Source organism: Streptomyces sp. NPDC026246 (assembly GCF_055567995.1).
The window spans coordinates 790,867-848,537 of sequence record NZ_JBVHPJ010000002.1; the positions used below are offsets into that span (position 1 = coordinate 790,867).

The 57,671-nt window shown below is 73.2% G+C and carries 46 protein-coding genes, 1 tRNA gene and 1 other RNA gene (2 of these 48 only partly in view); 7 read left to right on the forward strand and 41 right to left on the reverse strand.

From position 1 onward, the window contains the following. The 6 genes from ACZ4M5_RS07695 to ACZ4M5_RS07720 form a co-directional block, all read right to left on the reverse strand. Window positions 1-38: the 5' portion of a S16 family serine protease gene (locus ACZ4M5_RS07695; RefSeq protein WP_467734087.1), read on the reverse strand. Its footprint begins 754 nt before the window's first position; only the first 38 of its 792 coding nucleotides appear in the window; it begins with the start codon at window positions 36-38; its stop codon lies off the left edge, out of view. A gap of 44 nt (window positions 39-82) precedes the next feature. Continuing rightward, on the reverse strand, window positions 83-724 hold the full coding sequence (locus ACZ4M5_RS07700) for an IclR family transcriptional regulator (protein WP_467734089.1): 642 nt from the start codon (window positions 722-724) through the stop codon (window positions 83-85). 302 nt (window positions 725-1,026) lie between these two features. Next, entirely contained in the window at window positions 1,027-2,826 is a 1,800-nt protein-coding gene (locus tag ACZ4M5_RS07705; protein ID WP_467734091.1) for a DEAD/DEAH box helicase, read from the reverse strand. Between the two features lie 195 nt (window positions 2,827-3,021). Then, on the reverse strand, window positions 3,022-3,405 hold the full coding sequence (locus ACZ4M5_RS07710; protein WP_467734093.1) for a type II toxin-antitoxin system death-on-curing family toxin: 384 nt from the start codon (window positions 3,403-3,405) through the stop codon (window positions 3,022-3,024). Then, window positions 3,402-3,602: a hypothetical protein gene (locus ACZ4M5_RS07715; protein ID WP_467734095.1), complete on the reverse strand. Its 201-nt coding sequence runs from the start codon at window positions 3,600-3,602 to the stop codon at window positions 3,402-3,404. Before ACZ4M5_RS07715 ends, ACZ4M5_RS07710 begins: the two co-directional genes overlap by 4 nt. Before the next feature lie 106 nt (window positions 3,603-3,708). Beyond that, window positions 3,709-5,202: an MFS transporter gene (locus ACZ4M5_RS07720; RefSeq protein ID WP_467734097.1), complete on the reverse strand. Its 1,494-nt coding sequence runs from the start codon at window positions 5,200-5,202 to the stop codon at window positions 3,709-3,711. 181 nt (window positions 5,203-5,383) lie between these two features. Between ACZ4M5_RS07720 and ACZ4M5_RS07725 the strand changes: the two genes are divergently transcribed. Continuing rightward, window positions 5,384-5,455, forward strand: a tRNA-Cys gene (locus tag ACZ4M5_RS07725). A gap of 106 nt (window positions 5,456-5,561) precedes the next feature. On the opposite strand, the gene ACZ4M5_RS07730 is transcribed toward ACZ4M5_RS07725, so the two are convergent. The 12 genes from ACZ4M5_RS07730 to ACZ4M5_RS07785 all read right to left on the reverse strand — a co-directional run bounded on the left by ACZ4M5_RS07730 (window position 5,562) and on the right by ACZ4M5_RS07785 (window position 19,944). Further along, on the reverse strand, window positions 5,562-5,903 hold the full coding sequence (locus ACZ4M5_RS07730) for a hypothetical protein (protein ID WP_467734099.1): 342 nt from the start codon (window positions 5,901-5,903) through the stop codon (window positions 5,562-5,564). 203 nt (window positions 5,904-6,106) lie between these two features. Then, window positions 6,107-6,604 (reverse strand): DUF6083 domain-containing protein, encoded by a 498-nt coding sequence (locus ACZ4M5_RS07735; RefSeq protein WP_467734101.1) that lies wholly within the window; start codon window positions 6,602-6,604, stop codon window positions 6,107-6,109. A 164-nt stretch (window positions 6,605-6,768) separates the two neighbouring features. After that, window positions 6,769-7,824, reverse strand: coding sequence for an SUKH-4 family immunity protein (locus ACZ4M5_RS07740; protein ID WP_467734103.1), 1,056 nt, complete (start codon window positions 7,822-7,824; stop codon window positions 6,769-6,771). 289 nt (window positions 7,825-8,113) lie between these two features. Beyond that, entirely contained in the window at window positions 8,114-10,423 is a 2,310-nt protein-coding gene (locus tag ACZ4M5_RS07745; protein ID WP_467734105.1) for a xanthine dehydrogenase family protein molybdopterin-binding subunit, read from the reverse strand. Then, complete coding sequence (locus tag ACZ4M5_RS07750) at window positions 10,420-12,783, reverse strand: 2Fe-2S iron-sulfur cluster-binding protein (protein WP_467734107.1); 2,364 nt, start codon at window positions 12,781-12,783, stop codon at window positions 10,420-10,422. Before ACZ4M5_RS07750 ends, ACZ4M5_RS07745 begins: the two co-directional genes overlap by 4 nt. After that, entirely contained in the window at window positions 12,780-13,673 is an 894-nt protein-coding gene (locus tag ACZ4M5_RS07755; RefSeq protein ID WP_467734109.1) for an FAD binding domain-containing protein, read from the reverse strand. Before ACZ4M5_RS07755 ends, ACZ4M5_RS07750 begins: the two co-directional genes overlap by 4 nt. Window positions 13,674-13,933: 260 nt before the next feature. Continuing rightward, window positions 13,934-15,556: a beta-N-acetylhexosaminidase gene (locus ACZ4M5_RS07760; protein WP_467734111.1), complete on the reverse strand. Its 1,623-nt coding sequence runs from the start codon at window positions 15,554-15,556 to the stop codon at window positions 13,934-13,936. Window position 15,557: 1 nt separating this feature from the next. Next, window positions 15,558-16,403, reverse strand: coding sequence for a carbohydrate ABC transporter permease (locus ACZ4M5_RS07765; protein WP_467734113.1), 846 nt, complete (start codon window positions 16,401-16,403; stop codon window positions 15,558-15,560). Then, window positions 16,400-17,503: a carbohydrate ABC transporter permease gene (locus tag ACZ4M5_RS07770; RefSeq protein WP_467734115.1), complete on the reverse strand. Its 1,104-nt coding sequence runs from the start codon at window positions 17,501-17,503 to the stop codon at window positions 16,400-16,402. The genes ACZ4M5_RS07765 and ACZ4M5_RS07770 overlap by 4 nt, the downstream gene beginning before the upstream one ends. Before the next feature lie 5 nt (window positions 17,504-17,508). Next, entirely contained in the window at window positions 17,509-18,807 is a 1,299-nt protein-coding gene (locus ACZ4M5_RS07775; protein ID WP_467734117.1) for an extracellular solute-binding protein, read from the reverse strand. 250 nt (window positions 18,808-19,057) lie between these two features. Beyond that, window positions 19,058-19,342: a DUF3039 domain-containing protein gene (locus tag ACZ4M5_RS07780; protein ID WP_467734119.1), complete on the reverse strand. Its 285-nt coding sequence runs from the start codon at window positions 19,340-19,342 to the stop codon at window positions 19,058-19,060. A gap of 29 nt (window positions 19,343-19,371) precedes the next feature. Then, entirely contained in the window at window positions 19,372-19,944 is a 573-nt protein-coding gene (locus tag ACZ4M5_RS07785; protein WP_467734121.1) for a YqgE/AlgH family protein, read from the reverse strand. A 252-nt stretch (window positions 19,945-20,196) separates the two neighbouring features. On the opposite strand from ACZ4M5_RS07785, the gene murA reads away from it, so the two are divergent. Then, a complete protein-coding gene (gene murA, locus ACZ4M5_RS07790) occupies window positions 20,197-21,537 on the forward strand; it encodes a UDP-N-acetylglucosamine 1-carboxyvinyltransferase (protein ID WP_369196425.1) in 1,341 nt (446 codons plus the stop codon). Window positions 21,538-21,697: 160 nt separating this feature from the next. On the opposite strand, the gene ACZ4M5_RS07795 is transcribed toward murA, so the two are convergent. The 14 genes from ACZ4M5_RS07795 to ACZ4M5_RS07860 form a co-directional block, all read right to left on the reverse strand. Beyond that, a complete protein-coding gene (locus ACZ4M5_RS07795) occupies window positions 21,698-21,979 on the reverse strand; it encodes an HU family DNA-binding protein (protein WP_003990598.1) in 282 nt (93 codons plus the stop codon). Between the two features lie 345 nt (window positions 21,980-22,324). Then, window positions 22,325-23,758, reverse strand: coding sequence for an NAD-dependent malic enzyme (locus ACZ4M5_RS07800; RefSeq protein ID WP_467734123.1), 1,434 nt, complete (start codon window positions 23,756-23,758; stop codon window positions 22,325-22,327). A 330-nt stretch (window positions 23,759-24,088) separates the two neighbouring features. Next, window positions 24,089-26,374 (reverse strand): HelD family protein, encoded by a 2,286-nt coding sequence (locus ACZ4M5_RS07805; protein ID WP_467734125.1) that lies wholly within the window; start codon window positions 26,372-26,374, stop codon window positions 24,089-24,091. Between the two features lie 60 nt (window positions 26,375-26,434). Then, entirely contained in the window at window positions 26,435-27,265 is an 831-nt protein-coding gene (locus ACZ4M5_RS07810; protein ID WP_467734127.1) for an anti-sigma factor family protein, read from the reverse strand. Further along, entirely contained in the window at window positions 27,265-27,786 is a 522-nt protein-coding gene (locus tag ACZ4M5_RS07815) for a sigma-70 family RNA polymerase sigma factor (RefSeq protein WP_010039908.1), read from the reverse strand. Before ACZ4M5_RS07815 ends, ACZ4M5_RS07810 begins: the two co-directional genes overlap by 1 nt. Before the next feature lie 353 nt (window positions 27,787-28,139). Beyond that, window positions 28,140-28,733, reverse strand: a complete 594-nt coding sequence (locus tag ACZ4M5_RS07820; protein ID WP_467734129.1) for a CGNR zinc finger domain-containing protein — start codon at window positions 28,731-28,733, stop codon at window positions 28,140-28,142. 159 nt (window positions 28,734-28,892) lie between these two features. Continuing rightward, a complete protein-coding gene (locus ACZ4M5_RS07825) occupies window positions 28,893-30,044 on the reverse strand; it encodes a uroporphyrinogen-III synthase (RefSeq protein ID WP_467734131.1) in 1,152 nt (383 codons plus the stop codon). 144 nt (window positions 30,045-30,188) lie between these two features. Then, window positions 30,189-31,574 carry a nitrate/nitrite transporter gene (locus tag ACZ4M5_RS07830; RefSeq protein ID WP_467734133.1) on the reverse strand — a complete coding sequence of 462 codons (1,386 nt, stop codon included), beginning with the start codon at window positions 31,572-31,574 and terminating at the stop codon, window positions 30,189-30,191. 166 nt (window positions 31,575-31,740) lie between these two features. After that, entirely contained in the window at window positions 31,741-32,964 is a 1,224-nt protein-coding gene (locus ACZ4M5_RS07835) for an acyltransferase family protein (protein ID WP_467734135.1), read from the reverse strand. Continuing rightward, window positions 32,961-35,153, reverse strand: coding sequence for a bifunctional polysaccharide deacetylase/glycosyltransferase family 2 protein (locus tag ACZ4M5_RS07840; RefSeq protein WP_467734137.1), 2,193 nt, complete (start codon window positions 35,151-35,153; stop codon window positions 32,961-32,963). The genes ACZ4M5_RS07835 and ACZ4M5_RS07840 overlap by 4 nt, the downstream gene beginning before the upstream one ends. Before the next feature lie 727 nt (window positions 35,154-35,880). Then, window positions 35,881-36,882 (reverse strand): hypothetical protein, encoded by a 1,002-nt coding sequence (locus ACZ4M5_RS07845; RefSeq protein WP_467734139.1) that lies wholly within the window; start codon window positions 36,880-36,882, stop codon window positions 35,881-35,883. A 167-nt stretch (window positions 36,883-37,049) separates the two neighbouring features. Then, the gene (locus ACZ4M5_RS07850; protein WP_467734141.1) at window positions 37,050-38,015 is read right to left on the reverse strand and encodes a LysR family transcriptional regulator; all 966 of its coding nucleotides are present in this window, start codon (window positions 38,013-38,015) and stop codon (window positions 37,050-37,052) included. 33 nt (window positions 38,016-38,048) lie between these two features. Beyond that, on the reverse strand, window positions 38,049-38,831 hold the full coding sequence (locus ACZ4M5_RS07855) for a hypothetical protein (RefSeq protein ID WP_467734143.1): 783 nt from the start codon (window positions 38,829-38,831) through the stop codon (window positions 38,049-38,051). Window positions 38,832-38,843: 12 nt separating this feature from the next. Beyond that, window positions 38,844-39,089 carry a hypothetical protein gene (locus ACZ4M5_RS07860; RefSeq protein WP_467734145.1) on the reverse strand — a complete coding sequence of 82 codons (246 nt, stop codon included), beginning with the start codon at window positions 39,087-39,089 and terminating at the stop codon, window positions 38,844-38,846. 239 nt (window positions 39,090-39,328) lie between these two features. On the opposite strand from ACZ4M5_RS07860, the gene ACZ4M5_RS07865 reads away from it, so the two are divergent. Continuing rightward, window positions 39,329-40,537: an MFS transporter gene (locus ACZ4M5_RS07865; protein WP_467734147.1), complete on the forward strand. Its 1,209-nt coding sequence runs from the start codon at window positions 39,329-39,331 to the stop codon at window positions 40,535-40,537. 63 nt (window positions 40,538-40,600) lie between these two features. Here ACZ4M5_RS07865 and ssrA read toward each other — a convergent pair. The 5 genes from ssrA to ftsE all read right to left on the reverse strand — a co-directional run bounded on the left by ssrA (window position 40,601) and on the right by ftsE (window position 44,505). Continuing rightward, window positions 40,601-40,989, reverse strand: a transfer-messenger RNA (tmRNA) gene (gene ssrA, locus ACZ4M5_RS07870). A 98-nt stretch (window positions 40,990-41,087) separates the two neighbouring features. Beyond that, a complete protein-coding gene (smpB, locus tag ACZ4M5_RS07875; RefSeq protein ID WP_369196411.1) occupies window positions 41,088-41,570 on the reverse strand; it encodes an SsrA-binding protein SmpB in 483 nt (160 codons plus the stop codon). 46 nt (window positions 41,571-41,616) lie between these two features. Then, complete coding sequence (locus ACZ4M5_RS07880; RefSeq protein WP_467734149.1) at window positions 41,617-42,789, reverse strand: S41 family peptidase; 1,173 nt, start codon at window positions 42,787-42,789, stop codon at window positions 41,617-41,619. Window positions 42,790-42,857: 68 nt separating this feature from the next. Next, a complete protein-coding gene (gene ftsX / locus ACZ4M5_RS07885; RefSeq protein WP_369196409.1) occupies window positions 42,858-43,775 on the reverse strand; it encodes a permease-like cell division protein FtsX in 918 nt (305 codons plus the stop codon). Window positions 43,776-43,815: 40 nt separating this feature from the next. Then, window positions 43,816-44,505 carry a cell division ATP-binding protein FtsE gene (gene ftsE, locus ACZ4M5_RS07890; RefSeq protein WP_003990615.1) on the reverse strand — a complete coding sequence of 230 codons (690 nt, stop codon included), beginning with the start codon at window positions 44,503-44,505 and terminating at the stop codon, window positions 43,816-43,818. A 292-nt stretch (window positions 44,506-44,797) separates the two neighbouring features. On the opposite strand from ftsE, the gene ACZ4M5_RS07895 reads away from it, so the two are divergent. After that, a complete protein-coding gene (locus ACZ4M5_RS07895; protein WP_467734151.1) occupies window positions 44,798-44,989 on the forward strand; it encodes a hypothetical protein in 192 nt (63 codons plus the stop codon). Window positions 44,990-45,103: 114 nt separating this feature from the next. Here ACZ4M5_RS07895 and ACZ4M5_RS07900 read toward each other — a convergent pair whose 3' ends face one another. The 4 genes from ACZ4M5_RS07900 to ACZ4M5_RS07915 form a co-directional block, all read right to left on the reverse strand. Next, window positions 45,104-45,736: an LPXTG cell wall anchor domain-containing protein gene (locus ACZ4M5_RS07900; protein ID WP_467734153.1), complete on the reverse strand. Its 633-nt coding sequence runs from the start codon at window positions 45,734-45,736 to the stop codon at window positions 45,104-45,106. 292 nt (window positions 45,737-46,028) lie between these two features. Further along, entirely contained in the window at window positions 46,029-47,135 is a 1,107-nt protein-coding gene (gene prfB / locus ACZ4M5_RS07905; protein ID WP_398109984.1) for a peptide chain release factor 2, read from the reverse strand. A 58-nt stretch (window positions 47,136-47,193) separates the two neighbouring features. Further along, complete coding sequence (locus ACZ4M5_RS07910) at window positions 47,194-48,441, reverse strand: serine/threonine-protein kinase (protein ID WP_467734156.1); 1,248 nt, start codon at window positions 48,439-48,441, stop codon at window positions 47,194-47,196. 122 nt (window positions 48,442-48,563) lie between these two features. After that, the gene (locus ACZ4M5_RS07915) at window positions 48,564-50,276 is read right to left on the reverse strand and encodes a serine/threonine-protein kinase (RefSeq protein ID WP_467734158.1); all 1,713 of its coding nucleotides are present in this window, start codon (window positions 50,274-50,276) and stop codon (window positions 48,564-48,566) included. A 361-nt stretch (window positions 50,277-50,637) separates the two neighbouring features. Here ACZ4M5_RS07915 and ACZ4M5_RS07920 point away from each other — a divergent pair, with 361 nt between their 5' ends. From ACZ4M5_RS07920 to ACZ4M5_RS07930, 3 genes are all read left to right on the forward strand, one after another. Further along, on the forward strand, window positions 50,638-54,960 hold the full coding sequence (locus tag ACZ4M5_RS07920; protein WP_467734288.1) for an FHA domain-containing protein: 4,323 nt from the start codon (window positions 50,638-50,640) through the stop codon (window positions 54,958-54,960). Window positions 54,961-55,135: 175 nt separating this feature from the next. Beyond that, entirely contained in the window at window positions 55,136-56,545 is a 1,410-nt protein-coding gene (locus ACZ4M5_RS07925) for an ABC transporter substrate-binding protein (RefSeq protein ID WP_467734160.1), read from the forward strand. Window positions 56,546-56,549: 4 nt separating this feature from the next. Then, on the forward strand, window positions 56,550-57,671 hold the 5' portion of the coding sequence (locus tag ACZ4M5_RS07930) for a carbohydrate ABC transporter permease (protein WP_467734162.1). 225 nt of this gene lie beyond the right edge of the window; only the first 1,122 of its 1,347 coding nucleotides appear in the window; it begins with the start codon at window positions 56,550-56,552; its stop codon lies off the right edge, out of view.

Consider the following 57,671-nt stretch of genomic DNA (forward strand, 5'->3'; position numbering starts at 1 on the left):
ACGGCGAGGGCCCGGGGGCGTGTGAGGCGAGAGAGCACGGGTTCAATCTAACGCGCGCCGCCCCGTCCGCCCGGGGCGGGCGTCAGCGCAGGGCCTCGGCGACCTCGCGCGCCGCTTCCATCACCCGCGGCCCCACCCGCTCCGGGACCACGTCCGCCAGCATCACCACGCCCACGCTGCCCTCGACGCCCGTCACGCCCAGCAGCGGAGCCGCGGCACCGCAGGCACCGGCCTCCAGTTCCCCGTGGGTCAGGGTGTAGCCCGGGCCGGCCGTCGGGTGCTGCCGGGCCGAGAGGATCGCCTTGCCGGCGGCGCCCCGGTCCAGGGGGTGGCGGAACCCGGCCCGGTAGGCGACGTGGTAGTCCGTCCAGGTCGGCTCGACCACGGCCACGGCGAGCGCGTCCGCCCCGTCGACCAGCGTCAGGTGCGCCGTCGCGCCGATGTCCTCGGCCAGCGACCGCAACGCCGGCATCGCGGCCTCCCGCACCAGGGGATGCACCTGCCGCCCGAGCCGCAGCACACCCAGCCCCACCCTGGCCCGTCCGCCCAGGTCACGGCGTATCAGCGCGTGCTGTTCGAGGGTCGCGAGCAACCGGTACACGACGGTCCGGTTCACACCCAGCCGCAGGGAGAGCTCGGTCACGGTCAGTCCGTGGTCCGTGTCGGCGAGCAGCTTGAGGACGCGCAGTCCCCGGTCGAGCGTCTGAGAGGTCTCCGCGGTCACGACGCCCACTCCTTAGTGGTGAGGTCGGCGGCCCTCCGGTCGGCGGATGCGTCACCGGGTCCCGTCGGCGACGCGCTACAGAGGCCGCCGATCGGCCGGCGGCCCGGCCTGTCCGGGCCGCGTCGCTTCACGGCTGCGCTCCGCGGCGGCGCTGCCACGGGGCGTGTGCGTAGCGGGACAGTAGCGAAGCCGGTTCGCTGAGCGGAAGGCTCCGTCCAGAATCCGGTCACGGCCCGGGGTGTACTGCTCTTGTTTGGGCCGGTATGCGCGCCCCCCAGGATGGTGAAAGCCCGCTCGGGCCGTCACTTCATGCGCGTGGCCCACTCCTGCACCTTGGCGATGCGCTGCCGCAGCTGCCCGGCCGTCGCCTCCGCCGCAGGCGGCCCCCCGCACACCCGCCGCAGCTCGGTGTGGATGACCCCGTGCGGCTTGCCGCTCTGGTGGACGTACGCGCCGACCATGGTGTTGAGCTGGCGCCGCAGCTCCATCATCTCCTTGTGGGAGACCACCGGCCGCCGCTCGGCGGGCAGTTCGAGCAGGTCGGCCTCCTCGTCCGGCTTCTTGCGGCTGTGCGCGATCTGCCGGGCCTGCCGCTTCTGCAGCAGCAGCTGCACCTGGTCGGGCTCCAGCAGCCCCGGGATGCCGAGGTAGTCCTGCTCCTCCTCGCTGCCCGGGTGCGCCTGCATGCCGAACTCGGCGCCGTTGTACATGACCCGGTCGAAGACGGCGTCGGACTCCAGCGCCTCGAAGGGAAGCATGTCCTGCTCGCCGGTGTCCTCGTCCTGCTCCCGGTTCGCCTCGTCCATCTCCTTCTCGGACTCGGCGTACGGGTCCTCCTCGCCGGCCTTCTTCGGCTTGTCGAGGACGTGGTCGCGCTCGCGCTCCATCTCGTTGGCGAAGGAGAGCAGGTCGGGCACGGTCGGCAGGAAGACCGAGGCGGTCTCGCCGCGCCGCCGGGACCGTACGAAACGCCCCACGGCCTGGGCGAAGAACAGCGGCGTGGAGATGGTGGTGGCGTAGACCCCGACCGCGAGACGCGGCACATCGACGCCCTCGGACACCATGCGCACCGCGACCATCCACCGGTCGGTGCCGGCGCTGAACTCGTCGATCCGCTCGGAGGCCCCGGAGTCGTCGGACAGCACAAGGGTCGCGCTGGTGCCGGTGATCTCGCGGATGAGCTTGGCGTAGGCGCGCGCCGAGTCCTGGTCGGAGGCGATGACCAGCGCGCCCGCGTCCGGGATGGCCTTCCTGACCTCGGTCAGCCGCTGGTCGGCGGCGCGCAGCACCGACGGCATCCACTCGCCGCGCGGGTCAAGAGCCGTCCGCCAGGCCTGGCTGATGGCGTCCTTGGTCATGGGCTCGCCGAGGCGGGCGGCGACCTCGTCACCGGCCTTGGTGCGCCAGCGCATGTTGCCGCTGTAGGAGAGGAAGATGACGGGCCGGACGACGTTGTCGGCGAGGGCGTTGCCGTAGCCGTAGGTGTAGTCGGCGGCGGAGCGCCGGATGCCGTCGTCGCCCTCCTCGTACGTGACGAAGGGGATGGGGTTGGTGTCCGACCGGAAGGGCGTACCGGTCAGGGCCAGCCGCCGGGTGGCGGGCTCGAACGCCTCCAGGCAGGCCTCACCCCAGGACTTGCTGTCACCGGCGTGGTGGATCTCGTCGAGGATGACGAGGGTCTTGCGCTGCTCGACGCGGTTGCGGTGCAGCATGGGCCGCACGCCGACACCGGCGTAGGTGACGGCGACGCCGTGGTACTCCCGGCCGAGGGGCCCGGCGCTGTACTCCGGGTCGAGCTTGATCCCTATGCGGGCGGCGGCCTCCGCCCACTGCTTCTTCAGGTGCTCGGTCGGGGCCACCACGGTGACCTGCTGCACCACGTGGTGGTGCAGCAGCCAGGACGCCAGCGTCAGGGCGAAGGTCGTCTTGCCGGCGCCGGGGGTGGCGACCGCCAGGAAGTCCCGCGGCTGCTGCTGGATGTACTTCTCCATCGCACCCTGCTGCCAGGCGCGCAGCTTTCCGGCGGTGCCCCAGGGGGCGCGGCCGGGGAACGCCGGGGACAGGTGGTGCGAGGCGGTGCTGGTGCCGGCGGTGGTAGTCACGGTCTCCGTTGGGGGTCGGGCGGCTCGTGCGAGGGAGCCTGACGGCTCGGCTACGTATGACAACCGGGCCACCCTACCGGCGGCCCGAGCCGCGCCACGCCCGGACCGGGCCGCGCCGCGAGCGGGTGGGACTCACGTCACAACACCCCGGTCCCCGGCCCCGCGGGCCGCGTCACGGCCGGCGCGGCCCTGCGGTCACAGCGCCCGCAGCCGCTGCGCGATCCGCCCGACGTCCGTCTCCGCCCCCGACGCCACATCGACGACCAGCACGTACGCCACGTCCTGGTCCACCCCCGCCGGGTCGACACCGTTGAGGGCGAGGAAGACGGCGGTGGCCAGCCAGGCCGTGCGCTTGTTCCCGTCCACGAGCGGGTGGTTGGTGGCGAGCGCGTGCAGGAGGGCGGCGGCCTGCTCGTGCAGGTCCCGGTAGGCGGGCGTGCCGAACATGCGGGCGCGGGGCCGGTGCACGGCGGAGGCCAGCAGTCCGGGCGCCCGGGCCTCGGGCGGGCGCCCGCCGAAGGCGATCGCGGCGATGCCGGTGACCTCGGCGACAGTCAGGAAGCGGGTGTGCCGTGTCATTCGCCGAGCCTCCGCAGCAGGTCGGCGTGGTCGAGGGCGAGCTCCTCGGCGACGCCCCGCACGTGCGCCTCCTCCTGCCGCAGGTGTGCGCGTACGGCGTCGAGCGCGACCTCTTCGGGCGTACGGCCCTGCGCGTCGGCGAGGTCGTCGAGGGCCCGGCGGAGACCCGGGTCGAGGGGCAGGCGGAGTTCGGACATGCACCGAGGCTAGGGCCCGGCTCCCGGGCGCGACCAGGGCTTTTCCCGGGTGCGGCCCCGCGGCGGCTCAGCCGGACTCTGACCCGCGTTCAGGCCGCGCAGCGGCTCAGCCGGACTCGGGCCCGGGCTCACGCAGTCGGGTCGACACCCACGCCCCGGCCAGGGCCACCACGGCCATCGGGAGGAACACGGCGGCGAAGGCCGCGGGGTGGGAGCCGGTGGCCCGGCCTGCCGCGTGGCTCACCGTTCCTCCGCCCAGAGCCGCGAAGGCGGCCCCGCCGGCGGAGAGCAGGACGACGTTGGACAGGCCGTCGGAGATCTGCAGGGCGGCGGAGTTGCTGCCGGCTTCCTCCGGCGCGGAAAGCTTCAGCAGCAGCACGCTCGTGGAGGAGATGACCAGGCCCATGCCGAAGCATCCGAAGGCCCAGGCGACGGCCACGGTCCACACCGGCACCGAGTCGATCAGCACGCTCGGCGCGGTGGCGACGGCCGCAGCCACGAGCAGCATCCCGACCGTGACCAGCCGCTCGCGGTGCGGCTCCACCCGGGGCCGCGACTGCACCCATGAGCCCAGCGCCCACGTCCCGCCGCCCGCGGCGAGCGAGAACCCGGCCAGGGTCGGGCTGAGCCCGCGCTGGGTGACCAGCATCAGCGGCACGAACGACTCGGCGGCGATGAACGAACCCGCCGCGACACCGCGCAGCAGCACGACGGACGGCAGCCCTCGGGCGGCCCGGTAGGTGCCGCGCGGCAGCAGCCCGAGCACGGCGGGCACGAGCAGCGCCACCCCGGCGGCCGCGGGCAGCAGCGACAGGGGCCGCAAATCCTGCGCGGCGTACTGGAGCAGACCGGCACCGAGGGAGATGGCGAGGGCGAGGCGGATGCGGCGCAGGTCGAAGGAGGCGGTGGACGGTCCGGCGGGGGCGGACGGATCCGCCGGGCCGGGATCCTCCACCGGCCCGGACGCGCGCCGCCGTATCTGCGGCAGAGCGAGCGCCAGCGGGAGGACGACCAGCACGGGTATGCCGGTGAACACCCACCGCCAGCCCAGTTGCTCGGTCACCGTGCCGGCGGCGAGGGGGCCCACGATGGAGGGCAGCACCCAGCTCGCGGCGAACGCGGCCATGATGGCGGGCCGCAGCCGCTCGGGGTAGGCCCGCCCGACGACGACGTACAGGGCGACGATCACCAGTCCGCCGCCGAGCCCCTGCACGGCCCGGCCCAGGATGAACACCCACATCGTCCCGGCCGTGCCCGACAGCAGCAGCCCGGCCCCGAACGCGGCGATCCCGGTGGTGAGCGGCCCCAGGGGACCGCGCCGGTCGGACCACTGGCCCGAGAGCACCATCCCGAACAGGCTGGTCGTGAAGTACCCGGAGAACGCGAACGCGTACAGCGACACCCCGTCCAGCTCCCGCGCGGCGACGGGCATCGCGGTCCCGACGGCCGTTGCCTCGAAGGCGATGAGCAGGACGACGGAGACGATGCCGAAGCTCAGGGCGCGGTGGCTCCGCCCCAGCACGGTCTCCTCGGCCCCGGCGACGGGGAGCAGGCCACCGGCACCTACGACATCCGCGTCACGCGGCTTCGGGACACTCATGCCCGCCAGCGTAAGGCCCGTGACCCCGTTTGACCCCTGTCGCGAGCCGCTCCCGCCCTGAGACCTTGGTCGTAGGTCCCGCCGTTCGTGAACGGCGTATGGCAGTCCCGTTGCACCCCGCCCACATCCCTTGAACACCCCGCCGTCCGCGCCCTACGTTCACTGCACCAGGTACGAACACGGCCGTGTGCCCGAGTGGTTCAGGGGCTCGCCTGCAAAGCGAGTTACGTGGGTTCGAATCCCGCCACGGCCTCTTACCCCTTGACCAGGCAAAAGGAAAGGGCGGCACCCCCTGCCGGGTGCCGCCCTATGGGAACGTCGTGCGGCTTCTGGAGCGTTACCACCTTTCGGGCCGACCGTCAGTCGTTGTCGGCGGGACGAACCCTGTAGAAGAGGCGATAGTGCGCTTCGTCGCCCGTGAAATCCTGCGAGCGAAGCCCACCGTTCACCTCGGATTCGCTGATGACGATGGTGCCGAGGTTGTCGTCCTCATCGATGTCATCTTCGTCGAAAAGGGAGACCACGGCGTCGCCGTCGACGTTCTTGAAGATATCGAGCTGCCAACTGCCTCCGGTCTCCACATCCTGAATGCCGGCCAAGTGGCCACCGTTGTAATGCATGTACAGCTCGTCCGCACCATTGTCCTCTGTCTCCAGGCATTCAAGCCTGACGAACTTGACTTCGGCCACCATTTCCGTCACCTCACTCCTGGCTCGCAATTCCATGCAACCTTAGTTTACGCAACTTCGCAACCTGCCCATGACGCCGAAAATGAAACCCTGATTGAACCTTCGACAATTACAGAGATAAGCGTTGAAACAGGCCCCACAGCCGCTTCGAGTGGAAATGCGAGGCTGGTTCCTGCCGCAGCTGCCGGTGCTGTGAAGGGCGGGCGCCCGTGTGGTCAGCCCGCGTTCGGGAGGGCTCCCGGGGGTTCTGGGGCGGGCCCGCCGGCGGCGCCGCGCAGGGCTGCGCGCGCGTTCTCCGCTCGGACCGCGTCCAGCCAGCGCCACAGGCCCACCTCCTCCAGCCGCAGGGCGGGGCAGGTGATGCGGTGCGGGATGCGGCACACCGCGCCCGCTTCCGGTTCGGTCTCGCGGCTGTTCCAGGCCGTGCCGTCGGAGTCGACGTACCAGCGGTGCCAGGCCGGCACCATGTGCGCGGGCACCGGCAGGTCGGGTTCGAGCAGGACGTGCCGGCCGTAGTAGGTGACGCGGCGGTCGCCGACCAGGCCGCAGGCGGGGCAGACGGGCGGGGCGGGCGGCTCCGGGCCGGTGGCGCCCTCCAGCGCCGCCTGGGCCCGGTCGGTTCTCTCCCACGGCCGTGGCACGCCCCAGGGCGCCTGCCGGTGACCGTCGGGCCCGGGCAACGGGATGATGCTCGACTCGCGTGTATCCCCCATGGGTTCGAGCGTGCGGCCGGTGGCCGGGGACACGCCAGAGCGCATTCGGGGCGCAACGGGCGCAACCAGGAGGGAGCGGGACGCCGCTCGCGGCGACGGGAGGCGCACGGCCCTCACCCCCCGCGCTCGCACCGCCCGCGTCGTCCGTCAGCCGTGCGGCGTCCTCACAGCACTCCGTCCGCCCCGTTCCGGGACGCCGCGGTCCCGTGGTGACCGTCCGTCCGGGCCGCCGTGCCGTTCGCAGGGTCGGCCGCGGCCAGGACCTGGAGCATCGTCATGGCCAGTTGGTCGTGCGCGTCGGGCGTCAGCGCGTGGGACGCGCGGGTGTCCGGCGTCTGCTCCCGGTGCAGCAGCCACAGGGCGAAGGCGAGGGTGGAGACGTCCGTGGTCAGCGGGCGCAGCGCCGACTCGGTCTCGTCCCAGTCGAGGACCGCGCCCGACTCGCCGTCCACGAGCAGGCTGTGGCCCTCCACCAGGGACCCGAGCCGTATCAGGTGGCCGGCCCCGGCGGGCGGGCACGCCGGGGCCGCGCAGTCGGCGTGGTACCCGGACGGCGTCGCCAGCGGGACGTCGGTGTCGAGGGAGAAGACGTGTGCCTCCTCCGGCAGGCCGACCTCGCGCAGGAAGCGGCGGGTCGGCTCGTGGGTGAGGGCCGCGGGGAAGTCGACGTCCTCGAAGCGGACGACCCCGCGCGGGCCGAACTCCTGGCCCAGCAGGCGGTGCGGGAGGTCCAGGGACAGGCCGGAGCCGCCGTCGCGGCCCGCGAGCGGCGACAGGGGGCGGATCAGCGGCGCCATGACCTCGAAGGGGCCCGGTGCGCCGCCCTCACCGTCGCGGAAGACGGACAGCAGGTGCCGGGACGCCTCGGCCACCGCCTCCGGGCCGCAGCGGCCGGCGCGGGCGGCGAACTCGCGGCGCAGCCCGGCCAGTTCGTCCGTGACCTCCGCACAGCGGATCAGCTTCCGCAGGGCCGGGGTCAGGAGCCGGCGGTCCATCACGGCGGGCCGGGCCCGGCGGAAGTGCGTGGCGAAGGTCTCGCCGGTCACCCCGGCGACCGTGCGCGGGCCGTCGCCCCTCGGCTGCCCGAAGCCCAGCACGCCGTCGGCGTACGGCAGTCCGGGGCCGATGAGCCAGTGCCCCTCCGGCAGGTACGCCACCCACGGGTCCGGCTCGGGCCGGGTGAGAGTGATCGTCACGCAACCGGTGTCCGTCGTCCTCATGAAGTCCCCCGCATGCGCTCGCCACCGTCCCCCGAAGGGGGTACGGCGAGCCGCCCGGCCAGGCCCGGCAGCCGTCCCCCACTGACCGGAACACTACGCGCCACCACTGACAACGCCCCGGAGCAGCGACGCGCCCGCGAGCCGGATGCCCGGCCCGCACGACCCGTCACCTGTGAGGACGCCCGAACCACCCGTGCGCGTTCCCTCCGAGCCCGTCGGACCCTTCGCGGCCGGGGACAGGCACGCCTGCAGGGACCGGCCACACACCGCCGGAACCCGCCGGACGGCGTCAGGCGCGGTCCGTGACCACCGCGGCCTGCGGGCGGATGGGCAGGCGGTTGACCGGGCGGCCGGTCGCGGCGCGCACGGCGGAGGCGACGGCGGCCGGGGACGCCACCACCGGCACCGCGCTGACCGCCTTCGCGCCGAACGGCGCCACCACGTCCCGCTCCTCGACCAGCCGGACGATGCGGATGTCGGGCGCGTCCAGTGCCGTGGGCAGGGCGTACCCGGTCAGGTCGGGGTGGCGGATCAGTCCGCGGGGGGTGCGCAGGTTCTCGGTGAGCGCGATGCCCACGCCCTGGGTGACGCCCGCCTCGATCCGGGCGGCCAGCTGCGCCGGGTTGAGGACCCGGCCCACGTCCTGGGCGACGGCCAGTTCCACGACCCGTACGGAGCCGATCTCGATGTCGACGTCGACCACCGCGCGGATCGCGCAGAAGGCCATGCCGACGAACGCGTCGCCCTGCCCGGCCTCGTTCAGCGGCTCGGTGGGGTGCGGGCGGCACTGGGCGGTGGCCCACAGTTCCTTGCCGTCCAGCGCCTCGGTGACGGTCGTGGAGAGGACCCCGTCGTACGACGTGATCTTGCCGTCGGTGATCTGCAGCAGCTCGGTGGACATGCCGAACTTGTGGGCCAGCGGCTGGAGGAGCTGGGTGCGGACCATCTTGGCCGCGCGTTCTACCGCACCGCCCGACACCCAGGTGTGCCGGCCGCGGCAGCCCGCGCCCGCCGGGGGCTGGTCGGTGTCGACGGGCGCCACGTGCACCTCGTCGACGCCGAGGGTCTCCTGGACGATCTGCCGGGCCAGGGTGGTGAAGCCCTGCCCGGTCTCGACGGCGGCGCACAGCACCGTCGCCACGCCGTCGTGGACCTTCACGGTCGCCGTGGAGACCTCGTCCGCGCCCTCCGCGCCGAGCATGTGCACCATGCCCACGCCGTAGCCCACGCCCCGGCGCACGGCGCCCGGTTCGCCCGCGCCCTCGGGGCCGCCGGGCAGCAGCCACTCGTCCTCGGGGGTGTCCTTGGGCAGCGCCGGCAGCGGGAAGTCCCGCACGGCCTGGAGGAGTTCGGCGACCGGTGCCGGGCAGGTGACCGTCTGGCCGGTCGGCAGGACGTCGCCGGTGGCCATGGCGTTGCACAGGCGCACCTCGGCCGGGTCGAGGCCGAGCTTTTTGGCGATCTTGTCCATCTGCGCCTCGTAGGCGGCGCAGACCTGCATGGCACCCTCGCCGCGCACGTGTCCGGACGGGGGGTTGTTCGTGCGGACGGCCCAGCCCTCGATGAAGGCGTTCGGCACGACGTACGGGCCGCAGGCGAAGGCGACCGCGGCGGCCAGGGCGTCGGCGGAGGTGTCGGCGTAGGCGCCCGCGTCGAGCAGGATCTGCGCCTCGACCTTGACGAGCCGTCCCTCGCCGTCGGCGTGGTGGCGGTAGCGCAGGAGCGTGGGATGGCGGTGGGTGTGCCCGAGGAAGGACTCCTCGCGCGTGGCGGTGAGCTTCACCGGGCAGCCGGTGCGCAGGGCGAGCAGGCCGAGCGGGAGCTGGAAGCCCCGGTCCTCGCGGTCGGCCGTGGCGCCGGGGACGCCGGTGACGACGACCTTGACGCGCTCGGGTTCCAGGCCGAACGCGGCGGCGGCCGCGTCGCGGTCGGCGTGCGGGTCCGTGGAGGCCAGGTACAGCTCCACACCGCCGTCCGGGCGCGGTACGGCCAGGCCCGCCTCGGCGCCGATGGGGGCCGGGTCCTGGCGGCCGATGCGGTACAGGCCCTCGACGACGACCTCGCCGGCCGCCTCGGGGTCGCCGTGGTGCAGCGGGATGTGCCGGATCAGGTTGCCGTCGGGGTGCAGCGGTTCGGCCTCGAAGGCCTGCTCCGGGTCGGTGACCGGGTCGAGCACCTCGTACTCGACGATGACGGCGGCGGCCGCCATGCGCGCGGTGTCGGGGTGGTCGGCGGCGACGGCGGCGATGGGCTCGCCGTGGTGGCGCACCACCTCGGAGGCGAAGACCGGGCGGTCGGCCGTGCCGCGGCCGTGCAGCGGCCGGCCGGGGACGTCCTCGTGGGTGACGACGGCGCGCACGCCGGGCATCTCGCGCGCGTGCGTGGTGTCGACGGACACGATGCGCGCGTGCGGGTGCGGGGAGCGCAGCACGGCCGCCCACAGCAGGCCCTCGGCCCACAGGTCGGCGGCGTAGGGGAAGGTGCCCTCCGTCTTGGCGCGGGCGTCGGCGGCCGGGAGGGAGGCGCCCAGGCCGTGCGGCAGGGGCTCGGGGGCGGGGGGCGCCTCCGCGGCCTGCGCGGTGGCTGCTTCGTTGCTCACGCGGGGCCTCCGTCCTGGCCGTAGGGCTGGTCGTGCGGTTCCGGGGAGTGCGGTCCGGGCGCGTGCGGTTGCGGGGGCGCCCCGAAGGCCGAGGCGTTCACGCCACCGGCGCCGGGGCCGGCCTGGTGCGGGATGCGGGCCTGGTCGCCGTCCCCCTCGGCGGGCGCGGCGAGCGCCTCGCGTTCGGCGACGACCTCCTTGACGGCCTCCACCACGCCCCGGTAGCCGGAGCAGCGGCACAGGTTGCCGCACAGCGCCTGGCGGGTCTCCAGCTCGGTCGGGGCGGGGTTGCCCTCCAGCAGGTCGTGCACCGTCATCGCCATGCCGGGGATGCAGAAGCCGCACTGCACGGCGCCGCAGCGCGCGAGGGCCCGCTGTACGTCCGACGGTTGCCCGTCGTCGGCCAGCCCTTCGACGGTACGGACCTCGCTGCCGGCGGCGGTCACGGCGGGGACCAGGCAGGAGGCGACGAGACGGCCGTCCACCTGGACGTTGCACGCCCCGCACTCACCTTGCGAGCAGCCGTCCTTGGCGCCCGCGAGCCCGAGCCGCTCGCGCAGCACGTACAGCAGGGACTCGCCGATCCAGGCCTCGGTGACGGGGCGGTCGGCGCCGTTGACGCGCAGGACGAACGAGGCGAGGGGGTGTTCCTCCTGCGAGGCGGCGGCGGACTCACCCGGCGCGCCGGGCTCGTGCGCTCCCGTGGTGGCGGACCCTTCGGGCTCCAGGCCGTCCGGGATGCCGTCCTCGGCGGAGTCCTGCACGCCGTCCTGTGCGCCGTCCTGTGCGGGAGAGTGACCGGCGGCCGGCTCCGCGGCGCCTTCGGCGCCCTCGTGGGCCTCCGGGGCGTCCTCGGCGCGGGCGAGGGGCTCTGCGGTGCCGGAGGCGCGCTCCGCGGCCTCCTGGCCGCCCTGGGGCCCCTCGGAGTCCTGCGGGCTCCGGCGGTCCGGGGTCGGGCCGGGGCCGTCCGACGGCTCGGGCGTCACGGCCTCGGCATCGGCATCGGCATCCGCGTCGGCATCGGCGTCGGGAACCGTCTCGGAGCCCGCCTCGGAGGCACCGTCGTCCGGCGCGTGGGCGTGCGGTCCGGACGGCCCGTGGTCCGCCGCGTCCGTGGCGTGGCCGTCGAGGCCGGACGGCTGCCGTGCGTGCCCGGGTCCGGTGGCCGGGCCTTGCGCAGCCGGCTCGTCCGGCGCGTGACCGGTGCCGTCGGCGTGGCCGGTGCCGTCGGCGTGCCCGGCGCCCTGGGGCGGCGCGTATCCGAAGCGGCCGTGCGGATCGCCGGGGTGCCCGTCCTCGGTGGCCTGCGTCCCGTGGGGCGCGGCGGCGCCGCTCTCCCGGTCGTCCTCGGGAGCCATGTGACCTCGGTGGGAGGCCGCGTGCGTGGCCCGGGACCCGGTGAGGTCCTCGCCCGGGGTGGCGTGCGTCGCGTGCGGGGCGGCAGGGTCCTGCGGCAGTCGCGCGTGACTTCCGCGCGCGCCCGCGTGGCCGCCGTGGGTACCACCGGAGGGGTCCGCGTGGTCGCCGTCGTCCCCGCGCGGCTCCGTCCGTGCCGGCAGGGTCGGGTCGGGCCCTTGCTCCGGGGTGTGGCCCGGGGCGCCGCCGTGCTCCGCCGGGCCGTGGTCCGGTCCCGGGTGTCCCTGTCCGGCCAGGGCCTGCTGTCCCCACGGCTGTCCCACGGCCTGGGTCGCCCAGGGGGCGGGCGCGCCGCCCGGCAGGGTCGCCGGCGGTTCGGCTCCCCACTGCTCGACCAGCGAGGAGGTCGTGAACTCGCCCGATTCGTCCGGCAGGTCGCCCTGGGCGACGGGGATCGACCACTGCCCGGTCACGTCGTGGCCGGGCGCCGGCCCGTCCGTGCCGGGCTCCTCGTAGGTCCACTGACCGGTGCTTCCCGGCTCGTAGGTGAACCGGTCGTCGCCGTGCTGCCCGGTGCCGTGCTGTTCCGCTCCGGGGCCGTAGGGGGCCGCGGAGGCGTACGGAGCCGGGGTCTCGTAGGGCGTCTGCGCGCCGTAGGACGGGTCGGGGCCGTAGGACGTCTCCGGCACGTCGTGGCCCTGCTGCCCGTGTGCCGCGTGGGGCTCGTGCCACTGCACCCCGTCGGCGGGCGGGCCCGGCACCGGCCAGCTGCCGGTGGCCGCCGGGTCGGTGCCGGCCGTCGTCGCGGGGCTGACCGTTATCTGCGGCGGCACGTAGCCGTGGCCGGGCGCGGCGAGCGGGCTGTCGGCGGCCAGCAGGGCGTCCACGCCACCCTCGGGAAGCTCGACGAAGGCGGTGGCGCCGTCGTCGTACTCGCCCTGGGGCAGCGGGTCCCAGCGGCCTCCGCTGCGGGGTGTGCCCTCTCCGTGCCGGTCGTCGCTCACGACAGCGCCCTCCCCAGTGCTCGTCGGGCCAGCGCGGCGACGGTGCGCCGCAGGTGCAGTACGGCGGGCGGGAGCTGCGGTACGGAACCGTCCTCGCCCGGGGCCGGGTCGGGGATGCAGGCCGCGGCGACGTACTCCCCGAAGGCGTTCAGGGCCTCCGGGACGAGCGCGCGGTTGTTGTCCCAGTCGATGAGTGCGCCGACCCACTGCTCGGCCTCCAGGGGCCGCAGCGGCATCGGCGCTATGGCACCCACCGCGCAGCGCACGCCCCGGCGCGCCGGGTCCAGGACCACGGCCACGGACGCGACCGCGCGGCCCGGGCCGGTGCGGCCGGTGGCCTTCAGGAAGACCTGCGGGGCGTGCAGCAGCGGCACGCGCACGTAGCCGATGAGTTCACCGGCGCGCAGCATGTCCACCCCGGCGAGCAGGTGGGACACGGGGATCTCCCGGCGGGCGCCGCCCGGGCCCGCGATGATCAGGGTCGCCTCCAGAGCGGCCAGCACCGGCAGGGCGTCGCCCGTGGGGGCGGCCGAGGCGATGTTGCCGCCCAGGGTGCCCGCGTTGCGGATGTGCGGCGGTCCGGCGGCGCGCGCGGCGGCGGCGAGCGCCGGGATGAGCGCCGCGAAGTCGGGGCGCCCCATGCGCGCGTGCGTGAGGCCCGCGCCGAGCAGCGCGTGGCCGTCCAGGTACTGCCAGCCGCGGATCTCGCTGATCCGGCCGAGGCCCACGAGCGCGGCGGGCCTGAGCTGCCCGGAGTTGACGGCGGCCATCAGGTCGGTGCCGCCGGCCACGGGCACGGCGGCGGGCACGGCGGTGAGCGCCGCCACGGCCTCGTCCAGCGTCGTGGGCAGCGTGACGGCCTGCGCCGCCTGCGGTGCGTGCGTGGTCAAACCGGCTGCCCCTTCCCGCTGCCCCACCTGGTCCCACCTGTGCTGCCGTACGGTACGTGCTGACAGGGCGGACGTGGCAACTCTGGCACATCTTGGCGAGCGCCGAAGACACGGGTCCAGTAGGAGGCATTCGCCCACCTCACCGGCGACATGGTCCGTTTTCGCACAGGTTCGCCAGTGCGTGACGATTGGCACTTTCGGTGACCCTTGTGCCCTTTTTCCGGGGCCTGTTCGACCTGTTCGGTCGCCGTGACGGGCTGTTACCGGTTCGGCGGAGGGCCGTCGGCCGGACGGCCCAGCACCCCGGGGCGCCGCTGCCAGGGCAGCGGGCCGGAGGGCGGCCGGTAGGCGACACCCAGGGCGTCCAGCCGCCGGTAGTGGGCGCTCATCCGGCGGTCGAAGGCGGCGAAGTCCCGTTCCGCCGGGGCCGGCAGGTCGCTCCAGGCGACCTCCGCGAAGGCCGCGAGTCGGGGGAACGCCTGGTAGTCGACGCGCCCCTGGTCCTCCATCACCTCCGTCCACAGGTTGGCCTGGGTGCCCAGCACGTGCCGGGCCTCCTCGGGCGTCAGCTCCGGGGGGACGGGCTCGAACCGGTAGACGTCCTCCAGGGTGCGCACCCACCCGATCGGTACCGGCTCCTCGGGGCCCGGGTCCTGACGGTGGTCCAGATACACCTGCTGCTCGGGGCACATGACGACGTCGTGGCCCGCGCGGGCGGCGGCGATGCCCCCGGCGTAGCCCCGCCAGGAGGACACGGCCGCGCCCTTCGCCAGGCCGCCCTCCAGGATCTCGTCCCAGCCGATCAGCCGCCGCCCGCGCGCGGTGAGCCACGCGTCGAAGTGCCCGACGAACCAGGACTGGAGCGCGTCCTCGTCCGCGAGCCCGAGTTCCCTGATGCGCGCCTGGGCCGTGGCCGACCGCCGCCACTGCTCCTTGGGGCACTCGTCGCCGCCGATGTGGACGAACCGCGAGGGGAACAGCTCCAGCACCTCCTCGAGGACGCCCTCGTAGAAGCGCAGGGTGGTGTCGGTGGGGGCGAGTACGTTCGGGTTGACGCCCCAGGTGTCCCAGACGGTGAGGGCGGTGGTGTCGACGACGTCGGTGTTGCCGAGTTCCGGGTAGGCGGCGATGGCGGCCTGGGAGTGTCCGGGCACGTCGATCTCGGGGACGACGGTGATGTGCCGCTCGGCGGCGTAGGCGACGATCTCGCGGATGTCGTCCTGGGTGTAGTAGCCGCCGTGCGGCTTGTCCTCCCACAGCGGCGAGGCCCGGTGGCCGGTTTTGGTACGCGCCCGCCAGGAGCCGACCTCGGTGAGGCGCGGGTGGCGGCGGATCTCGATGCGCCAGCCCTGGTCGTCCGTCAGATGGAAGTGGAAGACGTTGAGTTTGTGCGCCGCCATGAGGTCGAGGTAGCGCAGGACGCCTTCCTTGGGCAGGAAGTGCCGGGCGACGTCGAGCATCAGACCACGCCAGGCGAAGCGCGGCGCGTCCTCGACCGTCAGGTGCGGCACGGCCCAGACGCGGTCGCGGTCGACGGGGGCCCGGCGGTAGGCGTCGGGGCCGAGGAGCTGACGCAGCGTCTGGGCGCCCCAGAAGACACCGGCCGTGCCGCCGCCCTCGACGAGGACACCGTCGCCGTCGCTGACGAGGCGGTACTCCTCGGGGCCGAGCCCGGGCCGCAGCCGCAGCCGGATGTCGTCGCCGGTCGCCGCGGTGCCGGCCCCCTCGCGCAGCGGCAGGCCGGTGGCCTGCCGCAGGGCGCCGCCCAGCAGGCGTGCGACAGCCTCGACGGGCGCTTCGGCGTGCAGGCGGGAGTCCGGCGTCAGCCGCACCTCGCCACCACCCGGGGTGAGGACGCGGGGGGCCGGGATCAGGTCGCTCATGTCAGTCCTTCACCGCGCCGCCCAGGCCGGAGACCAGGCGCCGCTGTACGAGTACGAAGAAGACCAGCACGGGGATCGTCATCACCGTGGAGGCGGCCATGACACCGCCCCAGTCCGGATCGTCGGGCTTGTAGAACACCAGCAGGGCCATCGGCAGGGTCGACTGCGACGTGTCGCTGATGATGAACGACTTGGCGAAGAGGAAGTCGTTCCACGCGGAGATGAACGAGAACACGCTGGTGGCGACGAGGCCGGGCAGGACGAGCGGGAAGAGGATCTGCCAGAGGAACCGCGCCCGGCTCGCGCCGTCGATGTACGCGGCCTCCTCCAGCGCCTCCGGGACGGCCTTCACGAACCCGCGCAGCATCCAGATCGCGAAGGGCAGCGAGAAGGCGATGTGCGGCAGGATCAGCGCCCCGAGGGTGTTGAGCTGGCCGGCGTCCCGCATGAGGAAGAACAAGGGGATCGTGAGGGCCTCCACGGGCACCATCTGCGCCACCAGGAACATGATCAGCAATGTGGTGCGCATCCGGAACCGGAAGCGCGTCACGGCGGTCGCGGCGAGGAAGGCGATGAGCGCGGAGGCGAGCACCACGCAGCCCGCGACGAGAAGGCTGTTGAGGAAGTAGCGGCCGAATTCCTGCTGCCCGAGGACCCGGCGGAAGGAGTCCGTGGAGGGCGCGAGGGTCCAGGGCCGCGGCTCGCTCGACTCGATCTCCCCGGCCGGTTTGAAGGCGCTGAGCACCATCCAGTACAGCGGGAACGCGACGACGACGGCGATCAGCAGGGCCGAGGCCTCGGCGGCCAGCCGCCCGGGCCGGCGCACCAGGGCGCGTGCACGGTTCACAGTTCCTCCCCCTGCCGGCGCAGCAGCCTCAGGTACACCAGCGTGACGGCGAGCAGGATCAGCAGCATCACGATGCCGATCGCGGAGCCCAGGCCGTACTGCGAGGACGCGAACGCCTGCTGGTAGGCGTAGACGTTGAGGACGAGGTTCTGGCCGGCGATGCCTCCCCCGCCCGTCATGACGTAGATCTGGGTGAAGACCTTGAAGTCCCAGATGACCGACTGGATGGTGACGACGACCAGGATCGGGCGCAGCATCGGGACGAGCACGGACCGCCAGATCCGCCATTGCGAGGCCCCGTCCAGGGAGGCGGCCTCCAGCACCTCGCCGGGAACCGCGCGGATCCCCGCGTACACGGTCACCATCACGAACGGGAAGGAACACCACACCACTTCGAGCAGCACCAGGAAGAAGGCGCTGAGGCGGCCGTAGGTCCAGGAGTGGTCGCCGAGGCCGAGCATCCGGTTCACCGGGCCGAAGTCCGGGTCGAACAGGAACAGCCAGACCGTGGAGCCGGTCACGGCCGGGGTCGCCCAGGCGCCCATGGCGGCCAGCATCAGCGCGAGCCGGGGCACGGCCCGTACGCGGGTCAGAAGCACGGCGAGGGCGCAGCCGACGGCGAGGGTGGAGACGACGCAGGCCGCCGCGAACAGCACGGTGGCGAGCAGCACCTGCCAGAACTGCGGGTCGCCGAACAGCGCGGCGTAGTTCCCGAGGCCCTGGAAGGTGGCCGGTTCCCCGCCGCTGACCTGGGCCTGGGTGTACTCGAAGAGGGAGATCAGGCCGAGTTGGTAGATCGGGTAGACGAGCAGCCCGCCCAGCACGACGAGCGCGGGCGCGAGGTAGAGCCACGGGGTCCAGCCGCCGGAGACCCGCCCGGTGCCGCCCGCCCCGCCGCGGCCTGCGCCGGCCCGCGAGGGCGGGCGCCCGCCCTTGCGGGCTGCGGGCACGCCCAGGGGCGCCTGCCCGGACCCGGCGGCGGCCCCGGGGTGCACCGCGCCGGACCGCCGAGGCACCCCGGCGACCCCGCCCACCACACCCACGGGCCCGCTCGGCGCGTCCGTGCCGTCGGCTGCCGCCGTTTCGGTGCGGTCGTCCATGCGGCTCACCCCGCGGAGCCGAACGCGGTGTTCATCTTCTTCGCGGCGTCGGCGGAGGCCTTGGCCACGTCCTTCCTGCCGCTGACGACCTCCTGGAACATCGTCGGCAGGACGAGCGAGGAGTCGATCTGCGCCCACGCGGGCGAGGCGGGCACGAACCGGGTGCCGGCCGCGAGGGTCTGCACGAACGGCTTCACGAACGGTTCCTCGGCGGCGGCCCGCCGGCGGACGTCCGTGAAGGTGGGCAGGAAGCCCATCGCGTCGAAGAGTTCGGTCTGGGTCTTCTTGCCGGCGAGCCGCTTCATCAGGTCGACGGCGAGCGTGCGGTGGGAGGTGCTCTTCAGGACACCGATGTTGTTGCCGCCCGCGAAGGCCGGGGCGATCGAGCCCGGCTTCACCCCGGGCAGCGGGACGACGGCGTACTTGCCCTTGACCTTGCCCGCCTCGACGGCGGCGTGGCTGAAGTCGCCGCCGATGGCCATGCCCGCCTTGCCCGCGGCGAACGCGGTGACCGTGTCGTTGCCGCCCATGCCCGCGCACTTGGCGGCCGGGCAGTTGTCGTCGTCGAACAGGGACGTGTACGCCGTGATGCCCTTGCGCGCCGCGGCGCTGTCGATGCCGGAGGCGTACGAACCGGCCTTGCCGGTGGCGAGTTCACCGCCGTGGGCCCAGACGAAGGGCATCGCGCCGTAGGTGTAGGCCCCGCCGACGGCCAGGCCGTACAGCCCGGGTTTCGCGGCGCGGATCTCGCGGGCGGTGGAGGCCAGTTCGGCCATCGACGCCGGCGGCTTCAGGCCGAGTTCGCGGAAGACGTCCGTGCGGTAGTACAGGGCGCGTACGCCGACGTAGAGGGGGGCGCCGTAGACCTTGCCGTCCACCGTGACGGACTGCCTGGCGGTGGGATCGGTGTCCTTGGTCTCGGCCCACTCACCGAACTCCCCGGTGACGTCGAGGAGTCCGCCGTCCTTCACGTAGCCGGCCGTGTCGGTGTTGCCGAACTCCATCACGTCGGGCGCGGAGGACGGGTCGTTGAAGGCGGCCTTGACGCGCTGGGCGCGGGTCTCGACGGGGATGTACTCCACGTCGACCCGCGTGCCGTCGTGCTTCTTCTCGAAGTCGGCGACGAGCGCGTCGACGACCTTCTCCTTGGGGGCGTTGCCGACCTCCTGGAAGAGCCACACACGCAGCGTGCCGCTCTTGTCGTCCTTGTCGGAGGAGGCGTTGTCTGAGGTCTGGGGCGCGCAGGCACCGGCCGCGAGGGCCACGAGCGCGGTGAGACCGGCGATACGGACGGACAGCTTCATGAAGTGCTCCTCCGCGGGAGTGTTGCAACATGCGCAATGATGGTTTCGCTGTGCACAACACCACGGAGGCTAGGGACTTCATGAACACGCCCACAAGAGGTCTCAACCACTCTGTGACCGGCGGACACACCCCGTGCAACGCCCGGTCAGCACAAAGGCCCCCAGGGCGCGCAAAACGCACCTGGTCAGCACAAAGGCCCCCAGGGCGCGCAAAACGCACCCTGGGGGCCCGAGGCCGGGAAGACCGGGACTACTGGTCGCCCTTGCCCTTGTCGTCGCCACCGCCGGAGCCCATGGACTCGTAGATCTCCTTGCACATGGGGCACACCGGGTACTTCTTCGGATCGCGGCCCGGCACCCAGACCTTGCCGCACAGCGCCACGACGGGGGTGCCGTCGAGCGCGCTCGCCATGATCTTGTCCTTCTGGACGTAGTGGGCGAAGCGCTCGTGGTCACCGTCACCGGAGGAGGTCTGCGGCGTCGGCTCTACGAGGGTCCCCGTACCAGTCCCGCGCTCGGGCTCGAGAGTGCTCATAGGCCCAAGGGTACTGAAGGTCACACGCATCAGTTGAGCGAAGGGTCGTCCGGGTACGTGGCGACCATCGCGAGGTCGCCACGCTGGCGGCGCAGCACCTCGCGCCACAGCCGCTCGGGGGACGGGCTGGAGACGTCACCGGGCTCCGACTCGACCACGTACCAGGCCCCCTCGACCAGCTCGTCCTCCAGCTGGCCCGGGCCCCAGCCCGCGTATCCGGCGAAGATCCGCAGGGAGCCCAGCGCCGAGGCCAGCAGTTCGGGCGGCGCCTCCAGGTCGACCAGCCCGATCGCGCCGTGCACCCGGCGCCAGCCCAGCGGGGCGGCCTCGCCGGAGGCGCCGCCCGGGACGACCGCGACCCCGAGGGCCGAGTCCAGGGACACCGGGCCGCCCTGGAAGACGACCCCGGGCTCGACCGCGAGATCCCCCCAGCCGTCCAGGATGTCGCCCACGTCCACCGGGGTGGGGCGGTTGAGGACGACGCCGAGGGAGCCCTCCTCGTCGTGGTCGAGGAGCAGCACCACCGCACGGTCGAAGTTCGGGTCCGCCAGGGCGGGGGTGGCCACGAGCAACCGCCCTGTGAGCGAGGACACCTCGGTCATGCCAGACATGATCCCGCATCTTGCCTTTCCGTGGGGAGGCAATGCGGCACCGGGAGGCAGCGCAGCTCAGGGCGCACCGGTGCACCCCGCGCGCACGGATGTGATCGTGACTACGTGTGGTCGGCGCGGAACGGTTCGTGTTGTGACAGACCTATGACGCGGCTGGGTCCTCCTCGGGCTTACAGAAGGGGGGTCGAGGGCGATTACCCTTTCCCTCCTGGCCCCTGCCCGACTCCATGGAACGCGAGATTCATGACCGTCAACGACGATGTCCTGCTTGTCCACGGCGGAACCCCGCTGGAGGGCGAGATCCGTGTCCGCGGTGCGAAGAATCTCGTACCGAAGGCCATGGTCGCAGCGCTGCTGGGCAGCGCTCCGAGCCGGCTGCGCAATGTCCCGGACATCCGCGACGTGCGGGTGGTGCGGGGTCTGCTGCAGCTGCACGGTGTGACGGTCCGTCCGGGTGAGGAGCCCGGCGAACTGGTGATGGATCCGACGCGCGTGGAGAGCGCCAACGTCGCCGACATCGATGCCCACGCCGGTTCGAGCCGTATCCCGATCCTGTTCTGCGGTCCGCTGCTGCACCGCCTCGGCCACGCCTTCATCCCGGGCCTCGGCGGCTGCGACATCGGCGGCCGGCCCATCGACTTCCACTTCGAGGTGCTGCGGCAGTTCGGCGCGAAGATCGAGAAGCGGGCGGACGGCCAGTATCTGGAGGCGCCGCGACGGCTGCGCGGCACCAAGATCCAGCTGCCCTACCCGTCCGTCGGCGCGACCGAGCAGGTGCTGCTGACGGCCGTCCTCGCCGAGGGCGTCACCGAGCTCTCGAACGCGGCCGTCGAGCCGGAGATCGAGGACCTCATCTGCGTCCTGCAGAAGATGGGCGCCATCATCGCGATGGACACCGACCGGACGATCCGCATCACCGGTGTGGACCAGCTGGGCGGCTACAACCACCGCGCCCTGCCGGACCGCCTGGAGGCCGCGTCCTGGGCGTCGGCGGCCCTGGCGACCGAGGGCAACATCTACGTCCGCGGCGCGCAGCAGCGCTCGATGATGACGTTCCTGAACACCTACCGGAAGGTGGGGGGTGCCTTCGAGATCGACGACGAGGGCATCCGCTTCTGGCACCCCGGCGGGCAGCTGAAGTCCATCGCGCTGGAGACGGACGTCCACCCGGGCTTCCAGACCGACTGGCAGCAGCCGCTGGTGGTCGCGCTGACCCAGGCCACGGGCCTGTCCATCATCCACGAGACGGTCTACGAGTCCCGCCTCGGCTTCACGTCCGCGCTGAACCAGATGGGCGCGCACATCCAGCTCTACCGCGAGTGCCTGGGCGGCTCGAACTGCCGCTTCGGCCAGCGCAACTTCCTGCACTCGGCGGTCGTCTCCGGCCCCACCCGGCTGCAGGGCGCCGACCTGGTCATCCCCGACCTGCGCGGCGGCTTCTCGTACCTCATCGCGGCCCTCGCGGCCCAGGGCACGTCCCGGGTCCACGGCATCGGCCTGATCAACCGCGGCTACGAGAACTTCATGGAGAAGCTCGTCGAGCTGGGCGCGAAGGTCGAGCTGCCGGGCAAGGCGCTCGGCTAGGACTGCGACAACGCCGAGGGGCGGTCACCTGGACTCCAGGTGACCGCCCCTCGGCGTTGTCATGCGGCTCTCGGTGGTCCCGCGCCCTCAAGGGGCGCGGGGAACTGCGCGACCGGCCACGGCCGGCCCGCAGTCGCCCACGGCGCTCGCGACGGAACGCCTACTTGCCCTTGGCCGCTTCCTTGAGCTTCGAGCCCGCGGAGACCTTCACGCTGTAACCGGCGGGGATCTGGATGGGCTCGCCGGTCTGCGGGTTGCGGGCGGTACGAGCGGCACGGTGGGTGCGCTCGAAGGTCAGGAAGCCGGGGATGGTGACCTTCTCGTCGCCCTTGGAGACGATGTCGCCGACGACGTCGGCGAACGCGGCCAGCACGGCGTCGGCGTCCTTGCGGGTCACCTCGGCGCGGTCGGCCAGCGCGGCCACCAGCTCACTGCGGTTCATGTTGTTACTCCCGTGTTCATCTTGCCGTTGAGGCGTCAGATCGAAGCCGATGCTGCCAGGGTCCTCCATGAGTCCCCGGACCCGGGTCCGTCGTCAGACCCTCGCGCCCAGAGACGCATCCTGCCTCTACCTGCGGCGGGAAAGCCAATCCGGCACCCGCAGGAGTCGTGGGAACACCCTTGGGAGTCACACGAAAAGAGGGCCTGAGCCTGGCGCCACGATAACTCCGCCGCTGACGGGGATCGTGCGACGCGCCGCGCTCCGGGCGGCCGTGGGGTTACTCACAGTCCGGGGGCGCCCCCCGGAGCGCGGCAGCGCCCCGTGGGGTACCCCGGCGGTGGTCCCTCAAACGCCGGACGTGCTGCCCGCCGTCGCGCCCACGGCCTTGGCGGCCTCGCGCACGGCCCCGGCGACCGCGCCGGCGACCTTGTCGTTGAAGACGCTCGGAACGATGTAGTTCGGGTTCAGCTCGTCCTCGGTCACCACGTCGGCCAGGGCCTTCGCGGCGGCGAGCATCATCTCCGTGTTGACGGTGCGGGACTGCGCGTCCAGCAGGCCGCGGAAGACGCCCGGGAAGACCAGCACGTTGTTGATCTGGTTCGGGAAGTCGGAGCGCCCCGTGGCGACGACGGCGGCCGTCTGACGGGCGATCGCCGGGTCGACCTCGGGGTCGGGGTTCGCGAGCGCGAACACGATGGCCCCCTCGGCCATGGCGGCCACGTCGGCGCCGTCGAGCACGTTCGGGGCGGAGACGCCGATGAAGACGTCCGCGCCGCGCACGGCCTCCTTGAGGGTGCCCGTGAGGCCCTCGGGGTTGGTGTTGTCGGCGATCCAGCGCAGCGCCGAGTCCGGGGCGGCGTCCACCAGGTCCTCGCGGCCCGCGTGCACGACGCCGTGGATGTCCGCCACGACGGCGTTCTTGACGCCCGCGGCGAGCAGCAGCTTCAGGATGGCCGTACCGGCGGCGCCCGCGCCGGACATGACGACGCGGATGTTCTCGATCGCCTTGCCGGTGACGCGCAGGGCGTTGGTCAGCGCGGCGAGGACGACGATCGCGGTGCCGTGCTGGTCGTCGTGGAAGACGGGGATGTCGAGGGCCTCGCGCAGCCGGGCCTCGATCTCGAAGCAGCGCGGGGCGGAGATGTCCTCGAGGTTGATGCCCGCGAAGCCCGGGGCGATGGCCTTGACGATCTCGACGATGGCGTCGGTGTCCTGGGTGTCGAGGCAGATCGGCCAGGCGTCGATGCCGGCGAAACGCTTGAACAGGGCCGCCTTGCCCTCCATGACGGGAAGCGCGGCCTTGGGCCCGATGTTGCCCAGGCCCAGCACGGCCGAACCGTCCGTCACGACCGCAACGGAGTTGCGCTTGATGGTGAGGCGGCGGGCGTCCTCGGGGTTCTCGGCGATCGCCATGCAGACGCGCGCCACTCCGGGCGTGTAGACCATGGACAGGTCGTCGCGGTTGCGGATGGGGTGCTTGGACGCCATCTCGATCTTGCCGCCGAGGTGCATGAGGAAGGTCCGGTCCGAGACCTTGCCGAGCGTGACGCCCTCGATGCCGCGGAGCTCCTCCACGATCTCGTCCGCGTGGGAGGTGGAGGACGCCGCGATGGTGACGTCGATACGGAGCTTCTCGTGGCCGGAAGCGGTGACGTCGAGGCCGGTCACCGAGCCTCCGGAGGACTCCACGGCGGTGGTGAGCTGCGAGACGGCCGTTCCGCTCGCGGGCACCTCCAGCCGGACCGTCATCGAGTAGGAGACGCTGGGCGCCGTTGCCATGGCCGACTTCCTCTGCTTTCACCTGACGCTGTTTTGTGCCGTCCGATCGTCGCACCTACCGCTGAGTAGCGGGTAGCCGGGCCGTATTGCGAACGTTTTGTTCGCGGAATCGGCAAGCAGAAAGAGACCCACGTCACGTGGACGTGGGTCTCTTTCTCCGTCAGTGGCACCGACCCGCCATGCTCGCCTCGCGGCAAGTGGTCGCTCGTAGCGACGAAGGTTGGGCCCGGGGGCTTGGATCGAGCCGGTGCCACGTCCAGGCTAACAAACAGATCCCGTAAGGCCATTCCGTCTCGGTAGTTCATTTCGCGGATACGTGGGTAACCCCGCTCAGTCCCGGAGCAGATCCGGGGTTCCGGCCGCGTCGGGCTCGTCCCGTTCGGCCGAGACGACCGTGAGCTGCTGGGTGGCACGGGTCAGTGCGACGTACAGCACGCGCAGACCGGCCGGGGACTCGTCGGCGATCTCCGCCGGGGAGACCACGACCGTCGCGTCGTACTCCAGGCCCTTGGCCTCCAGGCTGCCGAGCGCCACCACCCGGTCGCCGAGTCCGGCCAGCCAGCGGCGGGCCTCCTCGCGGCGGTTCATCGCCACGACCACGCCGACCGTGCCGTCGACCCCCTCCAGCAGCCGCGCGGCCTCGGCGCGGACCGTGTCGCCGAGGGCGGGGCCGGCGAGGGCGAAGCGCGGCTCGACGCCGGTGGAGCGGACCGCCCTCGGGGAGACGGAACCGGGCAGGGCGAGGGCGAGGACCTTCGCGGCCAGCTCGGCGATCTCGGCCGGGTTGCGGTAGTTGACGGTGAGCTCGAAGCGGCGGCGCGGGCGGCTGCCGAGCGCCTCGTCGCGGGCCTCGGCGGCCTCGTCGGGGTCGGACCAGGAGGACTGGGCCGGATCGCCGACGACCGTCCAGGTGGCGTGCCGGCCGCGGCGGCCCACCATGCGCCACTGCATCGGCGTGAGGTCCTGGGCCTCGTCGACGATGACGTGCGCGTACTCGGTGCGCTCCTGCGCGAGGCGCTCGGCGCGTTCGCGCTGCGACTCCTCGCGCACCGGCATCAGCTCCTCCAGGCCGGTGAGCTGGTCCAGCGGGTCCAGTTCGCGTCGCCTGCGGGGGCGGGCGGGAGCACCGAGGATCGCCTGGAGCTCGTCGAGCAGGGCGATGTCGTGCACGGACCGGCCCTCGCGTCTGAGGGAGCGGGCGACCTTGCGGACCTCGCCGGGGTTGAGGATCCGCCGGGCCCAGCGGCCGAGGCGCCGCTCGTCGGCCATGGCGTCCAGGACGGCCGCCGGGGTCAGCTCCGGCCACCAGGCGTCGAGGAAGGCGAGGAAGGCGTCCTCGGAGGTGATGTCCTCGTCGAAGGAGGAGCGCAGCTCGGCGGCGAGCTCGGGGTCGGTGTGCCGGCCGGCCGCGCCGGAGCGCTCCCACAGCGCGTCGAGCAGCAGTTTGCGGGCGCGGGGACGCAGCAGGTTCACGGGGGCGGTGCCGCCCAGGGCGGTCCGGCGGATGGCCGCGAGCTCCCCGGCCTCCAGCTCCAGGCGGCGGCCGAAGGCGACCACGCGCAGCCGGTCCGGGCAGTCGCCGAGCTCCAGGGCGCCGCGGGCGGCCTTGCGCAGGACCTTGAGCATGCGGGCGGAGCCCTTGGCGCGGGCCACGGACGGGGAGTCGTAGAGCGTGGCCTCGGCGCCCTCGACCAGGGAGCCGATGGCCCGGATGGCGACCTGGCCCTCCTCGCCGAGGGAGGGCAGCACGCCCTCGGTGTAGGCGACGAGCAGCGGGGTGGGCGAGACGATGAGGATGCCGCCCGCGTAGCGGCGCCGGTCCTGGTAGAGGAGGTAGGCCGCGCGGTGCAGCGCGACGGCGGTCTTGCCGGTGCCGGGGCCGCCCTCGACGTAGGTCACGGAGGCGGCGGGGGCGCGGATGACCAGGTCCTGCTCGGCCTGGATGGAGGCGACGATGTCGCGCATGGTGTGGCTGCGGGCCTGGCCGAGCGCCGCCATCAGGGCGCCGTCGCCGATGACGGACAGCTCCTCGCCGTCCAGGTGGGCCGTCAGTTCGGGGCGCATCAGGTCGTCCTCGACGCCGAGGACCCTGCGGCCCTTGGAGCGGATGACCCGGCGGCGTACGACCCGGCCCGGGTCCACGGGCGTCGAGCGGTAGAAGGGGGCGGCGGCCGGGGCGCGCCAGTCGATGACCAGCGGGGCGTAGTCGGCGTCGAGGACGCCGATGCGGCCGATGTGCAGGGTCTCGGCGATGTCGGCGGTGCCGTCCTCGCGGACCGCTCCGTCGGCGGGCTCGACGGCGGTGTAGGCGCCGTCGGGGCCCTTCTTGCCGTCCTTGCCGCGCAGCAGGTCGATGCGGCCGAAGAGGAAGTCCTCGAACTCGTTGTTGAGCCGGTTGAGGTGGATGCCGGCGCGGAAGACCTGCGCGTCCCGCTCGGCCAGGGCGCCGGGTGTGCCGACCTGGCCGCGCCGGGCGGCGTCGTGCATGAGGAACTCCGCCTCGTGGATCTTCTCCTCGAGGCGCCGGTACACCCGGTCCAGGTGTTGCTGTTCGACGTCGATCTCCCTGTCTCTGAGGGAGTCGAGCGTGGATTCCTGCTGAGCCTGAGCGGCCACCGGGTCCCCTTCTGACGTGCTGGGCAGCCGTCCACCGTACGCCAGGGGGACCCGGCAATGCTACGCGTCCACCTCGACGAGCCGCTTGCCGTCGAAGGTCACGACCTCGAAGTGGTCGATGTCGTTCGGCTGGAAGGCGGCACCGCCCTGGACGTACAGGGGCTGCTTGGCCTTCTCGGTCGAGGCGTCGGGCAGGCCGTAGCCCCACTCCGGCACGGACCAGGAGGCCAGCGTCTCCCGCTCGCCGTTCTTGCCGACGGCGACCAGGGCGCACTTGAGCGGGCCCTTGACGTTCTTCAGCTCCGTGACCGTCCCGGTGCCCCAGTCCTTCTTCTGGAGGGCGACCGTCGCGGTGACCTTGGTGGTCGGGTCGGTGGCCGTGATCTTGTCGGAGATGCCGTCGAAGGCCGCCTTGGCGGGGCTCGCGGCGAGCGGGCGGTTCTCCGCGCCGCCCCCGCCGTCACCGCCGCTGGTCGCGACCGCGACGAAGGGTCCGCCGACGATCAGCGCACCGGCCGCGGCCACCATGTAGAAGCTGCGCCGGCGCTTCTGGGCGCGGCGGTCGGCGACCTCGTCGACCAGCTTCTCCACCAGGCGCGGTGCGGGCTTCGCGGACAGCGAGTCGCCGATCGCGGGGGTGCTCCCGGAGCCGGGCAGGTCGGCGAGGGCGGCGAGCATCGGCTCCATGCCGGCCAGCTCGTCGAGCTGCTGGGCGCACCACTCGCAGGTGGCGAGGTGGGCCTCGAAAGCGGTTGCTTCGGCGTCGTCGAGGATGCCGAGGGCGTACGCGCCCACGGTCTCGTGCTCGTTCGGCACCGGAGATTCCTGCATGGGGCCAGACATACCCATGCCTCCCGCACCGAACCCTTGGTTACCCCCGTAAACACTCATCACGCCGTCACCCCCCGCTCCTCCAGTGCCAGCTTCATCGAACGCAGGGCGTAGAACACCCTGGAGCGGACCGTGCCGCTGGGTATGCCCAGCGTCTCGGCCGCCTCGTTGACGGTACGCCCCTTGAAGTACGTCTCGACGAGCACCTCCCGGTGGGCGGGGGTCAGGTCGTCGAGTGCGTCCGACAGAGTCATCAGCCACAGCGCCTTGTCGATCTCGTCCTCCGCGGGGATGACCTCCAGCGGCGACGGGTCGACCTCCTGCGGCCGGGCCTGCCGGCTGCGGTGGCCGTCGATGACGATGCGCCGGGCGACCGTCACCAGCCAGGGGCGTACCGAACCGGTCGCCCGATTGAGCTGACCGGCGTTCTTCCAGGCACGGATGAGCGTCTCCTGCACCACGTCCTCGGCGCGCTGCCGGTCTCCGGCGACCAGGCGCAGGACGTAGGCCAGCAGGGGTCCGGCGTGTTCGCGGTAGAGCGCACGCATCAGCTCCTCGTCGGGTTCCGAGGGCTGGGACATGCGATGTCGGGCCCTCGGTGCTCGTTCATTGGCCACGACGGAATCCTTGCGCACGCCCACCTCCGATGTCCGGGGCTTCCCCCAGTCGGTCGCTCGACAAGCCGTACGCAGAAGAGGCGTTGGGTGTTCAAAGAGAGGTGACAGTTTTCTTCCGGGTGACGTGACGGAGGGGGACATGGGTGCACATTCCCACCCCTCGTTCTTTACATTTCCACCACACAGGCAAGATCGGGCCCGCTTATCCCTACGGAAGCGTAGGTAAACGGTATGTGTCCCGAATCACTTCGACTCCGCACACGCAGAAGTGGCATTTGGGGCAGGGGAATTGAGTGCACGGACCACTCAATTCCGTTTCACGGACGGGCCAGTGCCGCGCGCCGGCGGTGCCGGGCGACGCGCTCGCGGTTGCCGCAGATCTCGCTGGAGCACCACCGCCTGCGCCGCCCCCGTGACGTGTCGAGGTACACGATGGGGCAGTTGTCCCCTTCGCACTGCCGCAGCGCCGCACGGGCGGCCGGATCGGTCAGCAGGTCCACGGCGTCCCGGGCCACCACCGCGAGCAGGGCGGCGCAGCCGGGCGGTGCCTCCAGCCGCCGTACGAGCCCGTCCTCCGGGTCGCGCACCGCACGCGGGGCCGGGGGTGCGGTCCGGGCCAGGTCGTTGACGCGGGCGAGCGCGAAGTCGTAGGTGCTGACGCCCGAGCCGGGGCGGCCGCGGACCAGCCGGTCGATCTGGTCGCGCAGTTCACGGAAGGCCGGGGGCCAGCCGGCGTCGGCGTGGTCCAGCGGGGTGCCGGCCGGGACGAGACCGGAGCCGGTGACCCAGGCGCGCAGGACGTCCACGGAGTGCAGCCGTTCCTCCGGGTGTGTGGTGGCGAGCAGATCGAGGCAGATCCGCCCGGCGTCGAAGCGCAGCTCGTAGGGGGCCGCGGCCGTACCCAGTGCCATGTGCCTGTCACCGCCTAGGGTCGGTGAGACGCCAGTGAGAGGGCCGGGGAACCGGTCCCTCTTACAGTGCCTGCCCCGGAGCGCGCCGGAAAGACCTAAGGCTCGGGCGGCGTCCGGGCCGTGGCCCCGACGTCCCGCGCGCACGGGGAGCCCGGTCCCTCACTCGTCCGCGTACTTCGTCCCCGCCGCCGGGTCCAGGGCCAGGCGGTAGCCGCGCTTGACCACCGTCTGGATCAGCTTCGGCGTGCCGAGGGCGGCGCGCAGACGGGCCATGGCCGTCTCCACCGCGTGTTCGTCGCGGCCGGAGCCGGGCAGTGCGCGCAGCAGGTCGGAGCGGGCCACGACCCAGCCGGGGCGGCGGGCCAGGGCGCGCAGCAGGGACATGCCGGCGGGCGGTACGGGCCGGAGGTCGCCGTCGACCACGACGGCGTGCCCGCGGATCTCGACCCGGTGCCCGGCGACGGGCAGCGAGCGCGCCCGCCCGGGGAGTTCCTGACACAGCAGCTGCACCAGCGGGCCGAGCCGGAACCGCTCGGGCTGGACCGTGTCGATGCCGCGGGCCTGCAGCGGCAGGGCCGTGACCGGTCCGACGCAGGCGGGCAGGACGTCGTGGCCCAGGGCCGCGAGGACCTCGGTGAGCAGTCCGCGTTCCTCCGCCCGCGACAGGAGGGAGGCCGCGGCCGGGGCGCTGGTGAACGTCACGGCGTCCAGGGCCCGGGAGACGGCAGCGTCCAGGAGGCGGTCCACCGGCGCGATGTCCTCCGGCGGCATCCAGCGGTAGACCGGCACGCCGACGACCTCGGCCCCGCCCTCCCGCAGCGCCTCCACGAACCCGGGCAGCGGTTCGCCGTGCAGCTGGACGGCGATGCGCAGGCCGTCGACGCCCTCCTCCAGCAGCCGGTCCAGCACCTCGGCCATGGACTCCGACGCCGGTGACCACTCCTCGGTCAGCCCGGCCGCCCGCACCGCGCCCTTGACCTTCGGCCCGCGCGCCAGGATCCGCACGCCGCCCAGCCGGGCGAGCAGGGCCTCGCCCAGGCCCCAGCCGTCCGCCGCCTCCACCCAGCCGCGGAAGCCGATCGCGGTCGTGGCGACCGCGATGTCGGGCGCCTGCCGGACGATGTCCTTGGTGGCGTCCAGCAGTTCGCCGTCGTCGGCGAGGGGCACGATCCGCAGGGCCGGGGCGTGCAGGACGGCGGCACCGCGACGCCGCAGCAGCACCCCGAGCTCGTCGGCCCGGCGCGCGGCCGTCACGCCGACGGTGAATCCCGCCAGGGGCCCGTGGTCCGGTCGCTGTTCTTCCTCGTACATGGCTCTCGTCCCGCACTCGAGTCGTCGACTTGCGTCGGTACGGCGTACCCGCATGCCGGTCGAGCCTGTCAACGGCTCGTGACAGGCCCGGTTCGGCGTGATGTCGTCAGTGTTACCGATCCCCTCGTCCGCCGGGTCGTTGCCTCACACGTCCGCGTAGCTGAGCTGTGGCTTCGCCTCCGGGGCCGCCGCGGTGACGGGTACCCGGGGAGCCGGGCGGCGAAGGTATACGGCCCAGGTGATGAGGAAGCAGACGGCGTAGAAGGCCAGGAAGGCGACGAAGGCGCCGGTGCCGGAGCCGTAGGAGAGGAAGGACTGGCGGAAGGCGAGGTTGATGCCGACGCCGCCGAGTGCGCCCACCGCGCCGATCAGCCCCATCGACGCCCCGGACAGCCGCCGCCCGTACGCCGCCGCCTCCTCGCCGGTCAGCCCCTGGGCCAGCGCCTTGTTCTGGAAGATGCCCGGGATCATCTTGAACGTCGAGCCGTTGCCGAGCCCACTGAGCACGAACAGCACCACGAACGCCCCGGTGAACAGTGCGAGCGACTTCGCCATGGAGGCCCCGACGAGGACCGCGGTGGCGGCGGCCATGGCGACGTAGTTGCAGAGGCTGATCCGGGCCCCGCCGAACCGGTCCGCGAGCCGCCCGCCCACGGGCCGGATCAGGGAACCGAGCAGCGGTCCGAGGAAGGTGACGTAGGCGGCCTGCAGCGGAGTGCGGCCGAACTGGTTCGTCAGGACCTGCCCGAAGGCGAAGCTGTAGCCGATGAAGGAGCCGAACGTGCCGATGTACAGGACGGACATGATCCAGGTGTGGCCGTCCCGGGCGGCGTCCCTGGCGGCACCGGTGTCGTTCCTGACGTGCTCCAGGTTGTCCATGAACAGCGCGGCCAGGACGGCGGCCAGGACGATCAGCGGGATGTAGATGCCGAGCAGCACCCGCGGGCCGCCGCCGGCGCCGATGATGCCCAGCGCGGCCAGTTGCGCCACCGGCACGCCGATGTTGCCGCCGCCCGCGTTCAGCCCGAGCGCCCAGCCCTTCTTCCGCAGCGGGAAGAAGGCGTTGATGTTGGTCATGGAGGACGCGAAGTTGCCGCCGCCGACACCCGCGAGCAGGCCGACGAGCAGGAACGTGGAGAAGGACGTACCCGGTTCCATCACCGCGAACGCGGCGACGGTGGGGATCAGCAGCAGGGCCGCGGAGACGATCGTCCAGTTCCGTCCGCCGAAGAGGGCGACGGCGAAGGTGTAGGGAACGCGGACGACGGCGCCGACGAGGGTGACCATCGAGGTCAGCAGGAACTTGTCCGCGGGGGTCAGTCCGTACTCGGGGCCCATGAACAGCACCAGCACGGACCACAGGGTCCAGACCGAGAAGCCGATGTGCTCGGAGAGCACCGACAGGAGGAGGTTGCGGCGGGCGACCTTCTCCCCCGTCTCCTTCCAGAACGTCTCGTTCTCCGGATCCCAGTGCCGGATCCAGCGGCCGCCCCTGCTCGGGGGTGCGGGTGCCGTGCCAGGGCCTGTCATGACGCCTCCACTGTGCTCCGGGGCTCGCTCGTGCTCGAGTGACTGGTCCCGAAGGTAGGGAGGACGCGTTTCCTGTCTGTGGCACCCGGTGACCGGCAGGGAACGTTGCTCTCACCCCGCGCGGCGGCGGGATGAGAGGTCCCGCAGGCCCCGGCCCGGGGCCTGCTCAGCCGGCCGCCGCCGACCGCCTGCGGCTCAGCCGCCCGCGGCCCCGGCTGCCGTGCCGCGGCTCACCGGTGGGCCACAGCCGGGGCCGCTGCCTCGCGGCCAGGTCCTCGACCCAGCCGAAGGCCAGGACGCAGCAGCCGATCAGCACCCACACCAGCACCAGTACCGGCCAGACGCTCTCCAGCAGCCCCGGCACGTTCTGCTCCAGCACCGGGAAACCCCACAGCCGGTCCCAGAGCGTCGCGGCGACGAGGATGCAGGTGTTGTGCCAGAGGTAGATCGTGACGGCCCGGGAGTTGAGGACGGCGATCGTGCCGGCGAAGGCGCGCAGCCGGCGCGGCCACTGCGACCAGGACGGGCTGACGTGCAGCAGCACCAGCACCGTGCCGAACGACCACAGGGCCTGGGCCAGGGGCATGCTGTCCAGGTCGTTGCCGGTGCCGAAGTCGTGGCGCAGGGCGTACCAGAGGCCGGTCAGGGCCACGACGGGCGCCACGGACGGGACGACATAGCGCGGCAGCCGTTTCAGCAGGCCCTCCTGGTGGGCCATGCCGAGGATCCAGCAGGCGCCGAAAGTGGAGAAGTCGGTGAGGGCCGAGGGGATCCGCTCCCCGGGCAGCGCGAGCCAGCTCAGCTCGAAGGCCACCGCCAGGGCGACCGGCATGAGGACCGTGACGACGGGGAGGGCGCGCAGGGCCTTCAGCAGCAGCGGGGACAGCAGGACGTACCAGAGGTAGGCGCGGATGTACCACAGCGGGCCGGCCAGCTCCGCCGCCCAGTTCTCGCCGATGAGGCCGTGCACGCCGGGCAGGCCCTCGCCGAAGGGCGGGTCGCTGAGCGGGACGATCCAGAAGGTGAGGTGCAGCCACCACCAGCCGGGGTGCCCCTCGTCGCCGGGCCCCCAGCCCTGCAGCACCATGCCCGTGACGCCGACGACGCCCAGCAGCCACAGCGGGGGCAGCAGCCGGCGCATCCGGCCCCGGATCACCCGCGCGGCCGGGCGCTTGAGCGAGCGGGCCATGAGGCTGCCGGCCAGCGCGAACATCACGCCCATGGACGGGAACACCAGCGGCAGCCAGGCCCAGCCGGTCAGGTGGTACAGCACGACCCGGAACAGCGCCAGGGCGCGCAACAGGTCGAAGTAGCGGTCGCGCACGGGCGGGCGGGCGGGCGGTGGCGCGGTGGGCGCGACCCCGGGTGCGGGGGTGGTGTGCGTGGTCATGCGACCGGCCTCCTGTCCGGCGTCGGCTGCGGCGTGCCGGTGCCGGGCCCGGGCAGGCCGACGGCTCCGGTGCGGCGCAGCTTCTGCCAGCGCAGCCGGCCGCCGGTCAGGGCGGTGATCCAGGACTGGAGCAGGACGACGTACATGAGCTGGCGGTAGAGGAGTTGCTGGAGCGGCAGGGAGATGAGGTGGATCATGCGTTCCTTGTCCAGGTGGAACGCGTAGGCCGCGCACACCCCTTGCACGGCGAGGACGCCGAGCCAGGCGCCGATGGTCTTCTCGGTCGGGCCGAACACCAGCCCGTACAGCAGGAATACGTCGATCAGCGGGGCCAGCAGGGGCGCCACGACCATGAACAGCGACACCAGCGGCAGGCCGACCCGGCCGAAGCGGCCCGAGTGGCCCCGGTCGAACAGGGCCCCGCGGTGCTTCCAGATCGCCTGCATCGTGCCGTACGACCAGCGGTAGCGCTGCGACCACAGCTGCTGGACCGACTCGGGCGCCTCGGTCCAGGCGACGGCCTTCTCCGCGTAGACGACGTGCCATCCGTCGCGGTGCAGCGCCATGGTGATGTCGGTGTCCTCGGCGAGCGTGTCGTCGCTCATGCCGCCGACGCGTTGCAGTGCGCTGCGGCGGAACGCGCCGACCGCGCCGGGGATGGTGGGCATGCAGCGCAGCACGTCGTACATGCGCCGGTCGAGGTTGAAGCCCATGACGTACTCGATGTGCTGCCAGGCGCCGATGAGCGAGTCCCGGTTGCCGACCTTGGCGTTGCCGGCGACGGCGCCGACGCGCGGGTCGCCGAAGGGCTGCACGAGTTCGCGGACGGTGGCCGGCTCGAAGACGGTGTCGCCGTCCATCATCACGATCAGGTCGTGCGTGGCGTTGGCGATGCCCCGGTTCAGGGCGGCGGGCTTGCCCGCGTTGAGCTGCCGGACCACGCGTACGCCCGGCAGGTTCAGGTCCTCGACGATGCGGGCGGTGCCGTCGCTGGAGCCGTCGTCGACGACCAGGACCTCGATGGGGTGGTCACTGGCCACCAGGGAGCGGACGGTCTGCTCGATGCACTTGGCCTCGTTGTAGGCGGGCACGAGCACGGAGACCGGTTCGGTGACGGTCCCGCCCCAGCGGAAGCCGCGCCGACGGACGCGGCGGGCGTGCGCGACGGACAGGACCAGCATCAGCCCGAGGCGGGCGAAGACCAGGACGCCGACCACGGCCAGTCCGGCGACGAGGACGTCGGTCGTGTGCTCGGAGGCCTGCACCAGGAACACCCACGCCTCGCCCTTGAGCGCGTCCAGCCCGGTGACGGGGGTGTGCGCGCTGGGGGCGTCCAGGGCGGCGGTGAGGGTGTGGAAGCGGTAACCCCGGTCCTGCAGGCCGGAGATGTACCGGCCGAGCGCGGCCACGGTCTGGGAGCGGTCACCGCCGGAGTCGTGCATCAGCACGATGGCGCCCTCGCCGTCCTCCGGCGTGGCGTTGCTGATGATCTTCTCGACCCCGGGCCGGCGCCAGTCCTCGCTGTCGCTGTTGTTGAGGACGGTGAGGTAGCCCTTGCTGCCGATGTACTCGGTGACCGGCCAGGAGTTGTTGTCCATGTTCTGCGCGAACGAGGAGTAGGGCGGCCGGAACAGCGAGGTGCGGATGCCGGCGGCTCCGGCGAGCGCGAGCTGGTTCTGCGACAGCTCCCAGTCGACGCGGCTCTTGTCCTGCAGCGCCAGGTCGGGGTGGTTGAAGGTGTGCAGCCCGATCTCGTGGCCCTCGTCGACCATGCGCTGGACCAGGTCCGGGTGGCGGGAGGCCATGGTGCCGGTGATGAAGAAGACGGCGTGGGCGTCGTGCTTCTTCAGCACGTCCAGGACCTTGGGCGTCCAGACGGGGTCGGGGCCGTCGTCGAAGGTCAGCACCAGCTCGTGGTCGGGCAGGTCGAGGCTCTTGGGCTCGTCCCCGCGGGTGTCGATCACGGGCCCGCCCTCGCGGATGTCCCGCGGCACGCGGTCAGCGGCGGCGGGCGGCCCGACCCGGTGGTCGGCGAGGACCTCGCTGTGCACGTAGCCGCGCAGCATGAGCATCGCCATCAGTGCGACGAGGAGGAGCAGGGGCAGCAGCAGGCGCATGGGCAGACGGCGACGCCCCGGGCCCCCGCGGGTACGGGGAGCGGGCGCGGACCGACGGGTACGGGAAGCCATGGGTGGTGGTACTCCGGGTGGTGCGGAATGGAGTGGTACGGGGCGGGTCGCGGCGGCGGAGCCGGGTGGCCGCGGGACGTGGGTGAACGGGTGGTGTGTCGGTGCCGCCCCGGCGAGACGGCTGAGCGAACGGCTCCGAGCCGCCCGGGTGAGCGAACGGGCTCCGTTCCGCCCTGCTGGACGGACGACCGGCCGCCGACCACCGGACAGGACGAACAGTCGGCCTCCGGCCGCCCCTGCTGGGCGGACGACCGGCCGTCCACCGCCGGGCGGGGCGACAGTCGGTCTTCGACCGCCCCGCTGGACGGACGATCGGCCGTCCACCGCCGCGCGAGACGACGATCGGCCGTCCGCCGCCGGACCGGGCGAACAGTCGGTCTTCGACCGCCCAGGTGGGCGGCGCACGGCCGCGACCGCCGGGAGGGCGGACGAGTCGGCCCGAGGCGGCGGCCGGGACCGCGAGCGCTGGGGTGTCGCGCGGTGCGGCCGTCCGGCCTGGGCAGGTGGTGCGCCCCACGCCGCCTCGTGATCCGGCCTGGCGTCTCGCGCTGATCGAGCGTTACGTCGAGCCGGTCCTCGCTGTAGAGCGAAGCGCTGTGCAGGTCCCTGCTGTTCGAGCGGAACGCTGATCGAGCAAGGGCATCGCCCCCGGCCGGGTGGCCCACGGGCGTCGGAGGTGTCCGGGACCGCGGTGCGCACGGCACGGGCCGGCCGGCGCCCGGCAGGGTCAGGCGGCGGCGGGTGTCTCGGTCACGGGCTCGGCCGTGACCGGACCGTCCGCCACCGTGCCCGTGTCCCCGCCGCCCTCGCCGCCGCCGGTCGTCGCGGTCGGGGACGGCGTCGGCTCACCCGTCGGAGTCGGCTCGGCGGCCGGCGTGCTCGGCGGGTCCGCCGGCTTGCTCGGCGTCGGGCCGGTCCTGCCGGGCGCGGGCTCGGGCGTGGCCCGGGTCGGGGGCGGCGAGGGCTTGGCCGGGGCACCGGAACGACCGGGCCGGGCCGTGGCCCTGGGCGCGGTGGCGCCGGGGCCGGGCACGGGTGCCGTGGCCACGCCGGTCACCGGGACACCGCCGGGAAGGGTGGCGCCGGGTTCCTTCGTCGGTGCGGCCTCCGCGGGCGGGGGCGGGCTGTCGACCTTCTCGGCGGGCTGCCCCTCGTTCCGGTCGGGCACGGGAAGCCAGGGCGCGTCGGAGTTCCCGGACAGCAGCGTGGCGACGATGACCACGGCGTAGACACCGCAGGCCAGGGCGACGACCACGCCGATCCGGCGCAGGCGGCGGCTGCGCCGGCCGGACTCGTCGACGAAGACGGGCCGGTCGCCCGCCCCGGCGGCACCCGCACCCGGGCCGTCCCCGGCCTCCCGGACACGCCCGTCGCCCACGCGCGTCCCGTCCAGCTGGACGGTGACCTCGTGCGGATCGTGGGCATGTCCGGCCGAGCCGGAGGTCTCTTCGGCGGGCCCGTCGTCGTCGGGTTCCCGCCAGGGGTCGCGGACGCCCGTGCGGGATCCGCGCCCCGGGCCGAGCGCGTCCGCCCCGCCCTCGCTCTGCCGCGGGATGCCCGGCAGGATCTCCGCGCCACCGGGCAGCACACCGCCCCTCGCACGGACGTCGTCGTCGGCGAGGGCCTGTGCCGCTCTCCGCTCCCGGACTCTTCCGTCGGCCGCGATCTCGCTCGTCGCCGACGCGGCCTCGGGCCACTCCGGTCGGGCGTCTTCTCGCCATTTCGTCACGCGCACGCACTTCCCCCCACGGGATGGTTCAGGTGCGCTTCCGACCTGAGCACCCGCCGTCGGACCGGGCCCCCACCCGTCCGAGCGCCCCCTCTTACCACAGCGTGCTCAGGCGTCGAATGTAGCGCACCCGGCGACTGTCCGTGTGGCTGTCGTGACGATCAGTGTCAGTCGTGAGACAGCATGAGGACATCGTCACCGGCCGGAACCCATCCGTCGGCGGGCCGCCGCAGCCAGCCCTCCTCCGCGGCGAGGCGGGCCGCCGCCCGGCGCAGCGCGTCCAGCGCGGGGTGGATCAGCCCTCTGCGCCAGACCAGGGACAACGGGGACAGCGGCACGGGATCGACCAGGGGCCGGGACACCGTGGACGGCAGGGCCGGGAAGTCGACGACGGCCAGGACGGGGGTGCGCGTCCTGGCCATGATCCGCTGGAACTCCTCCTCGCCGACGGCGAGCGGCGCGGGCGGCGCCAGGTCGATCCCGTACCTCTCGAACAGCAGCCGTGCGAGGCCGGTCCACTCCGGGGTGCGGTCGTTGCCCGCACCGGCGTAGACGGTCTCACCGGCCAGTTCGGCGACGGGCACCTGCTCCAGGGCGGCCAGCCGGTGGTCCTCGGGCAGCACGATCGCCATCGGCTCGTAGCGCACGGGCTGGTGGGCGAGACCGGTCCGCAGCGCGGGGTCCAGCCCGGCGAAGCGGCCGAACGACGCGTCCAGCCGCCCCGCGAGCAGTTCACCGGCGGCTCCGGTCAGGCCGCTCTCGTAGCGGGCCATCAGCTCCTGCCCCGGGGCGAGTTCACGCGCCAGGTGCAGCACCCGGCGGGGGGTGGTCGGCCCCGGGGAGTTGAGGTCGACCAGCAGGGGCCGGGCCTGGCCGAAGGCGGCGAGCAGCTCGTCCTGCGCCTGGAGCACCCGCCGGGCGTGGGGCAGCAGCCGCTCGCCGTCGGGCGTGAGCGCCACCTGCCGGGTGGTCCGTACGAACAGCTCGGCCCCCAGCTCCCGCTCCAGTCGCCGTACGTCGCGGCTCAGGGCCTGCTGGGCCACGTGCAGCCGGACGGCGGCACGGGTGAAGTGCAGTTCCTCGGCGACGGTGGCGAAGGCGCGCAGGAGACGGGGGTCGAGGTGGGCCGGCATGCCGCGAACCTACAGCGGCCCGGGCCGGCCGGTTCAGCCGGCCTTGCGGGGGGTCCCGGCCTGGTTCGGGGCCGCCTTGGCACCGGCGGCCGCGGAGGCGCCTCCCCGGTGCCTGGGCGCCGACCGCAGGGGCGGGCGGGTCAGGGTGATCTGGCGGACGACCTGCTGGAAGCAGGCCAGGGCGGCGATGCCGGGCAGGGCGGCAGCGGCGGTGCCGAGGACGGTCCTGGGGGCCTGGACGACGCAGAGCAGTACGGCGACGCACGAGAAGACCAGCACCACGCACCAGGAGTGCGCGGCACGGCGCTGGTGCAGCGCGGCCCGCAGGACGGACAGGGAGGCCACCAGCCAGGGCCCGTACACCAGCAGGGGCCACCAGTGGCGCAGGCCCCTCGTCTCGGGTGAGACGGCGACCAGGCGCAGCGGGTCGTACGCGACCATGCCGCTGAGCAGGCCCACGGCCGCGGCGATGACGGCCGCGAGCGCGGCGACGACCAGGCTGGTGGTGCGGAACAGGCCCCGGGTCCTGCGCACGCGGACCTTGCGGTGGCGCCGGGGCACCTCCCGCACGGGCGGCAGTTCCTCGGTGATGTCCTGGAGCCGCTGCATGTGGGTGTCGGGTGCCGGGCCGGCGGCCGGACGCGGTGGTTCGTCCCGCGGGGCGGGGATTCTCGTCTGCTGGCCGAGGGCCTCCTCGAGGATGAACGCCAGTTCCTCGGCCGGATCCCAGGTCGGGTCCGGGGGCGTCAGGGGTGTGATGAAATCCCGGGCCGGTGCGCGATGCCGGCCGGTGCCTTCGATTCCATGCTCGTACATGACGCGGCCCCGCTAATTCGCGAGCATCAGGGTGGGCCATTCCGTGGCGCTGATCCAGCGGCGGGCGAGATCCTTCTCCAGGGTGCTCATGGTGCGGATGAAATCGCGCAGCACCGGTTCGGTCACCTGCAGCGTGACCGGGCAACCGCCTCTGGTGAGCGTGCCGTTGACGGTGGCGGACGAGTGCGCTGGAGCGGGAATGTAGGTGTACGGCCCGAGCGTTACCGCCCAGCCGTCTTTCCTGGTCGCCTCGGTCATGTACCGACTAACCGTCGGCTCACTTCGGCGGATGCGCGGCAAAAGAGTGAAGGATCCGCGTGAATGAGCATCTTATTCCTGCGCTACGAGAAGCATTAGGGCTCTCCATATCGCTGTATGAAGAACAAGGAGCGAATCTTTCCCGCCACGGCCCGTTCGGCCGTTTCACAACACAGGTGCGTGAGTCCGGGCGGAACAGGTGTTGGACGTGTCGATCACCGTCGGGGGACGGTGGCCGCATGCCCCGACTCACCCCGTACCGCCGCCTGTTCGCCCTGCCGGGAACCCGTGCCTTCACCGCCGGGAACCTGCTGGCCCGGCTGCCCATGGGCATGTTCAGCGTCAGCGCGGTCGTGATGATCGCCGGTGCGCGCGACTCGTACGCGCTCGCCGGTGCCGTCACGGCGACGGGTCTGGCGGCGACCGCGCTGGTCGCACCCTGGACCGCGCGACTGGTGGACCGGTACGGACAGGCCCGGGTGGCTCTGCCGGCCACGGTGTTCGCCGCGCTCGGCTCCCTCGCCCTGCTGCTGTGCGTCCGCCGGGGCGCCCCGGACTGGACGCTGTTCGCCTCCTACGCCGCCACCGCCACGACCCCGAACACCGGCGGCATGTCCCGGGCGCGCTGGGCGCATCTGCTGGCCGGCGACGCGAAGGCCCTGCACACCGCCAACTCCTTCGAGCAGGCCGCGGACGAACTGTGCTTCATGCTGGGGCCGGTGCTCGCGGCGTTCCTGTGCGGGACGTTCTTCCCGGAGGCGGGCACGCTGACCGCGGTGGTGCTGCTGCTGACGGGCATGGTGCTGTTCACCTCCCGGCGTGCGACGGAGCCGCCGGTCGCCGGGCGGGTACCGGCGCGGGCGCCCCTGCGCGCCCCCGGCATTCCCCCGCTGCTCGTGGTGTGCCTGGCGATGGGGGCGGTGTTCGGCGCGACGGAGGTCGTCACGCTCGCGTTCGCCGACGCGCAGGGACACAAGGCGGCGGCGGGCGTGGTGCTGGGGCTGCAGGCGGCGGGCTCCTGCGCGGCGGGCCTGCTGTACGGCACGGTCCGGCTCGACGGACCGGCCTCCGCGCGTCTGCCGTGGTGCCTGGCGGCGATGGCGGCCCTGCTGACGCTGCCCCTGCTCGCCGCGTCGGTCACCGGTTGGCTGCCGCTGCTGGCCGTGGCGCTGCTGGTCGCCGGGATGGCGACGGCCCCGGCCATGGTGACCACCATGACGCTGGTCCAGCAGCGCACGCCGGAGGGCCGGATCAACGAGGGCATGACCCTGGCCGTGACCGGTCTGCTGGGCGGCATCGCCTGCGGCAGCGCGCTCGGCGGCTGGACGGTGGAGCACATGACACCGACGGCGGGCTACACGATCCCCCTGATCGCCGCCGTCACGGCCCTGCTCCTCTCCCTGCCCACGGCCGCCTCCCCCCGCCCCGTCCCCGACGTCCTCGCCTGAGCCTCACGCACATGACGAAGGCCCCGCCACTCGGAAGTGGCGGGGCCTTCGCCCACATGGGATGAGTGGAGATGGCGGGAATCGAACCCGCGTCCAACGGTGCAGAACCAGGGCTTCTCCGTGTGCAGTTCGCTGTGATTTTCTCGGCCCCGGCGATCACGCGAACAAGTCGCCGACGGGCCCAGTCACTGTGTGATTTCCCATCGAACCCCGTGACCGGGCTCGATGGTTTAGTTCCCTAGCTTATGCCAGGATCCGGGTCGGGAACGCCCCCGGGCTGACACCCATTTAGGGTCCTTCAGTCACTGCTTATCAGGCAGCGAGGGCGAAGGACTGGGAATCGCGCTTGGTGTTGGCGATTATTTTTTGCGACATATGGTTTACGAGATCATTGCCGCTTCCTCGACACGCTTCCCCTGCTTCGACATCCGCTGTCGAAACCGATCATCCCCATGTTGTGTTGACAATCCCCTCCGGAGAGGGGCCCGCACCCGCCGTGGGGTGCACGCACCATCGTACGTGACCAACGCAGGTCGGTGCCAGCGTATTCCTACGCCCCGCGCTGCCGGCGCCGCACCGCGGAGACCGCCCGCTCGGTCTCCCGCCGGTCCTGCTTCTCCCGGAGCGCCTGGCGCTTGTCGTACTCCTTCTTGCCCTTCGCCAGCGCGATCTCGACCTTGGCCCGGCCGTCCTTGAAGTACAGCGCCAGGGGCACGATGGTGTGGCCCGTGTCCCCCGACTTCGACTCCAGCTTGTCGATCTCGGAGCGGTGCAGCAGCAGCTTGCGCTTGCGCCGTGCGCTGTGGTTGGTCCAGGTGCCCTGGCTGTACTCCGGCACGTGCACGTTGTGCAGCCACGCCTCGCCGTCGGTCAGCTGGACGAAGCCGTCGACCAGCGACGCCCTTCCCTGGCGCAGCGACTTCACCTCGGTACCGGTGAGGACCAGGCCGGCCTCGTACGTGTCGATGACGAGGTAGTCGTGCCGCGCCTTCTTGTTCTGCGCGATCAGCTTGCGCCCTTTTTCCTTAGCCATAGTGCCGACCATTTTCGCACTACGCGGGGGTCCGGGGGAAAGCGGATTACGAAGGGCGCGCCAGACCCCTCAGCACGGCCTCGGCCCGCTGCAGGGCGCCCTCGTCGGCCTCCAGGTCCGGGGTGATGCCCCGGCCGTCCACCGCGCGCCCGGAGGGGGTGCGGTAGTGCCCGACGGTGAGCTCCGCCACGGAGCCGTCGGGCAGCCGGGCCGGCATCTGTACCGAGCCCTTGCCGAAGGTGCGCGAGCCCACCACCAGGGCCCGCCCGCGGTCCTGCAGGGCGCCGGTGAGCAGCTCGGCGGCGCTCATCGTGCCGCCGTCCACGAGCGCGACCAGCGGCCGGGTCGTGTCGCCGCCGGGCTCGGCGTGCAGGGCGCGCTGCTCGCCCTCGACGTCGTAGGTGGTCACGAGGCCGGCGTCGAGGAAGGCGGAGGCGGCCGTGACGGCCTCGGTGACGAGGCCCCCCGAGTTGCCGCGCAGGTCCAGGACGACCCCGGCGCCGCGCGGGGCCCGCCGGACGGCGTCGCGCACCTGGCCGCCGGAGCCCTTGGTGAAGGTGTCCACGTCGATGAGGGTGAGGGCGCCCGGCAGCTCGCGGACGGTGACCGAGTCGGTGGACAGCCGGGCCCGGCGCAGCGTCTCGGTCCAGGCGCGGCCCGCGCGCTCCAGGCCGAGGCGGACGGTGGTGCCGGCGGGGGCGTCGGTGGCGTCCCCGCGGAGTAAGGAGACGACCTCCGTGACGGGACGGCCGTCGGTCTTCTCGCCGTCGACGCTGCGCAGCAGGTCCCCGGGGCGGATCCCGGCGTCGGCGGCGGGCGAGCCGGCGCGCACCTTCGTCACCTCGACCCGGCCGTCGCGCTCGCTGCCGGCCGACAGCCCGACCCCGGTGTACCGGCCGTCGAGGGTGTCCTCGAACTCCTCGTACTCGCCCGGGGAGTAGACGGCGGCCCAGCGGTCACCGCTGCGGCTGACGGCCCGCCTCGCGGCCTCCACGGGGGACTTGCCGTCGGCCATGGCCTCCTCGGCCGCCCTGGCGACCTCGGCGTGACGCGCGAGCGGGGCGGCGGCCGAACGGGCCTCGTCCGGCGCGGACTTCCCCTGTCCCTGGGGCAACGCCCCGGTGGCGGCACCGGCGACGAGCACGCTCGTGAACACCAAGGTCAGGGCGGCCCCGCGGCGGATGCGACGGGGCTGACAGAACGGGTCACGACCTGACATGCCGGTGAGTCTAGGACAAGGGGAAGGGCCGTACGGCCGGTTGACCGTACGGCCCCTCTTGGCGTGCGTCACACCTTCAAGTACTTGCGCAGCGCGAAGAACGCGGCCAACGCGGGCATCAGCAGGCTGGTGGCGAGGATGAGCGGCAGCTTCGTCAGGACGGCGTCCCAGCCGATGAAGTTGATCAGCGTCAGCTGGTCGGCCAGGGCCAGTCCGTGGTCGATGAGGAAGTACCGGGCGATCAGCAGGAATCCGCAGGCGAGGGTGCCGCCGATGAGTCCGGCGACCGCGGCCTCCATGATGAACGGCGCCTGGATGTAGAAGCCGGAGGCGCCGACCAGGCGCATGATGCCGGTCTCCCGCCGGCGGCTGAACGCCGAGACGCGCACGGTGTTGACGATCAGCATCAGCGCGACGACCAGCATCAGCGCCATCACCGCGCGGGCGGCCCAGTTCATGCCGTTCAGCAGCTTGAAGAGGTTGTCCAGCAGGCCCTTCTGGTCCTGCACGGACTGCACGCCGTCCCGGCCGTTGAAGGCGGTGGCGATGACCTGGTACTTCTCGGGATCCTTCAGCTTGATGCGGTAGGACTCCTGCATCTGGTCCGGCGTGAGGGAGGCGGCCAGCGGGGAGTCGCCGAACTGCTCCTTGTAGTGCTTGTATGCCTGGTCCTGCGTCTCGTAGGTGACCGTCTGGACGACGTTCATCCTGTCGAGGTCGGCCTTGATCTGCTTCTTCTGGTCGTCGGTCACCGCGCCCTTGGCGCACTTGGGGTCCGACTCGGCGTCGCTCTTGTTGCAGAGGAAGATCGAGACGTTGACCTTGTCGTACCAGTAGCCCTTCATGGTGTTGACCTGGTCGCTCATCAGGAGCGACCCGCCGAACAGGGCGAGCGACAGGGCGACGGAGACGACGACCGCGAAGGTCATCGTCAGGTTGCGGCGGAGACCGACGCCGATCTCCGACAGGACGAACTGGGCGCGCATGGCGGCTGGTTATGCCTTTCCGTGGATCTCGGGTGCGGTCTCAGTGCTGGTAGCCGTAGACACCGCGGGCCTGGTCACGCACGAGGCGGCCCTTCTCCAGTTCGATGACGCGCTTGCGCATCTGGTCCACGATGTTCTGGTCGTGCGTGGCCATCACCACGGTCGTGCCCGTGCGGTTGATGCGGTCCAGCAGCTTCATGATGCCGACGGAGGTCTGCGGGTCGAGGTTGCCGGTGGGCTCGTCGGCGATGAGCAGCTTCGGCCGGTTGACGAACGCCCGCGCGATCGCGACGCGCTGCTGCTCACCACCGGACAGTTCGCCGGGCATCCGGTCCTCCTTGCCGCCGAGGCCGACGAGGTCGAGCACCTGCGGCACCGACTTGCGGATCTCGCCGCGGGACTTGCCGATGACCTCCTGCGCGAAGGCGACGTTCTCGCCGACCGTCTTGTTCGGCAGCAGGCGGAAGTCCTGGAAGACGGTCCCGAGCTGGCGCCGCATCTGCGGCACCTTCCAGTTGGACAGGCGGGCGAGGTCCTTGCCCAGGACGTGCACCTGTCCGTGGCTGCACCGCTCCTCGCGGAGGATCAGCCGCAGGAAGGTGGACTTTCCGGAGCCGGAGGACCCCACGAGGAAGACGAACTCGCCCTTCTCGACCTCCAGGGAGACATCCCTGAGGGCGGGGCGGGTCTGCTTGGGGTAGACCTTGGAGACATTGTCGAATCGGATCACGGATGCACCACGGGTCGCCGGGGGTAGATGAGCGTGACCTTACGCGAACCGGGCAGGGGGCCGCAGTCACCGGTCGCGGTTGCGCAGCGGATGTGCCGTTTTGTACGTCCGTCGGGGGGCGCGGGGAGCGGCGCGCCCGGCCGTGCCGCCCCCGGGCGGCAGTGCCGTGCGCCCGCGGTCACGTTCGGCGGCGGCCGCGCGGCGCGCCCGGGAACCTGGCACAGTGGAGGGGGGAACATTCCCGTCCCCCCACACGTTGGACACGTGGAACCGGCGCAAGGAGGGCGAGCGCATGACGTACGACCGGCTGGTGTGCGCGAACTGCGCGGCTCCCGTGAGCGAGGGCCGCTGCCCGGTGTGCCGCGCGAACCGCGAGCGCCTGCAGCAGGAGAACTTCCTCGGGAATCTGAGCCCCATGGCGCTGATCGCCCTGCTGACGGTGCTGATCGCGGCCGTGGCACTCCTGGCGCACCAGACCGCGTGACGTCGTAGCGGGCCCGCCCGCGGCGGCAGGACTTCCCGGACACGGCCGAGGGCCCGGAGCGTGACGCTCCGGGCCCTCGGTGTTGCGCTGTGCGGTGCCCTGCGGGCGCCGTCGTCAGGCGGCGGCGCCGCCGCGGCCGCCGGCGAGGCGCGGCAGCAGACGGAAGCCGATACCGCCGGCGATCATCGTGGCGGCGCCGATCACCAGGAAGGTGGTCTGCGCGGCACCGGTCTCGGCGAGCTCCTCGCCGTTGCCCTTGGCCTGCGGCGCCGGCGCGTTGTCCGAGCCGGTGTCGGTGAGCGCGGAGGAGCCCTCCTGCTGCGGGGAGGTGCCGCCGTCGGGGTCGGCGTTGTTGCCGCCGCCGTTGCCGTTGTCGCCGCCGCCGTTACCGCCGCCGTTGCCGTTGCCCGGGTCGCTCGGGGCGTCCGTCGGGTCCTCGGTGGGCTCGGTGGGGTTGCCCGTCGGCTCGGTGGGCAGGTCCGTGGGCTCGGGGTCCACGGTCGGCTCCGGGTCGGTGGGGCCCGGGTCGGTCGGGGCCGGGTCCGTCGGCAGGTCCGTCGGGATGCCGGTCGGGGCCGGGTCGGTCGGAGCGGGCTCGGTCGGGTCGTTGCCGACGTTCACCCCGACACCGACGTTCACGCCCAGGTCGAGGGCGGATGCGGCACCCGCCGCGGTCAGCGAGGCACCGGCCGCGATGACGGCACCGGCCGCTATGCGCGCGACACGGATCCGCGTCTTCTTCGTCATGTGGTTGCTACCCCCAGTAGCTCATCGTCATTAGGCAGCGCTCGGGGCTGTGCTCGACGGGGACGGCCGCGGTGAGAGAGGCCCCCCGGTTCACATGCGCCCCGGAGACACGCATGCCGCACTTCACCCTTCCCACTTTTCAAGAACACGTCAAGGCCGTTTGCTGGCGCCATGTCCGGCTACGGGGGCTATGCCGGGAGTCCGTATGTGTGGATGTGACGCAGAACCCATCGAGGCACGTACGCAAAAGGCAACTGCCGCCACGGGGGCGGCAGTTGCCTTGTCGACAAACTTACTTCTCCTGCTGCTTGCGCCAGCGAATCCCGGCCTCGAGGAACCCGTCGATCTCACCGTTGAACACGGACTCCGGGTTGCCGACCTCGAACTCGGTGCGCAGGTCCTTGACCATCTGGTAGGGGTGCAGCACGTACGAACGCATCTGGTTGCCCCAGGAGTTGCCGCCGTCGCCCTTGAGGGCGTCCATCTTGGCCTGCTCCTCCTGGCGGCGGCGCTCCAGCAGCTTGGCCTGGAGGACGTTCATCGCCGTGGCCTTGTTCTGGATCTGCGAGCGCTCGTTCTGGCAGGAGACCACGATGCCGGTCGGGAGGTGGGTGATGCGCACCGCCGAGTCCGTGGTGTTCACGCCCTGGCCGCCGGGGCCCGAGGAGCGGTAGACGTCGATGCGCAGTTCGGACTCGTCGATGTCGACGTGGTCGGACTGCTCGACGACGGGGAGCACCTCGACGCCGGCGAAGGAGGTCTGGCGCCGGCCCTGGTTGTCGAAGGGCGAGATGCGCACCAGCCGGTGCGTGCCCTGCTCGACGGAGAGGGTGCCGTAGGCGTAGGGCGCCTGCACGGAGAAGGTGGTCGACTTGATGCCGGCCTCCTCCGCGTACGACGTCTCGATGAGCTCCGTCTTGTAGCCCTTCTGCTCCGCCCAGCGCAGGTACATCCGCTGCAGCTTCTCGGCGAAGTCCGCGGCGTCGACACCACCGGCCTCGGCGCGGATGTTGACCAGCGCCTCGCGGGAGTCGTACTCGCCCGACAGGAGGGTGCGGACCTCCATCTCGTCCAGCGCCTTCTTGACGGAGGCGAGCTCGGACTCGGCCTCCGCGCGGGTGTCCGGGTCGTCCTCCTCCTCGGCCATCTCGAAGAGGACACCGAGGTCGTCGATGCGACCGCGCAGGGCCTCGGCCTTGCGCACCTCGGCCTGGAGGTGGGAGAGCTTGCTGGTGATCTTCTGCGCCTCGTCGGGGTTGTCCCACAGGGACGGCGCGGCCGCCTGCTCCTCGAGCACGGCGATGTCTGCCCTCAGCTTCTCGAGGTCCAGGACGGCCTCGATCGACTCCATGGTCGAGGAGAGGGACTTGAGCTCTTCGGATACATCGACGACTGCCACGCCCTCCAGCGTAACGGCTCCGCCCGGCGGCCATCGCCGGGCGGCCGTCACGGGCGGCTCAGGGCGACTGCGGCGCCGAGTTCCTGGTGTCCTGGGGCGGGGTGTCGCCGTCGTCACCGGCCGTGGTCAGCCAGGCGCCGACGCCGAGCGCCGCCGCCAGGGCGACCGCGCCCGCGCCCAGGGCCACCCGGCGGCGCCGGGCCGCGGCGCGGTTGCGGGCCGAGCCGGGGCGGGGGGCGCCGGGGGCGCGGGGCGCCCGGGCGGTGCCGTGGGCGCCGCCGGCCAGCTCGTCGGGCGCCGGGACGCGCATCGAGGTGTGGGTGTCGCGGTTGGAGTCGGCCGGTTTCGCGCCCGGCACCAGGGGGACGGCCCCGCGGCGGCGTACCCGCTCCCCGGCCGGTGCCGCCGGGGCGGGCTGCTCCGGGCGGCCGGCGTCCTCGTCGGAGTCGGTGTCCGGCTCGTCCACCTCCAGGGGCGGCATGCCCGCGAGCATCGGCAGCAGCTCCCGCAGCCGGGCGCCCAGCTCGGACGCCCGCAGCCGGGAGGCGGGGGCCTTGGCGAGGCACTGCACGAGCAGCTGCCACAGCTCGTCCGGGATGCCGGGCAGCGGGACGACCGTCTCCGTGACATGCCGGCGCAGGACCGCGCCGGGGTGGCCGCCGCCGAACGGGGTGAAGCCCGCGAGGAGCTCGTAGAGGACCGTGGCGAGCGCGTAGATGTCGACGGCCGCGCGCGGGGGCAGACCCTCGACGATCTCCGGGGCGAGGTAGTCGGGGGTGCCGATGATCTTCGTGGCCTTGGTGCGGCGCGGGGTGTCGATGAGCTTGGCCACACCGAAGTCGGTCAGCAGCGCGCGGTGCGAGCCGCCGGGGCCGAGGGGTCCCTGCATGTCGAGCAGGACGTTCTCCGGCTTCACGTCCCGGTGCACCACGCCCGCGGCGTGCGCGGCGGCCAGTCCGTCGGCCACGTCGGCCGCGATGGCGACGGCCGCCTCGGGCGCGAGCCGGCGGTCGCGGTCCAGGCGGGTGCGCAGGTCCGTGCCGCGGACGAGGTCCATGACGAGGGCGAGGTCGTTGCCGTCGACGACCAGGTCGCGCACGGACACCACGTGGGGGTGCTCCAGACCGAGCAGGGCCGTGCGCTCCTGGACGAAGCGCCCCACGAGCTCCTGGTCGGACGCGAGGTCCTCGCGCAGCAGCTTGATGGCGACGGGACCCTCGGGACCCTCGCCCAGCCACACCGTGCCGGCGCTGCCCCGCCCGAGGATCTGGTGGGCGGTGTACCGGCTGCCGATCTTCCGTGCCAAGGCTGCTCCTACCGACGCGTGTTGTCGTTAAAACTACGCGTCCGGGGAGCCAACCTTCACCGGGGAGGCGGAAATCACCCGCCAGGTGTCGACAAATCTCCAACCTGGCGGGCCGGTTCCGGTCAGTTCGTGCCGGAACCGCTCCCTCCGAGCTTCTCGAACCAGCCGGTCACCGTGGAGAACCAGTCGGTGAGCTGCTCCCAGTAGCCCTTGGTGGTGCCGATCCACTCCTGGAGCGGGCTCAGCTCCCACACCAGCCAGCCCGCGACGAACAGGATGACGAGCGTGAACAGACAGCCCTTCAGGCAGCCGAGCCCGGGGATGCGCATCGGATTGGCGCTGCGCTGCCGGGGTTGCCGTGGTTCGCGCTGGGGCCGCTGCGGCTGCTGGGGCTGTGCCGGGGGCGCGGGCGGGGCGTAGCGCTGCGGCGGCTGGGGCCGCTGCGGCTGGGGGGCGTACTGCTGGGGCTGCGGGGCGTACTGCTGTTGCTGTTGCTGCGGGTAGCCGTAGCCGGGGGCCGGCGGGGGCGCCTGGCGGCGCGGGGGCTGCTGGGGCCGGGCGACCTGGCGCTGCGGGCGGCGGCGCAGCGGGTCCTCGTTCGGGTCGAGGTACTGGACCTGTGTCTGCTCGTTGCGGTCGCGGGCCGCGCGCAGCTGGTTCTGCCAGGGGTGCGGGTCCTCGGGACCGCCCTGCTGGTTCTGCTGTCCGGGGTGGCCGGGCGCGCCGGGCGGGACCGGCGGCATGACGGCGGTCGGGTCGGCGGCGCCCCGGTGGTTCATGACGGCGGTGGGGTCGGCGGCGCCGGCCGGACCGGCGGTGTGCGGCAGGACGCTGGTCGCGGCGTTCGGGTCGTAGGAGCCGGCGCCCTGCGGGAGGACCTGGGTCGGGTCGGCCGCGCCCGGCGTGTCCGGCACCGGCGCGGGGGCCGGGTCGGGCAGCAGGAGCGCGCCGACGCCCTCGGCGGCGGCGATCTGCGCGGAGTTCGCGTGCACCCCGATGCCCTCGGCGACGACGCGCAGGCCCCGGGCGAGGTTCAGGGCACTGGGCCGCTCGTCGGGGTTCTTGCGCAGGCACCGCTCGATGACCGTCCACAGTGGGTCCGGGACGGTGGAGGGGCGGCGCGGCTCGGCGCTCAGGTGCTGGTGCAGCACCTCCAGGGCGGAGCCGCCGGAGAACGGCGGGCGGCCGGTGACCAGCTCGTACAGCAGGATGCCGGCGCCGTAGATGTCGACGGCGGAGGTCTGCGGGCGGCCCTCGGCGGACTCGGGGGCGACGTACGCGGGCGTGCCGACGAACTCCTGGGTGCGGGTGAGGCCCGGGGAGTCGGCGAGACGGGCGATGCCGAAGTCGGTCAGCAGCGGGTGCATCCGCCCGTCGTACTGCTTCAGCAGCACGTTGGCCGGCTTGAGGTCGCGGTGGACGACGCCGTCGGCGTGGCTGGCGGCGAGCGCGTCGGCGATCTGGGCCGTGAGCAGCGCCGCCGCGACGGGTGTGAAGGGCCCGTTCTCGCGCAGGTAGCGGTGCAGGTCGGGACCGTCGACGAGGTCCATGACCAGGGCCAGCAGCTCGCCCTCGACGACCAGGTCGCGGACCCGGACGATGTTGGGGTGGGTGAGCCGGAGCAGCACGGACCGCTCGCGCAGGAACCGCATGACGATGTCCGGGTCGCCGGCCAGCTCCTCCTTGAGGACCTTGATCGCGACGGTCTCGCCGGGCTGCCCCGGCACGGCCGCCTCGGCGCCCGCGGTCTCGCGCTGGCGGGCTCGCCAGACGGTGCCCGTGGCGCCGCGTCCGAGCGGCTCCTCGAGCAGGTACTTGCTGCCTACCGGCCGCACGTCATGCGCTCCCTGGTGCTTGCCTTGCCTGCTGGCCTGTCCGCCCCACTGTAGTGCCGGGCGCCTGAGACCGGAGTGTCGTCTTTCTGTGGGTCTTACGTAACCGCTCCCACGCTCGTTCGAAGGAAAGACGCGCACCTCGGTCTCCTGGTTGCCGGTTACGGGCGTGACCGATCTCAAGCGGTCGCCCTCCGGGCCGTTCTCCGGCACTTTTGCGGGCAGAGCCGACCAATCAAGATCACCTTTTCCGGAGGAGCGGGCGCGTTGTCGGTGGCAGGTGCGAGGATGCGTGCAGTACTGGCCGACGTGCTGGGGCGGGGTGGGGGACTCCGCGCCCGGGCAGAAGGGACCGCTGACGGCGATGCAGATCCGGCTGACCGTCGTAGATCCGCTGGGCGCATCGGCTCCGGGGCGGGACCGTGCCCCACGCAGCGACGTCCTGGTCACGGCACCGGCCGGCACGGCGCTCGCGGCGGTGGCCTCCGCCCTCGCCCAGGCGGTCTCCGGCGGTGACGGCTCGGGCACGCCCGTGCTGTACGCCGGGGAGCAGCGGCTGGACGCCCAGCGCTGCACGCTCGGCGAGCCGCCGCTGACCGACGGTGCCGTGCTGTCCGTGGGCGCGCCCGGGGAGCCCGAGCCGCACCCCGAGCTGGCGGACGCCCCGGCGCAGCTCCAGGTCGTCGCGGGGCCCGACGCCGGCGGTGTCCATCTCCTGAACGGCGGCGAGATCCGTATCGGCCGCTCGGCCGACGCCGACGTGCCCCTCGACGACCCGGACGTCTCCCGGCTGCACTGCGCGGTGACGGTCGGGGCGGACGGCCGTGTCTCCGTCGCCGACCTGGACTCCACGAACGGCACGACGCTCGACGGCGTCCGGGTGGGCGGCCGTGCCGTCGGTCTCGCGCCGGGTGCGCTGCTGCGGATCGGCGAGTCCGCGCTGCGGCTGGCTCCGGCGGGCGGGCCCGGGGGCCGGGTGGCGACGACTCCCGACGGCGAGGGGCACGTGCGCGTGCCGGGCCCCTCGGGCGGGGGGAGGGAGCCTTCCACGGCGGCCGTGGGCCCCTCGGGTCCGACGTACCACGGCTACGGTCCGGGGGCGTGGGGCGCACCGGGCGGCTCCGGGGCGCCCGGGGTGGTGCCCGGGCAGGGTGCGGCGCCCCGGATCGAGAACGACGGCGCGGCGCCGACGCGGGAGTCCGGGGACGCGCGGGGGCCGGGCGGGACCCCGCGCACGTCCTTCGAGGTGCGGCCGTCGGGTTTCGGGGTGCGGCCGCCGGAAGAGAGTTCCGGGCCGTCCCGCCGTCAGGGTGAGTCCCGTGCGTCGAGCGGCGACGGGGACACGCACGCGGGGCGTTCCGGCTTCGCGGTGCACGGCGAAGCCGCCGACGGTGGCGGGACCGCCCCGGCGCGCGGACGGGGCGAGGCCCGCCCCGCCGAGGACGCCCCTCCCGCCGTGCCCCGGCCCCGGGCCACGGACGGCCCGTCGACCGACGGCTCCCCCCGCCGGGACGGCGGCACGGGCGGACGGGCCACCCACCGGCCGACGGCACGGGCCGGGTCCGCAGCCCCCGACCTGGGTGACGGCAGCTCAGGCGGACGGGAGGGCCAGCGTCCCGGAGCCGGGGGCCCCCGCCAGGGGGACGACAGCGCAGGCCGCTGGGACGCACAGCGGCCCCGAACCGGAAGCCCCGATCACCACGACGGCGGTGGCACGGACCTCTGGGACGCGCCCCGGTCCGGAGCGGGAAACCCCCACCACGGGGACGACAGCACGGGTGGGCGGGACACCCACCGGCCCGGAGCCGGAGGCCCTGGTGTCCAGGGGGACGACAGCGCAGGCCGCTGGGACGCGCCCCGGTCCGGAGCCGGAAACCCCCACCAGGGGGACGGCAGCACGGGCGGGCGGGACACCCACCGGCCCGGAGCCGGAACGCCCGATCACCACGACGGCAGCGGCGTGGACCGCTGGGGCGCGCCCCAGTCCGGAGCCGGAAACCCCCACCACGGGGACGACAGCACGGGCGGGCGGGACACCCACCGTCCTGGAGCCGGAAGCCCCGGCCACCACGACGGCAGCGGCGTGGACCGCTGGGGCGGGCCCCGGCCCGGAGCCGGAACGCCCGATCACCACCACGGCAGCACAGGCGGGCCGGGCACCCACCGGCCCGGAGGCCGGGTGGCCGATCGCCCGGATGTGGAGATCGGTGACCGTGGGGGCCACCGGGGCGGCGGCGCCGGCATCGACGACCCCGCGGCCTCCGACGAGCGCGGCGGTGGGCGCAAGGGCACTCCCCTGCGGGGCACGGACGTGCCGTCGGGGACCCGCCGGCGCGGGCTGGGAGCGTGGGCGCGGCGACTGGCCGGTGGCCGCGGGGAGCAGGCCCCGGACCCGTACGAGGTGGACGAGGACGAGCCGCCCGCGGTGGTCGCGCCGGACCGTTCGGCGTTCGCCGCCGCGCCCGTGCGGGAGACCTGGCCGGATCCGGCCGCGTTGCTGCTGACGGCCCTGGGCCCGGGGCCCCGGCTCTGGGAGCGCGGGCCGGGCCACTCCGAGGCGCTGGCCGTGCGGCTGGGTACGGCCGACCGGCCCGCGCCGGACGGCTCGGGCCTGCTGCCCGCCGTGCCGGTGACGGCCGGGCTGCGCGAGGTCGGCGCGCTGGGGCTGGCCGGGCCGCGGGCGCGGCTGGCCGGGCTCGCCCGGGCGGTGCTGGCACAGCTCGCCGCGCTGCACTCCCCCGACACCCTGGAGATCGTCCTGATCGCCGCGGACCGCTCGCGGCCCCTGGAGGAGCGCGCGGCCGAGTGGTCCTGGCTGGGCTGGCTGCCGCACGTCCGCCCGGGGCACGGGCAGGACTGCCGGCTGCTCCTCGCCCACGACCGTGAACAGGCCGCGGCCCGCACGGACGAGCTCACGCGCCGGCTGGAGGACCAGTCGGCCGAGGCGGTACCGGCACCCGGCGCCCCGGCGGTGGGCGCCTCGCCCGCGCGCGCTCCGGAGGATGCCCGGTCGCCCGGCGACGGTCCCTCCGTGCCCGCGCCGCGCCGTCCTTCGTGGGCCCCCGACGACGAGGCCGGCACCGGCCGGGCGGCCGCGTTCCCCGGCCCGTACACCGTGCTCGTCGTCGACGGCGACCCGGGCGGGGCGGACCTGCGCAAGGCCGTGGCGCGGCTGGCGCTGGAGGGGCCCCGGGCCGGGATCCACGTCCTGTGCCTGGCCGAGACCGCCGCTGCCTCCCCGGCCTCCCCCGTGACGGAGACCTACGAGGCGGCGTGCTCCGTGGCGCCGACGTTCCGGCAGTGTGGTGCCGTCGCCCTGCTCAGCGGGGACGTGGCGACGGCCCTGCGGCTGGTGCGGGTGGCCCGGGCCGGCGGCGACGGCGCGCCGGCCGGGCCGGTCGGGCACGGCACGATCGCCACGGTCGACGCCGTGTCGCCCGCCTGGGCGGAGCGGTTCGCGCGGGCGCTCGCGCCGCTGCGCACCGACGAGGCGGGCGGTGGGCGGCAGCCGCGGGTCTCCGCTCCGCTGCCCCAGTCGGCCCGGCTGCTGGACGAACTGGGCCTGGCCCGGGCCACTCCCGCCTCCCTCATGGCGCGCTGGGCGGACGCCGCCGACGACGCCGAGGCCCTGGGTGGGCGGGTGCGTGCGGTGCTGGGCGCCGGACCGCGCGGCCCGGTGTGCGCGGACCTCGCGGCGCAGGGACCGCACCTGCTGGTCGAGGGCCCGCCGGGCAGCGGCCGTACGGAGCTGCTGCGGACGGTCGTCGCGTCCCTGGCCGCCGCCGAGCGGCCGGACCGGCTGGGCATCGTCCTGGTCGACGGCCGGGGCGGGCCGGGCGCGGGCGGCGGTCCGGGCGACGGTCTGCGGCTGTGTACGGACGTACCGCACGTCACCACCTACCTCACGGCCCACGACCCGGTGCTGATGCGGGAGTTCGCGCAGTCGCTGAGCGCCGAGCTGAAGCGGCGCAGCGAGCTGCTGGGGCGATCCGGCTTCGCCGAGTGGCACACCGGGCGGGAGCTGTCGGGCCGGATGGTCACCCAGCGCACCGCGACCGGCCGGGGCGGGGCCGAGACCCCGGCGGAGGGGGCCGGGGACCTGGACTCGCCGTCCAGTTCGACCATCCGGCTGCGCTCCGGAGCCGCACGCCGGCAGACCGAGGCGGCGGCGCCCCCGCTGCCCCGGCTCGTGGTGGTGGTCGACGACCTGGACGCCCTGGTCTCCCCCGCCCTCGGCTCGACCGGGCGGCCCGCGGCCGGATCGGTGATGCGCGCCCTGGAGGCCGTGGCCCGTGAGGGCGAGCGGCTCGGGGTGCACCTGGTGGCCGCCACCGGCCCCTGCCCGCGCACCGCGGAGACCGAACCGGCCCGCCGGGCCACCCTGCGCGTCACGCTCGACGAACCCGCCCCGGGCCCGGACGAACCAGCGCCGGGCCGCGGCAGCCTGACCGGGGCGGACGGGCGCCGCATCCCGTTCCAGGGGGGCCGGGTCACCGGCCGGATCCCGCGGACGGCGACGCTGCGCCCCACGGTCGTGCCCCTGGAATGGCACCGCATGGGTGACCCTCCGGCCCGGCGCCCGGTGCGGGAGCTCGGAAACGGCCCGACCGACCTGGCACTGTTGGCCAGCGCGCTGGAAAGGGCGGCGCGGGAGGTCGCGGCGGTCCGGGTTCCGTCGCTCCTGTGACGGGGTGCGGCCCCCGGTCCCACCGGACGGGCCCGGCCACGCCCCTGGTCACGAGGGAGTCACGATCGCCCGGTTGACAGCGGACGCCATCTTGCCGCCCCCGCACACCCGGGCGTAGACCAGATCGCACGGGAGCGCGCTCGACGTTCGACGAGGAACGAAGAACGGGGCAGTCATGCGCAAGACGACCAGGACCATCCGGACACGCCGGTCGCCCGAGCGGGACCGGACGACCCCCCACAGCCGCACGGCCACCAGGGCCGCGGCAGCCGTCGCCGCGGGAGCGCTCGCGCTCTCGCTCACCGCCTGCGGGGGCGACGACGACAGCGGTTCCGACAGCGGCACCTCGGAGGAAACCGCCAGTCAGGTCACCCTGCCGAAGCTGAACGGGACGAGCCTGGAGGTCGCCGCCGTGTGGAGCGGCACCGAACAGGCCAACTTCAAGAAGGTGCTGGCGGAGTTCGAGAAGCGGACGGGCGCCAAGGTGACGTTCGTGCCGGCCCAGGACCCGATCATCAACTTCATCGGCTCGAAGGTGGCCGGCGGGCAGCCGCCGGACATCGCGATGCTGCCGCAGCCCGGCGCCATCAAGCAGGCCGTCGACAAGGGCTGGGCCAAGCCGCTGGGTTCCGAGGCCCTCAAGGAGCTCGGCGAGAACTACTCGCAGGGCTGGCAGGACATCGGCAAGGTGGACGGCAAGGGCTACGGGGTCTACTACAAGGCCGCCAACAAGTCGCTGATCTGGTACAACAACCAGGTCTTCGAGAACGCCGGGGCGAACGAGCCCGAGACCTGGCCGGAGCTGCTGAACACCGCGCAGACGGTGTTCGACTCCGGCGTCACGCCGTTCTCGGTCGGCGGTTCCGAGGGCTGGACGCTCACCGACTGGTTCGAGAACGTCTACCTCTCCCAGGCCGGCCCGGAGAAGTACGACCAGCTGGCCAAGCACGAGATCAAGTGGACGGACCCGTCCGTCAAGGACGCGCTCACCACCCTCGCGCAGGTCTGGGGCAAGCCCGACTGGATCGCGGGCGGGGCGAACGGGGCACTGCAGACCGACTTCCCGGCCTCCGTCACGCAGGTGTTCACCGGCGGGGACCAGCCCAAGGCCGCCATGGTCGCCGCGGGTGACTTCGCCCAGGTCAACATCCCCACGAGCATGAAGGTCGGCACGGACGCGAAGGTGTTCCCCTTCCCGGCGGTCGGCGACAACGGCCCGGTCGTCTCGGGCGGTGACGCGGCCGTGATCCTGGAGGACTCGAAGGGGGCGCAGGCGCTCGCCACCTGGCTGGCCTCGCCGGACGCGGCCACCATCCAGGCCAAGCTCGGCGGTTACCTCTCGCCGAACAAGAACGTGCCCGACTCCGCCTATCCGAACGCGGTCCAGCAGAAGATCGCCAAGGCGCTCATCGACGCCGGTGACGACTTCCGCTTCGACATGTCCGACCAGGCCCCGCAGGCCTTCGGCGGCACGCCCGGCAAGGGTGAGTGGAAGATCCTGCAGGACTTCCTGAAGAACCCGAAGGACATCGCGGGCACGCAGGCGAAGCTGGAGGCCGAAGCGGCCGCGGCGTACGGGAACTGACGTCATGACGTCGGCCACGGCGGCAGGGGGCGCCACGCCCCCTGCCGCTCCCAAGTCGCGCAAGAGCGTGACCGGCACCCGCAGGACGGTCGCGGTGCTGTTCCTGCTGCCCGCGCTCGTCCTGCTCGGCGCGCTCGTGGTGTACCCGATCGGGTACTCGGTGGTCCGCAGCTTCTACGACCAGTCCGGCGACGGCTTCGCCGGCATCGACAACTACAAGGCCCTCTTCACCGACGAGGGCATCCGCACCGCGCTGAAGAACAACATCATCTGGGTGGTGTTCGCCCCCACGGTGGCGACGGCCCTCGGCCTGGTCTTCGCGGTGCTGACCGAACGGGTGCGCTGGGGAACGGCGTTCAAGCTGGTCGTCTTCATGCCGATGGCGATCTCCATGCTGGCGGCGGGCATCATCTTCCGCCTGGTGTACGACCAGGACCCGGACAAGGGCGTGGCGAACGCGGTGTGGGTGGGGGTGCACGACACCTTCGCCCAGTCCTCGGCGTTCCCCAAGGCCCACCCGGGCCGGCAGTCGCCGCTGGCGCCGGCCGGGGGCGGGGCGTTCGTCACCACGTCGCCGGTGCGCGCCGGCGAGGCCGTCCCGCTGCCGCTCGTGGGCGTGGCGCCGGACCTGATGCCGGACGACGCGAAGCGGGCCGCGGCGCCGAAGCCCGAACCGGGCAAGGTGACCGGCACGACCTGGCAGGACTTCACGCGCGGCAAGGGCGTCGGCACGCTGAACGGCGTCGACCCGTCCGAGCTGGGCTACGCCGGCATGCGGATCGAGGCCGTGAAGGACGGCAGGGTCGTGGCCTCGACGACGGCCGCGGGCGACGGCACCTTCACGCTGCCCGCATCGGCCGACGGGGCGCAACTGCGGCTGCCGGCGAGCAACTTCAAGGAGCCGTACAACGGCCTGGACTGGCTCGGCCCGTCCCTGGTCACCCCGGCCATCATCGGCTCGTACATCTGGATGTGGGCCGGCTTCGCGATGGTGCTGATCGCGGCCGGGCTCGCGAGTGTGCCCCGGGAGCTGATGGAGGCGGCCCGGGTGGACGGTGCGAGTGAGTGGCAGGTGTTCAGACGGGTCACGGTGCCGCTGCTGGCGCCGGTCCTCGCGGTCGTCACC

What these genes read in the sequence shown, in the direction of transcription:
- ACZ4M5_RS07735 (WP_467734101.1), bottom strand. Translation starts at nt 6,604, where the DNA reads ATGGGGGATACACGCGAGTCGAGCATCATCCCGTTGCCCGGGCCCGAC.
- ACZ4M5_RS07835 (WP_467734135.1), bottom strand. Translation starts at nt 32,964, where the DNA reads ATGACCACGCACACCACCCCCGCACCCGGGGTCGCGCCCACCGCGCCA.
- ACZ4M5_RS07770 (WP_467734115.1), bottom strand. Translation starts at nt 17,503, where the DNA reads ATGGACGACCGCACCGAAACGGCGGCAGCCGACGGCACGGACGCGCCG.
- ACZ4M5_RS07825 (WP_467734131.1), bottom strand. Translation starts at nt 30,044, where the DNA reads ATGTACGAGGAAGAACAGCGACCGGACCACGGGCCCCTGGCGGGATTC.
- ACZ4M5_RS07855 (WP_467734143.1), bottom strand. Translation starts at nt 38,831, where the DNA reads ATGTACGAGCATGGAATCGAAGGCACCGGCCGGCATCGCGCACCGGCC.
- ACZ4M5_RS07850 (WP_467734141.1), bottom strand. Translation starts at nt 38,015, where the DNA reads ATGCCGGCCCACCTCGACCCCCGTCTCCTGCGCGCCTTCGCCACCGTC.
- murA (WP_369196425.1), top strand. Translation starts at nt 20,197, where the DNA reads ATGACCGTCAACGACGATGTCCTGCTTGTCCACGGCGGAACCCCGCTG.
- ACZ4M5_RS07785 (WP_467734121.1), bottom strand. Translation starts at nt 19,944, where the DNA reads ATGACCGAGGTGTCCTCGCTCACAGGGCGGTTGCTCGTGGCCACCCCC.
- ACZ4M5_RS07860 (WP_467734145.1), bottom strand. Translation starts at nt 39,089, where the DNA reads ATGACCGAGGCGACCAGGAAAGACGGCTGGGCGGTAACGCTCGGGCCG.
- ACZ4M5_RS07775 (WP_467734117.1), bottom strand. Translation starts at nt 18,807, where the DNA reads ATGAAGCTGTCCGTCCGTATCGCCGGTCTCACCGCGCTCGTGGCCCTC.
- ACZ4M5_RS07800 (WP_467734123.1), bottom strand. Translation starts at nt 23,758, where the DNA reads ATGGCAACGGCGCCCAGCGTCTCCTACTCGATGACGGTCCGGCTGGAG.
- ACZ4M5_RS07840 (WP_467734137.1), bottom strand. Translation starts at nt 35,153, where the DNA reads ATGGCTTCCCGTACCCGTCGGTCCGCGCCCGCTCCCCGTACCCGCGGG.
- ACZ4M5_RS07830 (WP_467734133.1), bottom strand. Translation starts at nt 31,574, where the DNA reads ATGACAGGCCCTGGCACGGCACCCGCACCCCCGAGCAGGGGCGGCCGC.
- ACZ4M5_RS07820 (WP_467734129.1), bottom strand. Translation starts at nt 28,733, where the DNA reads ATGGCACTGGGTACGGCCGCGGCCCCCTACGAGCTGCGCTTCGACGCC.
- ACZ4M5_RS07720 (WP_467734097.1), bottom strand. Translation starts at nt 5,202, where the DNA reads ATGAGTGTCCCGAAGCCGCGTGACGCGGATGTCGTAGGTGCCGGTGGC.
- ACZ4M5_RS07865 (WP_467734147.1), top strand. Translation starts at nt 39,329, where the DNA reads ATGCCCCGACTCACCCCGTACCGCCGCCTGTTCGCCCTGCCGGGAACC.
- smpB (WP_369196411.1), bottom strand. Translation starts at nt 41,570, where the DNA reads ATGGCTAAGGAAAAAGGGCGCAAGCTGATCGCGCAGAACAAGAAGGCG.
- ACZ4M5_RS07740 (WP_467734103.1), bottom strand. Translation starts at nt 7,824, where the DNA reads ATGAGGACGACGGACACCGGTTGCGTGACGATCACTCTCACCCGGCCC.
- ACZ4M5_RS07880 (WP_467734149.1), bottom strand. Translation starts at nt 42,789, where the DNA reads ATGTCAGGTCGTGACCCGTTCTGTCAGCCCCGTCGCATCCGCCGCGGG.
- ACZ4M5_RS07920 (WP_467734288.1), top strand. Translation starts at nt 50,638, where the DNA reads ATGCAGATCCGGCTGACCGTCGTAGATCCGCTGGGCGCATCGGCTCCG.
- ACZ4M5_RS07815 (WP_010039908.1), bottom strand. Translation starts at nt 27,786, where the DNA reads ATGTCCCAGCCCTCGGAACCCGACGAGGAGCTGATGCGTGCGCTCTAC.
- ACZ4M5_RS07780 (WP_467734119.1), bottom strand. Translation starts at nt 19,342, where the DNA reads ATGAGCACTCTCGAGCCCGAGCGCGGGACTGGTACGGGGACCCTCGTA.
- ACZ4M5_RS07710 (WP_467734093.1), bottom strand. Translation starts at nt 3,405, where the DNA reads ATGACACGGCACACCCGCTTCCTGACTGTCGCCGAGGTCACCGGCATC.
- ACZ4M5_RS07795 (WP_003990598.1), bottom strand. Translation starts at nt 21,979, where the DNA reads ATGAACCGCAGTGAGCTGGTGGCCGCGCTGGCCGACCGCGCCGAGGTG.
- ACZ4M5_RS07900 (WP_467734153.1), bottom strand. Translation starts at nt 45,736, where the DNA reads ATGACGAAGAAGACGCGGATCCGTGTCGCGCGCATAGCGGCCGGTGCC.
- ACZ4M5_RS07715 (WP_467734095.1), bottom strand. Translation starts at nt 3,602, where the DNA reads ATGTCCGAACTCCGCCTGCCCCTCGACCCGGGTCTCCGCCGGGCCCTC.
- ACZ4M5_RS07895 (WP_467734151.1), top strand. Translation starts at nt 44,798, where the DNA reads ATGACGTACGACCGGCTGGTGTGCGCGAACTGCGCGGCTCCCGTGAGC.
- ftsX (WP_369196409.1), bottom strand. Translation starts at nt 43,775, where the DNA reads ATGCGCGCCCAGTTCGTCCTGTCGGAGATCGGCGTCGGTCTCCGCCGC.
- ACZ4M5_RS07925 (WP_467734160.1), top strand. Translation starts at nt 55,136, where the DNA reads ATGCGCAAGACGACCAGGACCATCCGGACACGCCGGTCGCCCGAGCGG.
- ACZ4M5_RS07760 (WP_467734111.1), bottom strand. Translation starts at nt 15,556, where the DNA reads ATGAGCGACCTGATCCCGGCCCCCCGCGTCCTCACCCCGGGTGGTGGC.
- ACZ4M5_RS07810 (WP_467734127.1), bottom strand. Translation starts at nt 27,265, where the DNA reads ATGAGTGTTTACGGGGGTAACCAAGGGTTCGGTGCGGGAGGCATGGGT.